Origin of the sequence: Clostridium celatum DSM 1785 (assembly GCF_000320405.1) — a bacterium.
In the GTDB taxonomy this organism is placed as follows: domain Bacteria; phylum Bacillota; class Clostridia; order Clostridiales; family Clostridiaceae; genus Clostridium; species Clostridium celatum.
Genome location: NZ_KB291598.1, coordinates 1 through 52570, shown reverse-complemented (window position 1 = coordinate 52570; position 52570 = coordinate 1). Strand labels below are relative to the sequence as shown.

Annotated in this window: 43 protein-coding genes and 4 pseudogenes; 8 read left to right on the top strand and 39 right to left on the bottom strand. The window is 26.8% G+C overall.

Annotation, left to right across the window (positions count from 1 at the left end):
- Nucleotides 1–52: 52 nt before the first annotated feature.
- The 11 genes from HMPREF0216_RS00460 to HMPREF0216_RS00410 form a co-directional block, all read right to left on the bottom strand.
- Nucleotides 53–439 (bottom strand): (deoxy)nucleoside triphosphate pyrophosphohydrolase, encoded by a 387-nt coding sequence (locus tag HMPREF0216_RS00460; protein ID WP_040418349.1) that lies wholly within the window; start codon nt 437–439, stop codon nt 53–55.
- Between the two features lie 116 nt (nt 440–555).
- Nucleotides 556–1992, bottom strand: coding sequence for a deoxyguanosinetriphosphate triphosphohydrolase (locus HMPREF0216_RS00455; protein WP_005209802.1), 1437 nt, complete (start codon nt 1990–1992; stop codon nt 556–558).
- A 69-nt stretch (nt 1993–2061) separates the two neighbouring features.
- A complete protein-coding gene (locus HMPREF0216_RS00450) occupies nt 2062–3183 on the bottom strand; it encodes an ABC transporter permease (RefSeq protein ID WP_005209800.1) in 1122 nt (373 codons plus the stop codon).
- Nucleotides 3167–4315, bottom strand: coding sequence for an ABC transporter permease (locus HMPREF0216_RS00445; RefSeq protein ID WP_005209798.1), 1149 nt, complete (start codon nt 4313–4315; stop codon nt 3167–3169). Before HMPREF0216_RS00445 ends, HMPREF0216_RS00450 begins: the two co-directional genes overlap by 17 nt.
- A 17-nt stretch (nt 4316–4332) precedes the next feature.
- Nucleotides 4333–5262, bottom strand: a complete 930-nt coding sequence (locus tag HMPREF0216_RS00440) for an ABC transporter ATP-binding protein (protein WP_005209790.1) — start codon at nt 5260–5262, stop codon at nt 4333–4335.
- Between the two features lie 10 nt (nt 5263–5272).
- Nucleotides 5273–7126, bottom strand: a complete 1854-nt coding sequence (locus HMPREF0216_RS00435; RefSeq protein ID WP_005209788.1) for an FAD-dependent oxidoreductase — start codon at nt 7124–7126, stop codon at nt 5273–5275.
- Between the two features lie 174 nt (nt 7127–7300).
- On the bottom strand, nt 7301–12064 hold the full coding sequence (locus tag HMPREF0216_RS16070) for a glycosyl hydrolase family 95 catalytic domain-containing protein (protein WP_051040631.1): 4764 nt from the start codon (nt 12062–12064) through the stop codon (nt 7301–7303).
- 316 nt (nt 12065–12380) lie between these two features.
- Complete coding sequence (locus tag HMPREF0216_RS00425) at nt 12381–15551, bottom strand: DEAD/DEAH box helicase (protein WP_005209782.1); 3171 nt, start codon at nt 15549–15551, stop codon at nt 12381–12383.
- Nucleotides 15552–15575: 24 nt separating this feature from the next.
- Nucleotides 15576–15770 carry a hypothetical protein gene (locus HMPREF0216_RS00420; protein ID WP_005209781.1) on the bottom strand — a complete coding sequence of 65 codons (195 nt, stop codon included), beginning with the start codon at nt 15768–15770 and terminating at the stop codon, nt 15576–15578.
- Nucleotides 15771–15915: 145 nt separating this feature from the next.
- On the bottom strand, nt 15916–16323 hold the full coding sequence (locus HMPREF0216_RS00415) for a secondary thiamine-phosphate synthase enzyme YjbQ (protein WP_005209780.1): 408 nt from the start codon (nt 16321–16323) through the stop codon (nt 15916–15918).
- A gap of 50 nt (nt 16324–16373) precedes the next feature.
- Nucleotides 16374–16802 (bottom strand): hypothetical protein, encoded by a 429-nt coding sequence (locus tag HMPREF0216_RS00410; protein ID WP_005209779.1) that lies wholly within the window; start codon nt 16800–16802, stop codon nt 16374–16376.
- A 295-nt stretch (nt 16803–17097) separates the two neighbouring features.
- Between HMPREF0216_RS00410 and HMPREF0216_RS00405 the strand changes: the two genes are divergently transcribed.
- Complete coding sequence (locus tag HMPREF0216_RS00405; RefSeq protein WP_005209778.1) at nt 17098–18831, top strand: ABC-F family ATP-binding cassette domain-containing protein; 1734 nt, start codon at nt 17098–17100, stop codon at nt 18829–18831.
- A 78-nt stretch (nt 18832–18909) separates the two neighbouring features.
- On the opposite strand, the gene HMPREF0216_RS00400 is transcribed toward HMPREF0216_RS00405, so the two are convergent.
- The 8 genes from HMPREF0216_RS00400 to HMPREF0216_RS00370 form a co-directional block, all read right to left on the bottom strand.
- Complete coding sequence (locus HMPREF0216_RS00400) at nt 18910–19824, bottom strand: Ppx/GppA family phosphatase (RefSeq protein ID WP_040418358.1); 915 nt, start codon at nt 19822–19824, stop codon at nt 18910–18912.
- Nucleotides 19825–19871: 47 nt separating this feature from the next.
- A complete protein-coding gene (locus tag HMPREF0216_RS00395) occupies nt 19872–20309 on the bottom strand; it encodes an N-acetyltransferase (protein WP_005209776.1) in 438 nt (145 codons plus the stop codon).
- 244 nt (nt 20310–20553) lie between these two features.
- Nucleotides 20554–21207 carry an SIMPL domain-containing protein gene (locus HMPREF0216_RS00390; protein ID WP_005209774.1) on the bottom strand — a complete coding sequence of 218 codons (654 nt, stop codon included), beginning with the start codon at nt 21205–21207 and terminating at the stop codon, nt 20554–20556.
- Between the two features lie 255 nt (nt 21208–21462).
- Nucleotides 21463–21705 carry a hypothetical protein gene (locus HMPREF0216_RS00385; RefSeq protein WP_005209773.1) on the bottom strand — a complete coding sequence of 81 codons (243 nt, stop codon included), beginning with the start codon at nt 21703–21705 and terminating at the stop codon, nt 21463–21465.
- A 209-nt stretch (nt 21706–21914) separates the two neighbouring features.
- On the bottom strand, nt 21915–22121 hold the full coding sequence (locus HMPREF0216_RS18035; RefSeq protein WP_005209771.1) for a DUF2798 domain-containing protein: 207 nt from the start codon (nt 22119–22121) through the stop codon (nt 21915–21917).
- 26 nt (nt 22122–22147) lie between these two features.
- Nucleotides 22148–22414, bottom strand: coding sequence for a hypothetical protein (locus tag HMPREF0216_RS18030; RefSeq protein WP_005209770.1), 267 nt, complete (start codon nt 22412–22414; stop codon nt 22148–22150).
- A 300-nt stretch (nt 22415–22714) separates the two neighbouring features.
- The gene (locus HMPREF0216_RS00375) at nt 22715–23686 is read right to left on the bottom strand and encodes a Gfo/Idh/MocA family protein (protein ID WP_005209768.1); all 972 of its coding nucleotides are present in this window, start codon (nt 23684–23686) and stop codon (nt 22715–22717) included.
- A gap of 86 nt (nt 23687–23772) precedes the next feature.
- A complete protein-coding gene (locus HMPREF0216_RS00370; protein WP_040418346.1) occupies nt 23773–24528 on the bottom strand; it encodes an AIM24 family protein in 756 nt (251 codons plus the stop codon).
- Between the two features lie 170 nt (nt 24529–24698).
- Between HMPREF0216_RS00370 and HMPREF0216_RS00365 the strand changes: the two genes are divergently transcribed.
- Nucleotides 24699–24878, top strand: coding sequence for a hypothetical protein (locus HMPREF0216_RS00365; protein WP_005209763.1), 180 nt, complete (start codon nt 24699–24701; stop codon nt 24876–24878).
- A gap of 357 nt (nt 24879–25235) precedes the next feature.
- On the opposite strand, the gene HMPREF0216_RS00360 is transcribed toward HMPREF0216_RS00365, so the two are convergent.
- Nucleotides 25236–25892 (bottom strand): FMN-dependent NADH-azoreductase, encoded by a 657-nt coding sequence (locus HMPREF0216_RS00360; protein ID WP_005209762.1) that lies wholly within the window; start codon nt 25890–25892, stop codon nt 25236–25238.
- A gap of 111 nt (nt 25893–26003) precedes the next feature.
- Between HMPREF0216_RS00360 and HMPREF0216_RS00355 the strand changes: the two genes are divergently transcribed.
- Nucleotides 26004–26651, top strand: a complete 648-nt coding sequence (locus tag HMPREF0216_RS00355) for a guanylate kinase (protein WP_005209761.1) — start codon at nt 26004–26006, stop codon at nt 26649–26651.
- Nucleotides 26652–26820: 169 nt separating this feature from the next.
- On the opposite strand, the gene HMPREF0216_RS00350 is transcribed toward HMPREF0216_RS00355, so the two are convergent.
- Nucleotides 26821–27450, bottom strand: a complete 630-nt coding sequence (locus tag HMPREF0216_RS00350) for a histidine phosphatase family protein (protein ID WP_005209760.1) — start codon at nt 27448–27450, stop codon at nt 26821–26823.
- Between the two features lie 250 nt (nt 27451–27700).
- Here HMPREF0216_RS00350 and HMPREF0216_RS00345 point away from each other — a divergent pair, with 250 nt between their 5' ends.
- The 3 genes from HMPREF0216_RS00345 to HMPREF0216_RS00335 all read left to right on the top strand — a co-directional run bounded on the left by HMPREF0216_RS00345 (nt 27701) and on the right by HMPREF0216_RS00335 (nt 30239).
- Nucleotides 27701–28117: a hypothetical protein gene (locus HMPREF0216_RS00345; protein ID WP_005209759.1), complete on the top strand. Its 417-nt coding sequence runs from the start codon at nt 27701–27703 to the stop codon at nt 28115–28117.
- Nucleotides 28118–28119: 2 nt separating this feature from the next.
- A complete protein-coding gene (locus HMPREF0216_RS00340) occupies nt 28120–29154 on the top strand; it encodes a DNA/RNA non-specific endonuclease (RefSeq protein ID WP_005209758.1) in 1035 nt (344 codons plus the stop codon).
- Between the two features lie 227 nt (nt 29155–29381).
- Nucleotides 29382–30239 carry a hypothetical protein gene (locus tag HMPREF0216_RS00335; RefSeq protein ID WP_005209756.1) on the top strand — a complete coding sequence of 286 codons (858 nt, stop codon included), beginning with the start codon at nt 29382–29384 and terminating at the stop codon, nt 30237–30239.
- Between the two features lie 36 nt (nt 30240–30275).
- Here HMPREF0216_RS00335 and HMPREF0216_RS00330 read toward each other — a convergent pair whose 3' ends face one another.
- From HMPREF0216_RS00330 to HMPREF0216_RS00285, 12 genes and pseudogenes are all read right to left on the bottom strand, one after another.
- A complete protein-coding gene (locus tag HMPREF0216_RS00330) occupies nt 30276–31103 on the bottom strand; it encodes a glycerophosphodiester phosphodiesterase family protein (protein WP_005209754.1) in 828 nt (275 codons plus the stop codon).
- A 315-nt stretch (nt 31104–31418) separates the two neighbouring features.
- Nucleotides 31419–32006 carry an ECF transporter S component gene (locus HMPREF0216_RS00325; RefSeq protein WP_005209752.1) on the bottom strand — a complete coding sequence of 196 codons (588 nt, stop codon included), beginning with the start codon at nt 32004–32006 and terminating at the stop codon, nt 31419–31421.
- A 100-nt stretch (nt 32007–32106) separates the two neighbouring features.
- Nucleotides 32107–33003 (bottom strand): annotated as a pseudogene (locus HMPREF0216_RS00320) (tetratricopeptide repeat protein).
- 183 nt (nt 33004–33186) lie between these two features.
- Nucleotides 33187–34598: pseudogene (locus HMPREF0216_RS00315) on the bottom strand (vWA domain-containing protein).
- 3 nt (nt 34599–34601) lie between these two features.
- A complete protein-coding gene (locus HMPREF0216_RS00310) occupies nt 34602–35732 on the bottom strand; it encodes an ATP-binding protein (RefSeq protein WP_005209742.1) in 1131 nt (376 codons plus the stop codon).
- A gap of 111 nt (nt 35733–35843) precedes the next feature.
- Nucleotides 35844–36659: a hypothetical protein gene (locus tag HMPREF0216_RS00305; protein WP_005209740.1), complete on the bottom strand. Its 816-nt coding sequence runs from the start codon at nt 36657–36659 to the stop codon at nt 35844–35846.
- Nucleotides 36660–36947: 288 nt separating this feature from the next.
- Complete coding sequence (locus tag HMPREF0216_RS00300) at nt 36948–38588, bottom strand: potassium/proton antiporter (protein WP_005209738.1); 1641 nt, start codon at nt 38586–38588, stop codon at nt 36948–36950.
- A 233-nt stretch (nt 38589–38821) separates the two neighbouring features.
- Nucleotides 38822–38971, bottom strand: a complete 150-nt coding sequence (locus HMPREF0216_RS17265; RefSeq protein WP_005209737.1) for a hypothetical protein — start codon at nt 38969–38971, stop codon at nt 38822–38824.
- A gap of 127 nt (nt 38972–39098) precedes the next feature.
- Complete coding sequence (locus HMPREF0216_RS00295) at nt 39099–39800, bottom strand: MIP/aquaporin family protein (RefSeq protein WP_005209734.1); 702 nt, start codon at nt 39798–39800, stop codon at nt 39099–39101.
- 12 nt (nt 39801–39812) lie between these two features.
- Nucleotides 39813–39947, bottom strand: coding sequence for a hypothetical protein (locus tag HMPREF0216_RS18025; RefSeq protein ID WP_005209732.1), 135 nt, complete (start codon nt 39945–39947; stop codon nt 39813–39815).
- Between the two features lie 201 nt (nt 39948–40148).
- Nucleotides 40149–41593 (bottom strand): annotated as a pseudogene (locus HMPREF0216_RS00290) (6-phospho-beta-glucosidase).
- A 43-nt stretch (nt 41594–41636) separates the two neighbouring features.
- The gene (locus HMPREF0216_RS00285) at nt 41637–43544 is read right to left on the bottom strand and encodes a beta-glucoside-specific PTS transporter subunit IIABC (protein WP_040418341.1); all 1908 of its coding nucleotides are present in this window, start codon (nt 43542–43544) and stop codon (nt 41637–41639) included.
- Nucleotides 43545–43723: 179 nt separating this feature from the next.
- Here HMPREF0216_RS00285 and HMPREF0216_RS00280 point away from each other — a divergent pair, with 179 nt between their 5' ends.
- Nucleotides 43724–44431: a GntR family transcriptional regulator gene (locus HMPREF0216_RS00280; protein ID WP_005209727.1), complete on the top strand. Its 708-nt coding sequence runs from the start codon at nt 43724–43726 to the stop codon at nt 44429–44431.
- A gap of 193 nt (nt 44432–44624) precedes the next feature.
- Here the strand turns inward: HMPREF0216_RS00280 and HMPREF0216_RS16065 are convergent, their stop codons facing one another.
- Nucleotides 44625–46571: a GumC domain-containing protein gene (locus tag HMPREF0216_RS16065; RefSeq protein WP_005209726.1), complete on the bottom strand. Its 1947-nt coding sequence runs from the start codon at nt 46569–46571 to the stop codon at nt 44625–44627.
- Nucleotides 46572–46587: 16 nt separating this feature from the next.
- Nucleotides 46588–48699 (bottom strand): efflux RND transporter permease subunit, encoded by a 2112-nt coding sequence (locus HMPREF0216_RS00270; protein ID WP_005209725.1) that lies wholly within the window; start codon nt 48697–48699, stop codon nt 46588–46590.
- 153 nt (nt 48700–48852) lie between these two features.
- Between HMPREF0216_RS00270 and HMPREF0216_RS00265 the strand changes: the two genes are divergently transcribed.
- Nucleotides 48853–49437, top strand: a complete 585-nt coding sequence (locus HMPREF0216_RS00265) for a TetR-like C-terminal domain-containing protein (RefSeq protein ID WP_005209724.1) — start codon at nt 48853–48855, stop codon at nt 49435–49437.
- Between the two features lie 123 nt (nt 49438–49560).
- Here the strand turns inward: HMPREF0216_RS00265 and HMPREF0216_RS16900 are convergent, their stop codons facing one another.
- From HMPREF0216_RS16900 to HMPREF0216_RS00250, 4 genes and pseudogenes are all read right to left on the bottom strand, one after another.
- Nucleotides 49561–49737, bottom strand: a complete 177-nt coding sequence (locus HMPREF0216_RS16900) for a hypothetical protein (protein WP_157464277.1) — start codon at nt 49735–49737, stop codon at nt 49561–49563.
- A gap of 177 nt (nt 49738–49914) precedes the next feature.
- Complete coding sequence (locus HMPREF0216_RS16055; protein WP_051040629.1) at nt 49915–50277, bottom strand: hypothetical protein; 363 nt, start codon at nt 50275–50277, stop codon at nt 49915–49917.
- A 270-nt stretch (nt 50278–50547) separates the two neighbouring features.
- A pseudogene (recA, locus tag HMPREF0216_RS00255) lies at nt 50548–51585 on the bottom strand (recombinase RecA).
- 325 nt (nt 51586–51910) lie between these two features.
- Nucleotides 51911–52477, bottom strand: a complete 567-nt coding sequence (locus HMPREF0216_RS00250; protein ID WP_005209715.1) for a sensor histidine kinase — start codon at nt 52475–52477, stop codon at nt 51911–51913.
- Between the last annotated feature and the right edge of the window lie 93 nt (nt 52478–52570).

Here is a 52570-nt window from a genome sequence, read left to right as displayed (position 1 = left end):
TTGTTGCCCATGCTGGGCACACACAAAAAAGAAATTAAGCAATATTTATTGCCTAATTTCTTTTCTTGATAGCTTCAACTATATCAATATCTGCTGGAATCCACTTTTGATTATCTAATTCAGCTATAGTAACCCATTTTGCATCATTATGAACCTTTAAATTTAATGTTCCTCCACATATTTCACAAGTATAACAATGCATCGTTAAATAAAATGTTTTATAATCATACTCTACTGTTGTTAAGTATTCCAAATTGTTAATGTCTAATTCTAACTCTTCCTTTATCTCTCTTATTAAAGCCTCTTCTTTAGATTCACCTATTTCTATCTTTCCACCAGGGAATTCCCACATATCAATAAATTCACCATAATTTCTTTTACTTATAAATATCTTTTCATCCTTTTTTATTACAGCTGCAACTACTTCTATTTTTTTCATTTGTTTCTCCTTAAAAGTCACTCTTTTCAATATCATTATTATACTAATAATACTTTAATACGATATATTTTACTCCTATTTAGGGAATTATTTATTAATATTATACACCCTTTTAATTATACTTTCATTCCTCTGATTTCTTGATAAAGATATGCTGCATAGGAATCTGTCATACCACAAATAAAATCAGTAACCAATAATAACCTTGAATACTCTTCACTACACTCTTTTTGATCTATATTATTCTCACAAACAAATCTATAATTTTTAGAAATTAAAGAATATAACTTTCCATCATACCCTTTATACGGTTTAACATTTTTATTTAAAGTAGCTGGAATAAATATATCTAATAAACTATGAATTATGTTATATCCTACAATTTCATTAGCAACTATTTTTTCATTTGTATAAACATACTCTTTAGATATATTTCTTAAAAACATAGAAATGTTTTTAGCTTTTGAATTTCCTATTAAATCTCCTTGATAATTTCCATTCATAATATCATCATAAGAAGCAAGAAACTCTTCTACAACTGAATCTTTTAAATATCTATTTAACTTGATTATAAATGATTTTAATGCATATTCGCCTGGATCTTCATACCCATATTCTTCTTTTGCTATATCATAGTTTTTTGATAAATAATATGAAAGACTTTCTTCTAATGTTTTCTCTTCATATCCTTCCGCTTTAATAAACTCCTCATATTTTGCTTTAAAAATATCATGTGATATTATCTTTTTATTAAATGAATCTTCTAAATCTCCTAAAAGGTAAGCTATATCATCAGCCGCTTCTAAAATATACACTAAAGGATTTCTACTACCCCATATATTAGTTTCATCTGCTATTTCTTTAAAAACTGAACTTTCTGATTTATAATAACCTATCTTATTTAACTTACTATTTTCTAATTCTAAAGATGAAATTGGATATTTTATAACGGAACTTAATACTCCTGTTGTTAAATTCATACCATATCTATCTATAACAAAATGAAGCTTTGTTAAAATTCTTAACCCCTGTGCATTACCTTCAAAATTCAATAAATCTAATGCTTCTTGATTATCTAAATTAAATTTATATTTATCATAGCTAAAAGTATAAGTATTATCATCATTTTTAAACAACTTTTCTTCAAACCACTCTCTAATAGCAACTTCTCCAAAATGTCCAAAAGGAGGATTCCCTAAATCATGTATAAGCCCTGCACATGCTAAGATATTACTCATATCTTCTACCATTGCAGCATTAACTTTGTCATCTGATTTAGCTGTAATTTCAATTAATTTATATCCAATACTTATAGCAAGAGACTTTGCAATAGAAGATACCTCTAAAGAATGTGTAAGCCTTGTTCTAACAAAATCCAATTTCTCTAAGGGAAATACTTGAGCCTTATCTTGAAGTCTTCTAAATGATGCACTAAATAAAATTCTATCATAATCATTTTCAAATTCATCTCTACAGTCTAATGCTTTTTTAGTACTTTTATAATCCCTAATACGGTTTTTATTTAATATTTGTTTCCATGTAAATCTAGCCATAACTAAACTTTCCTTTAACTATATATTTTTCTATATAGTTAATTTCGACTATATTTAATATTTTTATTCTCAAACTTTAATTTTCCTTATTCTAAACATAAATAAACTTAAACTAAATAATATTAAAGATATAGCTATCATATAAAAAATATATTGATATATAGAGCTTAAGCTACCATATATCTGTAAATTTTCTATACATATATATACCCATCTCTGTGGCATTAGATTTCCTATCTTTTGCATATAATTAGGCATAACTTCAAAATCCCAAAACACTCCTGATAACATACAAGTTGGTATAACAATTAATATATTAACTGTAATAGCAACATATCTACTTCTAGTAAAGCTAACGATACACAAGTTTAAAGATATAGCTACTAAATTAAGTAACAACATAACTACTAAAAAATTATTAGTATTACTCATATTAAAATTCAAATTTAATAATTTGCAAAGTCCATAATATATAATACTACTTATAGAAGATAGTAAATAAAATACTATAATCAAAGCTATATAATATTTATATTGTTTTATACCACTAATAAAAACTCTTTCTTTAGTATTATTCTCCTCATCGTCAATTAAAAAATTAACTATAGCAACACCACTTATTAATATCATCATTATAACTATTCCTATAGAATTTTCTATTGATGGTCTACCATCATTAGCTTCATTCAAATTATATTTAATTAAATTTTCTTTATAGGCTTCATTTTTTTCTTTAAATTTTCCTATATCTTTATCACTTATTTTAGCTATCAAATTTAAATTGTTTACTTTCGATTTTATAATTGATATTAAAGTTTCTTTAACATCACTATTTGAAATTGATTTAATGGTAATTTTATCCTCTTTTAAGTTTAGAATATTATAACTAAAATTATCTTCTATTATAACTGCTATTTGTATTTGGTGAGATGCAAGTAACATTTCATAATTATCCTTACTTATATCTACCACATCTACATCTTCTATATTATTTATAGTTTCTATTATCTCATTTGATATATAATTATTATCTGTATCAACTATTCCTACTTTATAAGTTATATCATTTCCAAAGGCAAAACTAAAAAATATTAGAACAATTGCAGGAGCTAATATCCCCATAACAATAAAACTTTTTTTCTTTAGTAATAACTTTATGGTATTTAATATTATCTCAAGCAATATTATCACCTGCCTTTAAGTTACTGCTAATAATAGATATTGCTAATAATATTAAAGATAATTCTAAAGATATAACTATTGATATAATTGAATAATTGGTACTAATTCCAGAACTTAAGCTTAATAATGATATGTTTGCCCAATAGGTAGGTGTCATTTGACATAATATATTAGTTATTTCATTTGCTCTTATTAATGATATTGGAACATATGCTCCACCTAAAAATCCTAAAATTATTAATAGTGTATTTATTACACTAGCTGCAGTCTTACTATCTTTAAATACCAAACTAATAGTTACTCCTAAAATTGAACTAAAGACTATTAGAGATATTAATACTATTATTATTTCTCTTATATTTTCACCCCAATTAATATGTAGAAAAAATGTGCTAACAAAATAAACTACAACTATTTGAATTATTCCTACTATTAATCCTAATGTAATTTTTGATAATATAATGCTAAAATCGCTTGCTTTAGATACCTTTAATCTCGTTAATGTATTTTCAAAGCTTTCATTATAAGCTGACACGCTAGTTATTTGTGATATATAAAGTATTATCAATACAAGCTCTGCAAAAGTATAATAAGTAAATGAGTTTATCCCTTTGCTATCTATTCCTTCTTCACTTACTATAATATTACCTTCCTCTTTTATCACATCATTTATAATGCTAGGATCTTCTTTTACTACAGTATCTATCACTGCATACCTTTCTAAATATTCATCAAAGACACTTCTAAATATTTTTTGAGCTGTACTTTCCTTTTTTTCACTTCTATAAAAATTATATTTATCTTCATATATACTAATAAAAGCTAGTCCTAAAGAGTTATTAACATTATTTTTACCTTCACTTTCATTTAATATCTCTTCAAATTCTATTTTCATATTTTTTTCACTATTTTCCTTGAAGCTCTTAAAAATCTGTAAATATCTATTTTCCTCACTTACATCATTAACTTTATAATAAACTTTTTCATTTTCAAATATATTCTTATCAACATTCATAAGACCATTTAATGAAAATCCCATTACAACTATGAGCACTACTGGAAATATAAACATTGTAGCTACATTAGATTTGTCTCTAAAAAAATGTAAAATTTCTTTCTTTATTAAACTAATTAATATCATATTTAACCTCAGTTACATCAATCTCTTAATTGCTTTCCTGTTAATGTTAAAAATACATTTTCTAATGTTGGAACTTCACTTTTTATATTTTCTATAACTCCACTATTATTAGATATTATATTTATTATATATGGAATCACATTTACCCCTTTTGAATAATAACATTTTATTTCCTTATCATTTACTTCTACTTTTTCAATACCATCTATTTTACTTATATGTTTTTTTATATTATAAATTTCTTTTCGCAGATGTATTGTACATATATTTTGCTTAATTATACTTGATTTTAAATGCTCCTTAGTTCCCCTTGCTATTATCTTTCCATTGTCCATAATTGAAATATTATTGCATAGATCATCTATTTCTTCCATATAGTGAGATGTATATATTATTGTAGCTCCTTCTTCATTTAACTTTTTCACTGATTCTAAAATATGATTTCTTGACTGTGGGTCTATACCAACAGTTGGCTCATCCATTATTATTAATTTAGGACTATGCGCTATTGCACATGCCATATTTAATCTTCTCTTCATTCCACCTGAAAATTCATTAGATTTTTTATTTTCAATATCTAAAAGTCCAACAAATTCTAATGCTTTATTTACTCTTCTTTTAAGCTCCTTTCCCCTATAGCCATATAAAGAGCAAAAAAATGATACATTTTCTCTTGCTGTAAAATCATGATATATGGCAATATCTTGTGGTAATAATCCAATATTTTTTTTATATTTATTTATATTTGTTTCTCTTTCTTCAAATATTATTTTTCCAGAAGTTATTTTTTCAAGTCCTGATATAACCTTTATTAAGGTACTTTTACCTGCTCCATTAGGACCTAATAATCCATATATTTCTCCTGTATTTATTGATAAATTTATACCTTTTATTGCCTCAAAGTCATTATACTTTTTATGCAAATTTTCAATCTGAAGGATGTACATAATATAACTCCTAAAGCTTACTATTTATTTCCCTTATACTTACTTCTTTTGCAAAACCTTTTCTAACACAATGATTTTCACATTCTTTACTTTCACAATTTAAACATGGATTAATATCATAATCCTTTAATAAATTTTTAGCTCCATAAAAATTTCCTACTGCAACTCTTCTATTTATATCTCTTATAGGCATGTTATATTTACATGATTTTTCACAAGATGGCTTCTCACAAAATTGACATTTTAACGCTAATTTAGCTAACTTATCTTCCTCTTCATTTTTTCCTATTTTTATTTGATTATATTCAAAAGGCTTTTTAACTATATTCACATAGTTTTTCATATTTTCTTTATACTCAAACTCCTCCATGCCTAACTCCCTTAGTATAAGGTTTGCAGCACTAATTCCTGAAATAGTAACAGCTGGTGTTCCAGTACCCATAACTGTTGATTCTCCACAATTAAAAAGACTATCTACTTCACTCTTGCTTTTTAATCTTTTCATCATATGCTGTCCTAGCTTTTGTTTAGGTCCTGCTACACTTCCCTTCTCCTTTAATGCATATCTATTTAAAGTAGTAGGCGTACTAATTTCTACATGGCATAAATTTTCTTTAAAACCTGGAAATCTTTTTTCTAAAACATCTAATACTCTATTTTTTTCAACTTCCTTCATTTCTCTATATTTTTCAGTACTATAATTATTTTTAAACCCCTTTGGCCATTCTTTAAAAGTAGGGCCTATTGCCATAATAGTATGATATCCTTTTTTACATAAAGTTTTATCATCTATACTTAAAATATAAACAGTTATTTCATCTTCATCTAACTTAGTTTTATCACCAATTAACATTTCAATTGGTAGTGTTCCTTTTGGAATTGCTTCTTCTTTTACAAGTGCAAATAATACTACAGATGGATATGATGGTTCTAAAGAATTTACCCAATTTTTAATATCTTCACTTACATTCTCTTTTAATAACTTATTATATAAATTCCATACAGTACCTGAATTAACAATATACTTAGCACTTATATTAGTTTCATTATCTAATTTGACTTTAATTGCTCTATTATCTTCTACTATTATTTCTTCTACCTCTGTGTTGTAGATCATATGACCATTATTTTCTTCTATTACTTTTTCTAATTTTCCAATTAAATTTAATGTTGAACCTGCTGGATAATAGCTACCACCAAAATGATTATCTACAAACATTATAGAAGATAATATTGCTGGAGTTTCTTCAACATTTGTATAACAATATGTTGATGTTAATTTGTCAAAGAAATCAAATACATTTTTATCTTTAAAATATTTTTTTAATATACTTTTAGTGTTTTTATTCATATATCCTAGAAATCGTATATACTCAATTGGGTGTTTTAAAAGTGATTTTAACCCCTTTTCTTTTTTCATTGCATCTGGTGATATAAAGGCTGGATTTTCTGCTATTATTTTAATATATTGATTTGATAAGTCTGTATAAAATCTTTTAAAATTCTCTTTTTCATTAGGAAAAACTTTTACAAGTTCTTCTATGAACATATCTATATCTTCATAAAAAACTATTCTATGTTCTCCAAAATTAATAGCATAAAGTTCATCATGCTTTATTATGTCTATGGGTTCTTCTAATGCATTAAATACAAATCTATGTGGACTAAAGCCCCTATCATTAAATCCATATATCATTGCTGCTCCCTGCTCAAAGACTACATCTTTTCTTTTAAATATTCCACAAGAACCACCTGGCTTATATTGTGCTTCTACTACACACACCTTTAAACTTCGTTTTGCTAATAAAGAAGCTGCTGTAAGACCTGATAACCCTGCCCCTATTACAATAACATCATACTCCATATAATACCCCTAATTATTTATAATATAGATTATTCTCTTATTTAAATTTATTCAGAGTATAAAAAAATATTAATTATTATTATTAACTTTGGTTAAAATTATAAAATTAAATAATATACAAAAAAGCTGATAGAATTAACTATCAGCTTTTGATTTTATCTTTGATTCATAAATTTAATTACCTAATATTTTATCTGTTAATAATTTCATATCTTCAGTGTTTATTTCATTATCTACATTTAAATCATACACTTTTAAAGATTGCCATTCTTCACTATTGTTTACATTATTTTTACCATAATGTTTTGATAAAATAGCTAAATCACCAATATTTACTTTCCCATCATTATTCAAATCATAATTAGGCTCAGTAGAAATATCTTCTTTAACCTTAGTAACTAGTATATCTTTTATTTCAATATAACTATTAGTTGCTTCTTCCCTCTTTCCCTCATGACTTATCTCTAAAGTATATGTTGCTAAGTCTAGGTCTTGCCAGTTGATTAATTGAGCATTCCAATCCCGCCCTGTTTCATAGCAATCTATAATTTCTTCCTTTTGAACTAAACCATCCTTTTTAAGTGTAAGTTTCATTATTCCATGATCACTATTTTTTACCCCATATAGCTTAATCCCTACTCCTGTAAACTCATATACTAATTTACTCCCCTTTGTTGTTGAGTAATAATTTCCTGAATTAGTTTCACTTGCAGGAACAACACGCCAGCTACCACTTTCTATTACACCATCACTTAATTGTATTGATTCTGTATAATATTTTTCCTCTAACAATTTTATAGCCTCATTTAAATTTTTAATCATTTCATTAATTTCAGGTTGTTTTGCATCATTATTTTCAGCTAATTCTTTTGCTTTCATTAAAACTGCATTTAATCTTTTTATACTCTCATCAGTGTATCTTCCTGAATCAATTGCTTTACTTGCCTGCTCAATAGCTAAAAGTAATTCTGTTTTGTCACCCTCTCCAAATCCTAAACGACTTAAATATTTCTTTAAGAACACAGTTCTCGAATCCATAACTGATTGTTTAGCATCAGTTACTCCCTTAGCATTTTCTAAAGAATAATCAAAGGCTTTTCTTAATATTTCTTCTGCATTTACGTATAATGGATCATTTTTATCTATACTACTTGCTTCTTCAATAACTTTATTTAATTCTTCTGAATCTCCCTTTTCATTAATTTCTTCCGCTAAGAAATTATAAGCATCTATACTATAATAAGATGGATTACTGCAATTTTTCATTGAAATAATAATAGAACTTGTAGAAACGGGATTAAAGTTTACTAATTTAATTGCACGATCTCCCCCGTTCCCTTGACTTTGATCTCCTAGCTTATCTCCTTCAGCTACTGTTACATACTCATCATTTACTAAAACCTTTATCTCATAAGTATCTGTCCAATTTCTATAAGATACAAACTGCTCAAATTTTAATGCACTTATAGTTTCAATATCTTCAAAAGTAAGCGTTATATCTACACTATTTGTATTATCATTAGTAGCCCAACGTGTATATTTATCTGAATCTATTGCTTTATCTGGTGAATAATTATTGTTATTATTATAATAATTATCACTATGAGCTGATTTAAAACTTATCTTTTCATTTACATACTTTTCAGAAAAAATCTCACTTACTTTTTGTTCTCCTTTGAATAATGCAGCTTTAATAATATTATCATTGTCTTTATTTAAGTTTATCGGATTTTCATATATGGTGGATGTTTTTATTGGGTCAGTACCATCAAGCGTATATCTTATAGTATAATTATTATCTTCGCTTGTAGATAAACTCAGATTTGCATCATTTATATCTACTTCACCAGAATCTTTACTAAATATAACTACATTGTTTTTCAATATAGAATTAAATTTGCTTAACATTGCCTCAGCTTTACTTTTATCCATTAGATATATATCAATATTAGAATCATTTTTTAACATCCTATTCTTTATTTCATAAATATCTATATAACTTTGATCTATTTGATTCTGAGTTAATTCATTATCCTTTGTAATCATATATACTTTTTCATCACAATCAATAACTTTTGGATATGCTGAATTAATAATATTAGCTTTTTGTATACAATCACTTAATAATTTTACATTATCATCATCTGCCCCAAGCTTTACATCTTCTGATAACATAATTAATTCTTCCTTTAAGTTAATTAAATCTTTATGAATATTATTAATTAACTCTTGTGCAATTTCTATAATTCTTTCAACATTTACATTAGAAAAATCTATTTTATATGTTGCACCCTTCTTCATAGAAAATGTTATTCTATCGTTATTATCATCTTTTTCAACATCTATTATCTTTCCATTTTCATATACTTTTGCATTCTTTATATCTTTATATTCTCCAGTAAATTCAGCTAATTTTTCATCACCATTATACTGAACAGTAAATTCTGTTGCTAATCCATTTTGCCATTTTTCAGACACTACAAAATTTCCTCTTGCTACTAAACCCTTAACCTCTCCATCACTCCATTCATCAGGAATTGTTGGAAGGAACTGAACATAACCTAATTGACTTTGAAGAAGCATCTCTGCAATACCTGATGTATATCCAAAGTTTCCTTCAATTTGAAAACCTGGACTTTGTTCATGATCTGTTCCAAATCCATGTGAATCAAATAAATTATCCATAATACCAGCATAGTTTGTTGAAAGCATTGATTGAACTACTTTATAAGTATTTTCTGAATCTAAAGTTCTTGCCCATAAATTAAGCTTATGGCCTTTAGACCACCCTGTAGCTTTAAAGCCTCTTTCTAATAAAGACACCTTTGCAGCTTCAATTTCTTCTGTATTATCTTTATTAATTAAAGTTCCTGGAAATAGTCCTACCAAATGTGAAATATGTCTATGTGACTCTCCACCATAATCTCTATTAAAAGATGGTATATTAGTTGTCACTCCATTATTTAAATATTTCCCTGCAGTTGTCTCTTGATACCATTCTTTTATCTGTCCACCTTCCCCAATAATAACAGGGTCTAATTTAGATTGCATTTCTGTCCATATTTTTATTTCATCAGAATCTTTTTCTAATATATTTGCGGCTTTTATTGCTTTCTCAAAAATTTCCCATACCAATGATTGATCATAAGTTGTTCCTACAGTCATTGGTCCCTGTTCTGCAGATGTAGATGGGGCAACTACTAATCTTTGTTCTTCAGTTGAACCTATTTTTTGAACTTTACTTTCAATTAATGAGTTAGTCCACATATTAGCAACTTCTTTTACCATAGGATAAATAGTTGACTCTAGATACTCCTTATCCTTTGTAAATTCATAATAATCAAATGCATTTTGCAATGCCCAAGTTGCCCCATTAGGATTCCATCCATAATATTCTTCACCATTAGGACATGTTTTTCCAAAGGGATTATTTGCTGTATGGATCATAAATCCATTTCCTTCTCCAATTGGAGTAGTCTCAAAGTCATCAGTTTTAGCACCTATACTCATTTCTGCTGATTTTCTGCCTGGTATAACTAAACTACTCATATAGTCTGCAAAAACTTTACCACATTCAGCTAAATTTGTAGAAAATGCTGGCCAATAATTCATTTGAACGTTTACATTAAAATGATAATCTCCTGACCATAAAGGTGAGCCAATACTCCATAAACCAGCCAAATTACTTGGTAATGAGCCTTCCCTTGAAGACGCAATAGTTAAATATCTTCCATATTGAAAAACTAAAGCCTCTAAAGCTTTGCTATATATTCCATTACGATAATTTTCAATTAACTCATCTGTTGGAACATTAGGTGCAATTTCATTTAAATCTAATGATACTCTATCAAAAAGCTCTTTATAATCACTTACATGGTTTTCTAATAATGTATTGTAACCTTTTTTAGCTGCATCATTAATTACCTTATTTACCCTATTAGTTACTTCTTCACTTGTTTCCCCTGTACGATATCCAGGATATATATTTTTATAGTCAGTTCCTGTAGAAAAAATTAATACTACCTCATCAGCATTTCTTACTTTAATAGTACTATTTCCATTTGGTTCTACAGTACTTTCTTTACCATCTACAATTACCTTTAATGAAGCACTATATTTCATTTTATTTCCATTTAATGTTCCTATTAACTTAATAGTAGTATTGTTATCATCAATAGAGGTAGTTGCATCATTTGAACTTAATGCTGAAGATTTCTTAAGTTCAACATCAAAATCTAATTTTCCATCTCCATCTTTAGATAATCTTGTTACTAACACATTGTCAGGATAACTTACAAAGTGCTCTCTTAAATAAGTCGTTTCATTATAATCATATATTACCTCTGAAATAGCATTTTTTATATCCAAACTTCTTTCATAATTATCAACATTTTTTGAATTACTCCCCATTTCGCTAAAATCAAGATATATATCACCAAAATCCTGCCACGAACCTAAATTAGGCCGATTGGAAAATAATGTACTAGATACTCCTGTATTTCCTGTTGGTACTAAAGGGTCATTTGAATCAAACTTACTTATAAGATTGTTATATCCCTCTTCATTAAATTCAAACAATCTATTTCCACCTTGATATTGTGTACCATCATTCATCGTTCCATCTGGATTATCTGGCCCCCCTGTCCACAATGTTTTATCATTAAAGTGGATTCTTTCCTTTTCCACTCCTCCAAAAACACTACTTCCCAAATTTCCATTTCCTAAAGGTAATAACTTACTTTCTAACATTCTATTATCCCCTGAAATTGGTGCCGGTTCATCATACCATAAAGTTAAATCCTTATCAGTATTACCTTTACCTTCTTGAATGTTCTCTTTTGTTACTGTCGCAAATACTGACATTTCAAATATCATACAAGAACACAGCATCGCACAGCATATTGTCTTTAATATCTTTTTATTCTTTCCCCTTAACATTTAACTCTCCCCCTAAAATAGCTATATTTTTTACTAATATCCTCCTTAATTTATTATTTTCTAAAATAATAAAAAATCTAAATTTTTAATTATTTTAGATTAAGCACTTCCCCTTTTATAATAATAGTTGCAAGTATTATACATATATTAACATAACTTTCTTTTATTGTAAATGTTTGCATTAGTCGTGTATTCATTATCTTACTGTGAAAAACTCTAATGATTTTACAATAAAAAAAGATTACAGAAAAAACCAAAAGGTGTGGCTCCTCTTGAATATAGGCGCCACACCTTAGTATCATAATTTTCTTATACCTTATATTATAATACTTTTATTTGCTTTATTAATCATACTTGCTGGAATCTCTTCTTGAAGTTTCCATACAAAACTAATTGGCTTATTACCACTATGACTTCTATATTCACATGTACCAAGATAAGTGAATGGAGATGTAAGTCCATCTCTAGCTTTATGCTTCCTAACAAAAAGAGCTATTTTATTGCCATTCTTTAAATGATTAATATATCTTTGTCCTGTTGCACTTTGTATTGAAGTTTTACTTTGAGTTTGCCAATGAAATAACCTTTCATTTATTGCATAATCTTCATATAATGTTGATGGTGAAAAATCTTTATCACTTTTATTTAAAGTAATAAAGAATATGTCTGTTTTCTTATCTTCAAAATACTTAACACCTTCCCTAAAAGCTGGTTTCTTTTCTTCATTATAATAACCAAAAGCAGACATAATAACATCTGTTGAGTAATCACAATGTAAGTCTAAAGGACAATCATATCCTAAATCTACCTTTTTATCTATAAAGTCAAGATGCTTATAATTATAATCTAATATATCACAAACCTCATTCATCATAACCTTATTATTAAGAAGTTTATTAATTCCTTCTTTTAATGATTTTAAACCTATCTTTTGCGGTGCATCATTATAGAAAATATAATACATCATATTTAACATTAAGCCTTCTTCATTACTAAAGTGGACATTAGAAATATCATCATAACTTCTTATTAAACTAACTACAAATTCTATAAATCTTCTTGAATTAATAAAAAATAAATTACATAGCTTCTTTGTAATTATATCTTCATTTTCATCATTAAAATCAGTTCTTTGCTCTGCCATTACACACATTTTAGCAAAGCTTCTATCTTTACTTTTTCCATAAAAGTCTACTAAAGATAAATTATGATAATTCAAGAAGTTTTCTAAAGTTAATTCAAGTTCTGTATCACCTTTAAAAGTTCTAAGCTTATTTAATAAATTACTCTTTGTGTTTGCTGCAGATTTTATATTTCTTAAAATATATTCTTTAGCTTCTTTTTCTAATTGAATATAACATCCCTTTGGTAAACTTAAAAATCCATTTTCAATACAATTCTTTACTGAATTGTTAGTTTTACCTATTAATGCTCTAAACTTTTCTTCAAAGTTATAATTTACATGAGCTTGCCCTACATAATCAAGAACTGTTAAACATTCTTTTCCTTCGCTAAGTCTTAATCCCCTTCCGAGTTGTTGCAGAAATACTGTTAAACTTTCAGTAGGGCTTAAGAATAAAATAGTATTGACCTCTGGAATATCCATCCCTTCATTATATATATCCACAACAAAAATAAACTTTAATTCTCCATTAACTAACTTTTCCTTTGCACTATTTCTATCGTCCTTTTTACTTTCATCAGTTAATGCTAAAGATTCAATTCCAGCTTCATTAAACCTTTGTGCCATAAATTTAGCATGTTCTTTACTTACACAAAACCCTAAACCTACTACTTCATTTATATCTGTAATATACTTATTTAAACTTGTTAATATATTATTTACTCTTATATCATTTCCTGTATAAACTTTATCTAATTCACTTATATTATAGCCTTTTCTTAGCCACTTAAGCTTTGATAAATCTACCGAATCAGATACTGCAAAATATTGAAATGGACTTAATAGTTTTCTATCAATAGCTTCTGGTAATCTTATCTCCCCCGATATTCTATCTTCAAAATATTTAAATATATCTTTATTATCATTTCTTTCAGGAGTTGCAGTTAACCCAAGTAATACCTTTGGTTTATAATAACTTAATAATCTTTGATATGATGGCGCTGCCGCATGATGAAATTCATCTACAATAATAAAATCATAATAATTCTCTGATGTTATTTCACATAAATCCCTACTATTTAAACTTTGAATAGATACAAATAAATACTCTAAGCTTTCAGGAGTTCTTCCTCCTACCATCAATTCACCAAAATTATTATTTTTTAATATTGCCCTAAAAGTATCTCTTGCTTGTTTTAATATTTCTTCACGATTAACTACAAACAATATCCTATTAGCCTTGCCCCTATTTTCTTTACAAAAATCTTTATAATCAAAAGCAGAAATTACTGTTTTACCAACACCTGTTGCTGCAATTACTAAGTTTTTATTTTTATTAAATATTTTTCTTTCAACTTTAAGCTTTTCTAATATTTCTTTTTGATAAGCATATGGTCTTATATCAAAGCTGAAATTTAATTCATTATCACTATCTTTTTGCTCTTTTCTTAAAGATACTTGTAATCTTTTTTTATCTTCTTCTGTTCCATTATAAGAAACAAACTCTAAATCATTCCAGTAGCTTTCAAATGTAGCTTCAAACTTCTTTATAATATCAAAAGAATCTTGCTCCGTAATCTTTAAATTCCATTCTAATCCTGAAGTTAATGCAACATTAGAAAGATTTGATGAACCTATGTATGCAGTTGTAAAGCCCGTATCTCTTTTAAACATATAAGCCTTTGCATGAAGTCTTGTTCTTTCTGTGTCATAAGAAATCTTTATTTCTGTATTAGGTAACTTACTTAATTCTTCAACAGCTTTAATATCTGTAGCTCCCATATATGAAGTTGTAATTATTCTAAGTTTTTTGTTATTACTTTGCGTTGCTTCTCTTAAACTTTCAATAATACATCTAATTCCACTCCATTTTACAAAAGAAACTAATAAATCTATAGAATCACATGATAATATTTCTTTATTAAGCTCCCCTAACATATTCGGCTCTTGCCCTGAACCTGTGAATAATGAACTTTGCGATAATGGAGTTACTGGCCTTATTGCCTGTTTTTTAGTTAGTGCTCTTTTATTATTTACCTTAGAATATAAAGCATTTAACATTTCTCCATTTTTATCTATTTCATATTTTTTAATATCCTCTTCATTTGACACTTCACTTAATATGTTAATTATGTTATTACAAGCTTCTATTTGTTTTATAAGTTTTTCACTATCTTCTTTTTCTTTATCTCTTATATAGTTTAGTGATTTTCTTATCACTCTTGATATATATTGTGAAAGAATTACTTTTGCCTCTTCTTTATCTATTTTATCTTTATCTATAATAAAATTTTCTTGTTCTAATTTGTTTAGTTGTTCTAGTATTTCTTTGTTTATTACTTGCTCATATATTCCCTCTTTCAATATTACTCCCCCATTATAATTTCTTTACTTATTAATTTTATCATATTTAGGTATAATGCTTATATTAGAGTATAATATAATACTCTCTTTTAAAAACTCATTTTCAATAGCATTTATATATTTAAATGTATCTTCTGAAAGTACCTCTTCCCTAGTCGCTCTATAAGGATCTAATGATATAAGTTCTACTTCAATTATCTTTTTTGATAAGTCCTTCATTTATAAATTGCACCACCTTATTGTTATACTTATGAAACTCTATTTTTCTTCTATGATATTACATATGCAATTCTGAGAATTTTTTTAATTTATCCCCTATCAGCTTCAAAGAAATTCTAGGTACAAATACACTCTCTTCAATTAACTAACCTTCCATTATTTTAACATAAAATGTTCTATTTCTAGGTCCATCAAACTCACAAAAGTATACATCTTGCCAGCGTCCTAAAATCAATCTTCCTTCATTTATAATTAGTGTTTGAGATGCACCTATAGTTGAAGATTTCATATGTGCATGTGAATTACCTTCAAAGTGTTTATAATTTTTATCATTTGTTGGATATACCTTTTCAAAGCCATAAATTAAATCCCTAACAACATCAGGGTCAGCATTTTCATTTATAGTAATTCCAGCTGTTGTATGCGGACAATATATAATTGCTATTCCCTCTTCAACACCACTATTTTTAATATCTTCTTCAATAATACTTGTAATATCAATCATTGTTTGTCTGTTATCAATTTTCAAAGAATGTTTATATAACTTATTCATATCATACCTCAATTAATAATAATATTTTTGTCTCTATTATAAGTTAAATCTTAACCTATATCCCATATTATCTGTCTTTGAAATCTAGCTAAATACTTAATACATGCTAATTCAAATTTTAATTTTCCTCCATAAACTTCATGATAAATAAATGTTCCATTATAAGTGTCTTCATCTTCCCATCTAAGTTCTTCTATTCTTATACTATGAAATATCTCATTTAGTCTATTCTCATATTTAACATTAAAACACTTTTCAAAATCAGTCTTATTTTCAAAGTATAGCTCTGTTACTAAGTAATCTTCCTTTACCATAATATTTAGTAATTTCATTAATGGTTCTAAATCAGTAATATTATCATTTTTTCTTATTCTGATTTCATAATCCTCATTCTTTAATTCCACCTTACCTTCTGAAATCATATTTTTTATATCCTTCATTAATTTTAATAAATTAATTTCCTCTATTTTTTGTAACATAATTATCTCCTTATCTTATTATTAATAAGATAATATTTCCCTAGCTTAATAATATTATTCTAGAAAGTAAATTATATTCAACTCACTAGGCCATCCATAATTCTAAATTTACTATGACAATTTTTGTTACTTATATGAAATCATTGAACTTAGCTCAAAAAAGTGTTAATCTATCAATATTAAACTAAAAAATATCTTTATCAAGTGTAAAATTTTCATTGATAAAATAATAATATTAAAGAGCTTATTTTTATTAAATATAGGCTCTTTTTTAGCGATAAAGAGAGGTACTACTATGCTAAAAATTGAAAACTTATCCTACTCCTTTCCACAAAAAAATCTATATAATAATATTTCCTTTACATTAGAAGAAGGTCAACACTGTGCCTTTATAGGAACAAATGGTAGTGGAAAAAGTACGCTTATAGATATAATTATGGATCCAGAAAAATATATGTTTGATGGATCATTAGAAATGGAGCCAAATTGTAGAATTGGATATGTGCGTCAATTCCAAGAGCTAGATAAAACAAAAAATATTACAGTTTTTGAATATCTTGCAGAAGACTTTATTAAACTACAAAATGAAATAACATCTATATGTGCTGAAATGGAGACATCATCAGATATAGATACTTTACTTGAAAAATATCAACAAGCTCTAGATGCATTTGAAGCAATTAATGGTGATGATTTTGAAAATATTATTGATAGAAAATTAAATCTTATAGAATTAATTAAATATAAAGATTTATTAATATCTGAGCTTAGTGGTGGAGAATTCAAGCTTATTCAAGTAATTAAATCAATGCTAACTAGTCCTGACTTACTTATTATGGATGAACCAGACGTATTTTTAGATTTTAAAAATCTTAATTCTCTTAAGGATCTAATCAATTCACACAAAGGAACAACATTAATTATTACCCATAATAGATACTTATTAAATCATTGTTTCAATAAAATTATTCATCTTGAAAACATGGAAATACAGGAGTTTGATGGTAGCTATATTGATTATAATTTCTCATTACTTCAAACTAAAATTGAATTGCAAGAATTAGCAACTGCTGATACTGAAGAAATTGAGAGAAATGAAATCTTAATAGATAAATTAAGAGAACTAGCAACAGAGAATGCTGAACAATTTAGAGGAAAAACTTTAAGGGCTAGAGTTAAATTCCAAGAAAGATTAGAAAAACGTAGGATTAAAGCTCCATTTGTAGATATTAAAGAACCTAATATTATTTTCGTTACAACTAATGAAGTAGAAGAAAAAACAGCTTTAAAAGTTAATGACTATAGTGTTGCTTTTGATGAAGTGCTTTTAGAAAATGTTAGCTTTCATATTAAATCAACTGATAAAGTAGCTATTGTTGGTTCAAATGGTACAGGTAAATCTACACTTTTCCAAGAAATCTTTAAAAATAATAATTCTTCTATTGAAATAGATAAAGATATTAATATAGGTTATTTATCTCAGCTTCAAGGTCAAACATTAAATTATTCTAATACAATACTTGAAGAGTTCTTTGATCTTGGTTTTAAAACTCGTGATGATATTAAAGAATATCTGGAAGGTTATAATTTTAATGAAGAATTACTTAATCAAAAGATAGGAACTTTATCTGGTGGAGAAAAAAATCTGCTTCAGCTAGCTAAAATTGGTGAAATTAGAACTGACCTTCTACTTCTTGATGAACCTACAAGTCACTTAGATACATATTCACAAATAGCATTAGAAAAAGCTATTAAAAACTATAAAGGCGCTATTTTAATGGTTTCTCATGATTACTATACTATAACAAACTGTATAGATTATGTTTTAATCATTGAAGATAAAAAAATTAGAAAAATTAGTATTAAAGAATTTAAAGAGATGATTTATGCTAATCATTTTAACAAGGACTATTTAGAAATTGAACAAAAGAAAAAATTAGTTGAAACAAAAATAGAACTAGCTTTAAGAGATAATAATTTTATTCTTGCAAAATCTTTATCTGAAGAGTTGGAAGAGATATTAAGTTAATCTAATACTAATTGAATAATTAATAATTTGTATGCAAATATAATGATAAAAAATGGGGAAACTAACGGTTTCCCTATTTTATATTTTATTTTTTAAATTTTCATAAATTATACCTTCTCTAAGTCCCACAGCACTTATAATAAGCTTTTCCGAATTTAAATATTGAAGTATTGATAAAATAGCCCCAACTGGTGCTGCAAATATCTCAGCTCTCTTTTTTGATAACCCTTTAACTTTACTTCTTTCATTTATAGGTAATTTTAAAAAATCATTATATATTTTAGAGATTTCATCTATTGTCATACTATAATTGTGAAGTAATTCTTTAGGATAATCTTTATCTTCCTTATATACTCTGGCTATATGTTTTGCAATACCACCAATTCCAATTACATTCATTTTATCATTTTTTATTAACCATGATATTTCATTAATAGTATCATAAATAAATGTATTAAGCTTAATCCTTTCATCTTCAGTTTCAATATTATTAAATCTTTTAGTAAGAGGAATACATCCTAATGGTAAACTTATAGTTTCTTTTAATTCTCCATTTTTCATAAGCGTAATCTCCATACTTGAGCCACCTAAATCCAATAAAATAGCGTCCTTTTCTCTCATTGAATTTTTAATTGCTAAATATCCATATCTAGCTTCCTCTTCTCCTGATAAAATATTTATTTTTAATCCTAAATCTACTTGAACTTTATTACAAATATCATCTCTATTTATAGACCTTCTAATAGCTTCTGTTGCAACAACACAAATATCTGTAACTTCATATCTTTTACATATAAATTTAAACTCTTTTAGTACATTAATAAGTGTATCTATTCCCTGATCAGCTAAATAATTATCTTCTGTTAAATAACTTCCTAATCTAATTGTTCTTTTTTCTTCATTAATTACTTTAAATGTTGAGTCTTCTTGTATTTTATAAATTATTAATCTTACAGAGTTTGATCCAATATCTATTACTGCTCTTCTTTCCACCTTACTCACCTATTACTTCATTTTCAATTTAATATTTTATCAATACCTTAATTTATATCTACTGCCTTTTCCATTATATATTCATTATGTCCTGAGTCTTCATTTACTTGTTCTTTTATTATTTTAAATCCTCTATTAATATAAAATTCCACTGATTTTTTATTTTCCTTATATACTGCTAAATTTAACTTTTTATATCTATCCATTACATAATCTATTAACTTTTTACCAATACCACTACCTTGATAATCTATATCCACAAATAATGCGCCTATAAATTCATTATTTATTATACTTATAAAACCTTTTATATCCTCTTCATCTTCATATACAACTGTTTCAGCCATAGGTATGTATATATTTCTTACATCATTATAGTTGTCTTCCCAATATTCTTTAGATATAAAATCATGAGCTTTTATAGTACTTCTTAACCAAATTCCCATTATTCTATCTATATCTTTACTTTTTATATTTCTTATCATATCAACTTATGTCTCCCTAATATCTTATATGTTTATATCTTATCATTTTTTATTAATTAATTTCTCTTTATTAAATTTTTATGTTTTATTAAAAAATTTTAGTCATCTTAAGTGAATTTTTAATAATGAATTTCAAATAGTACTTTTAAAATACTATTTATTAGTAGTAAAATTTTCACCTTCTAGTATATATTAAAAAAATACACACCTTTTATTAGATGTATATTTTCTATATTTCTATTATTTATTTTATTTCCCAAACAAATGTTGCAGTATCACTTAGTTCTATATCATCTGGTTCAATATTAGGTGCATATGCTTCTTCCATAACAAGGCTTTTATTCTCCATTTCATATGTTGTTTTAGAATAAATACCTACTTCACTCCAGTTATAATTTATAGTTACTAATTTACCAAGATTCACTTTAGATGCCTTAGCTAAAACTTCTGCCTTTCTTCTTGCATTTTCTGTTGCGTTAATAAGAAGTTCTTCATTTACTTTATCTTTATCTTTCACAGAAAATCTTATATTTAATCTAGGTTCCACTTCTGACTTTGTAATTGCTGTAAGTACCTTTGATAATACTTGCATATCCAAATCAAATTGAAGCTTTAAACCTTGCTCACAAATATAACCATCAAATTTGTTTTTGTAATTCTTATTTTCATCATAATAACTCTTATAACTTGTTCTAATATTAAAGCTTGTTGTTTTTAATTCTTTCTTATTAAATCCAGCTTCTTCTATAGCTTTTTCTAATTTACTTACTGAATCTGTAGCTAACTTCATAGTTTCTTCATAATCATATTTATGTGATACTAACTCCATATTTATAATTATTAAATCTGGCTTAACATTTACATTACCAATTCCCTTAACTGTAATTAACCTCTCCACTTATACTTACCCCTTTATTTAATAAATTACTTTAACTACCTATATTTTATCATATTATAAATAATAATTACTTCTTAATTTATCTTTCATGTTAATTTGCCATCCAATTTTTTATTCTTTTGCTTTTTATATAAAAAAGTAAAAGTTGATAACTTCAATTATCAACTTTTACTATAATATAATCTTATTAATATTTATTTAGCTGTAACTCTGATGTAAAATAATCTAAATATAATATAATTAGTACTTCAATAGCTATTCTTCTAAATATTTTCCAATTGGTGACTGATTATACTGTTTCTTAATCTCTATTATAACAGATCCATCCTCTTGCTCTGTTTCAGATAGAATTCTATACTTCATTTTAGATTTTTCAAGACTTTTTTTATACTTATCTACTTCGTCTTTAATCATTTTCACTGCATACTCATGATCTAAATCCTCCTTTAATTGAAAATGTAATGTCTGTATAATACAGGCAGCCTTTACTCTTTTCATTTCTGAATTCCTCCTTAAATTATTAATTTATATTAATGCTACTATGCATCAATATGAAAAAAAGGACTTGTTAAACTCAGTGAATTAGAGCGAAACAAATCCTTTTCGTTTACCCAGTAATTACTAGATCTTCCTATATATATATTATATCAATTTCAAATTTTTTTCGTAAGTTTTTTCTTAACAAAAAAATAATTTTTAATTATTTTTTATCCTTGAGAAAGTTCAACTCTCTTCTCTTGTGATTCATGTAATTTTAACATTACAAATCTAGCAATAGGTTGTGCTATAAAAATTTCTACAGCAAATGCAATTGCAAAGTTTCTTGGCCATTTATAAAAAAACTTATAAATAGGCTCCATAGTTATTTTTCCTATACCAATCCATGTTCCAATTACAGTTAATAAAATTGACATTAAAAATACTGTCCATAATGTATTTACTATAATATGTGCATTAAACTATCTTCTTCTTTTATTATTTTTCTTGTTAACCATTCTGCTGGCTTATGAGTAAGTAAAACAATTATAATAACACTAATCCATATAAAGGGCACACTTTTCATAGCTTGTTCCCACACTGTCATATTAAATCCAACTTCAAAACATGTTATTAATGGTGCAATTATACATACAGATATAACTGAAATTATACCTATAAAAACTGCCATCTCTTTCTTATTTCTTGGTAACTTCATATAAAATTCCATTTCTATTTTCTCTCCCTAATTGAACTTACTCCTATGAATTAACGTCAGTAGTAAGTTTTATTTTTATTTAACAAAAAAATAAGCGTGGAACCAAACACTTGATTCCACGCTGAACAATTATACGCGCATAAATTTCTTTTTTTATTATATATAAAATCTATATTTATTTCAAGAATAATTTTATTACATTTATAACAATAATAACCGTACTTTCACATTAGAATTTATATACTGTCTATACTTTTACCCATATTTAGTTGCAAATTTTAAACTAAATATTATATTAAAAAAATTCATATATTATTCAAAAGGATATACTAATGCTATTTGTTCTCTAATTTCATCCATTATTGCTGCTAAATCTAAAGTTAAATTATGTGATGCTACATTGCTTTCTAGCTTCTTATCACTTATACAGCTATTAGCCTCTATAATCTCATACTTATAACCTGCTTCATTATATTCATCTTTAAACTTTTCTTCATTATTCTCACTATATAAATAAGCTTCCTTTGCCATCCAAAAAGTAGGTATAACTATCTTTCCTTTTTCTCCATAAATAACTGCTGTATTATCAGTTTCAGTTGAAATAGAACATGTTAATGATGCTACTTCTCCATCAGTATATTTAAAACTAATAGCATCAGTTTCATCAACATTAGTTCTAGTCATTGTTGCATTAGCTTTTATTTCAATTGGTTTATCTCCAATTATATAATTAGAAAATAATATTGGGTATATTCCAACATCCAATAATGCTCCTCCAGCTAAATTTGGATTATATAACCTCGAGTTAATATCTTCTTCACTCTTGAAACCAAAATTTGCTGTTATTAATTTTACTTTTCCTATTTTATTTTCTTCAATCCATTTTTTAGCTTGCTTTATTGCTGGTAAAAATAAAGTCCATAATGCTTCCATTATAAATATATTATTTTCCTTTGCTAACTCTAATACTTCTTTACTAGTTTTATAATTATATGAAAATGGCTTCTCACACAATATATGCTTCTTTGCTCTAATACACTTTATAGCATACTCCATATGATAATTATGCGGAGTAGCTATATATACTGCATCTATATTATCATCATTTAAAAATTCATTTATATCACTATAATAGTTGTCTATATTATATTTCTCTGAAAATCTTTTAGCCTTATCTAAATTCCTTCCATATACTGCTACAAGTTTTCCATCTTGTGAATTATTTATTTCTTTAGCAAAAGCATTTGCAATAGTTCCTGGTGCTATTATCCCCCATTTAATCATAGTTTGTAATTATATTAGCTATGAAAGCTAATATATCTCCTTTCTTAAATTTAATATATTTATATATTTCATTTAACTCATATAGCTTATACTATAGGAGCCATAAGAATTTTTCCTGTTCCACGATATACATTTACAAACCCTTCTCCTGAAACAGCAGATCCCATTAAACTTTTACTTGATTTTTCAACTCTAAAATCTAAAGACTTAGACCATGCAATTGCATAATTACCATCAATTCTAACCTCATCATTTTGTAAATCAAATTCAATAAGTTCATCTCTTGGTACTGGACTTTCTAACACTGCAATCCCATTACCTTCAAGACATAAGTTAAATAAGCCCTCATTTCCAAGCATTGCAGAAGAAAGATTTGTTCTTGCAACTACTTTTTGTTTTATTTTAGATTCACATGCAAGAAAAAGACCATCATCAAGAACTAAGCCATTCCATTCTGAAACATCTTCAAGCAGTATATGTTTATATGTTGGCTCTAACATCAATAGTCCTTTACCCTCATACTTAGGCTTAATTGCTGATTCTTTTGTCACCTTTGAAGATATTGCTTTACCAAAAAAATCTCCAATTCCTTTAACATCTGCTACCATTTTCACAGCACCTGCAGTCCATTGCATTGCTCCTGCACTTATTGTGTATGCATCTCCATTTAATTCAATTAGCACTTGTCTCTTTCTTACATTCATTTCTGATGCAAAGTATGCATTTATTGCACTTTGAGTATCTACACTTAAATCTCTCTTATACTCAAGGACCTTGACTCCACCTTTACTTGCTATAACTTCAATGTTCTTATTATCATATAAATTTTTATATGTAATCATTATAATTCCTCCAATATACATTATTAAATTTCATAAACCAGACTAATTTTATAATAATATTATACTATATTTTTATTTATTAAATTTAATATTGATTATATTTATTGATTTATGTCTATAATGAATATATAATATTAATTAATAATAATTATTAACATCGGAGGTTTATTATGGATATTAAAGAAACTATTTTAAATGTTATGAGAGAATCTGGAAAGCCAATTAGTGCTGGTGAAGTTGAAAAATTATCAGGACTTGATCGTAAAGATATAGATAAAGCTTTTAAAGAACTTAAGAAGGATGAAGCTATTGTTTCACCAGTTCGTTGTAAATGGGAACCAGCTAAATAAAATTTATTTTTGCTACGTTTTTTAATGATTTTTTATATTGTTGTATCATATTAATTATGATATAATTTCTCGTTGTAAATAGTAAACTTTCAGATTAATTCTGTTTGTTTACTTGTGATTTTAAAACAGTTCCTTTCTGTTTTAAGTTTGTTTTCTGTTCGAAGCTGATGGATTTATTTCCATCAGCTTTTTCTTTGCCTCAGGAGTATTTTTGGGAAAGCTACCATAACCATATTTATAAGCCATTTAAACCTAAACACAAAAAAGAAAGCGCAAATATATCTGGATTTACGCTTTCTTGCTACTCGACTAAATTTAGTTTATATTATAAAAAATATTTGTCAAACAAATATTTTTTTATAAATCTATATCAACCATCATTGTATCAATTTTTTCTTCAGCTTTTTTTATAGCATTTTCTCTTTCCTCTTCAGTTGTACCTGTTCCATCTATTTTAAGCTCTTGAACATGCTTAATACCAATAGTCTTCATTATTTTAGCTATATAATTTTCTCCTTTATCCATTATCGGATCTAGCGCCCATGGTATATTACCACCTGAAGATTGTATATAAACTAAAGCTCTCTTTTTATCATCTAATAATCCCTTTGGTTTTTTACCTTTTTCAAAAGAAATAGTCTTATTAGCTTGAACTATACAATCTATGTATTCCTTTAATGGTGCAGGAAATGATAAACTCCACATTGGAGATGCTATAACATACATTTCTGCACTTATAAATTGGTCACATAACTCTCTTATTCTTCGTATTTCCTTTTGATCTTTTTCTGGTAATTTCTTCGCAGCTTCTTCACTAATTACACAATTTCTATCTTCAAAATATTGATATTCTAACCTTGGAATATGTTCCTTATATAAATCTACTTCCTCAACTTTAAAGTCATTATGCTTTTCTAAAAAGCTATTTATAAATTTTCTTGCTACAGTTTTAGAAGCTGATAATTCTTCCGGCTTTGAATTAACACTTATATATAATAATTTTCTCTCCATCATGCACCTCTTAGTCTTTATTTAATTTACTATTCATTAGTTATTGTTTCCTAAAAAAAACATGATATAATATACAAATCATATATTATAAAAATTTTAAAAAAGGTGTTTATTATGAATAAATTATTTATATTGGTTGGGCCATCTGCTGCAGGAAAAAGCTTAATTTCTAACTTTCTAGTTCATAAGGATATTACTATCTTAAATAATCTAATTAACCAAGTTGATGATTCTTCTAAATTAGCAATGTTAGAAAATTTAAATTTAGTTATTGACAATTTAAATAAATCTCCATTTAGAAAAATTATTACTTCTACTTCAAGAAATCCAAGAGAAAACGAAACCCATGGCACTGATTACTACTTCTATGATAGAGTTGATTTTGAATCAAAAATCAATAACGGAGATTTTTTAGAGTATGTTGAGAACTTCGGAAACTACTATGGAACTTGCTTAAACTCTATAAACTCATCTTTACTTAATGGTAACTCAATTATTGTTTTAGATGATAAAGGAGCCATTAAAATGAAAGAACTTTTAAATACTCAAGCAATTACCATTTATCTTGATGTTCCTGTAGATGTCATGGAAAAACGAATGAGTTTTAGAAATGATGATACTCTATCAATGATAACAAGAACAACTAATTTACATATTATGAGTTATAAAGATAAATCCGATTTTGTTATTAATGCTAATAATAGAATTGATTTTGTATTATTAGATTTAGTTGAGATTATAAAAAATACTATTTCCAAATAAACTTCTCTTTGGAAATAGTATTTTTATTCTACTTATTAATATTTTTAAGTTTTCATTTTTTTAATTTAACTACAAATTTAGTATCACTTCTTACTAGTTATATGAAGAATAAAATCTACATATTATTTATTACTTTAATTTTAATAATTTTCTATAACAATATCTGAATTTACCATCCTAACTTTTGTTCTTTTACTGTAAAATGGCTATTATCATTTTTATACTCTATATGAAAATTATTATTTTCATCTATATTTATTTTAGTTAAAGTTGCTTGTCCCATAACTTCATCATTTACTTCATCATCTTTGAAATAATACATCAAAGCCTTAAGAGTTATTCCATGAGCTACTATTAAAATAGTTTTACCCCTATTTTCTTCTATAATTCTATCCATAGTTTTTGATACTCTATCCCTAACTTCTGCTAAATTTTCTCCATTAGGTGCAGATAATATAGTATTACCTTTCATAATAAGACCTATATCCCAACTAGGATTTTCTTTCATAACTTCATCTGTTCTTCTTCCTTCATAATCACCAAAGCACATCTCCATAAGACCATCATCAGTTATTACTTCTATATTTTTATCACCCTTAATTATATTTGCAGTATTAAGTGCTCTTTCTATTGGACTTGAATATATAACATCTATATTCATTCCTTTAATTCTATCTCTCAGTTCTTTAGCTCTTTCTATTCCATCTTCTGTTAATGGTGAATTTCCTCTTCCTTGCAATCTTTTCTCTATATTCCATAAAGTTTGTCCATGTCTAGTTAAATATATTATTGTATTCATCAAAATCCCTCTCCAAGTCTCTATATTTTCAGTTGTTTTATCACTTAATTTATCTGTATTTTAATATTTATTATTGCATTTAAATACTACATCCCTAATACTTAAGTAATTTTAATATTATTTTAACATAAAACTTTATATTTATATGTCACATAAAATTTTTCTATCATTAATTTAAAATATAAATATATATATGACTATATTTTAATATTTTTGATATAATACAAAGAGTAAAAGAAGGAGGTAACCTATGAATATAATTGTTTGTTTAGATGATAAAAATGGAATGATGTTTAACAAAAGAAGACAAAGTCAAGATAAGATACTTAGAAATAGTATAAAGGATATAGTTAAAGACACTAATCTTTTTATGAATGAATATTCCTACAAATTATATAAAGATATTGATACTGGAAATATTAAAGTTTGTGAGGATTTTCTTAATGAATGTGATGAAACTAGCTTCTGTTTAGTTGAAAACAAATCATTATTTAATTATGAAAATAAAATTAATACTTTAGTTATTTATAAATGGAATAGACTTTATCCTTCAGATTTATACTTTGATATTGATTTAAAAAATAATTCTTGGCAATTAATAAATTCTGAAGATTTTGTAGGTTCATCTCATGAAAAAATAACAAAAGAAACTTATAGGAGAATATAATAATGAAAAATTTATTTAAACTAAAAAATTTAACAATTGTTCTTTTAGGCGTATTCCTATGCCTAAATACATTTATTGGTTGTTCTACAATTGATATTCCTTCTACTACAAATGGTGGACAAGTAGTTGAAGACTCTTCTTCTAATAATGTACCTTCATCTAATTCTAATGAAAATGGTAATAAACTTAATACGGATATTGCTGATATTCCAGCATACTCTGGAAATGACTATGTAGTTTTAAATGATAATGTTCCTAACTTTTCTGACTCTGATTTAACAACTACTTCCTTTGAAGAATATAGCCCATTAGATAGTTTAGGAAGATGTGGTGTTGCCTTTGCAAATATAGGAACTGATTTAATGCCTACTGAAAACAGAGAATCTATAAGTTCAGTTAAACCTAGCGGTTGGCAATCAGTTAAATATGATATCATAAGTGGAAAATACCTATATAATAGATCTCATTTAATTGGTTTCCAATTAACTGCTGAAAATGCAAATAAAGAAAACTTAATTACTGGTACAAGATACTTTAATGTTGAAGGAATGTTACCATTTGAAAATATGGTTGCTGACTATATAAAAGAAACAAATAATCATGTCTTATATAGAGTTACACCAGTATTTGAAGGAAATAATCTTGTTGCTACAGGCGTTCAAATGGAAGCAAAATCTGTAGAAGATGATGGTGAAGGTATTGAATTCAACGTATTTGTTTATAACATACAACCTGGAATTACAATAGATTATGCAACTGGTAATAGTGCCCTTAGTGGTGAAGAAATAATAAATACTGATTCATCAACTGATTCAACTAATGATTCAAGTACTTCTAATAGCACTAGTTCAAATATTAATAATGATTCTGATAATAATTCTGATGTAGCAACTGTCATAAGAGGAAATTCTAAATCTAAAATTTATCACTGTCCTGGCCAAAGAGATTATGAAAATATGGCTGATTCTAACTATCTTGTTATTTTTAATAGTGAAGATGAAGCTATTGCTGCTGGATATAGAAAAGCCTCAAGGTAAGCATATAGCTATATTTAAATAATCTTATACCTAATATAAATTAAATACTATAATAAGAGCACCTAGTAAGAATATTTAATCTTGCTAGGTGCTCTTTACTTTAAATACATAAGAATAACTACTAAATTATAATTTAAATTAAACCATTTTCTAATTACTTGATATAATATTTTCGTTATGCTAAACTATGCTTCATACCTATTATAAAATCTTGGAGGCGAGTTAATTTGTCAAATCAAAAAAAATTTTTAATAAGAGTTTTTATAACTTTTATTTGTGTAGTTTTCCTTTCTTCTACCTCTATTAATTGTAGTATAAATTTAAATTCTATAAAAAATATTGAAGATAATCCTATTCCTCCGGAAATAGAATCTGATGATTTTTCATCCAAAACTCCTTCAAATTATGATGCCTTAACTAACTTTAAAATAGCAAGATATTATTTATTAAGTTCCAAATCTTTCACGTCTGAAAGTACAGGTTATATAAAAGCATCTGGATTTTCTCAAAGTATTAAGGGAAGTAAAAAGTATGATGGTGAAAATTATTTTTCTGAAGCTATAAGCTATAGTATTTTTAAACAACTAGCTAATAGAATTTTTTATAATGGTAATGATATTACTATTTTACAAGGAACTCATATTTCTAAGGACACTGCCTCTTGGAATGGTAAGTCTGAAATAATATCTAAAGATGAATATAGAAAACGATATGGTGGATTGCCCACTGCTTTTATTAGATATATAGTTGATTCTAATACTATTCTTTCTAAACATATTGAAAAGAAAGATAATAACTTATATACACTTTCATTCTCTTTAAATCCTCTTCTTGCTACAAAAGCATATGTTAATGAGATAATGACATCCTCTGGTAGTGTTGAGACACCTATTTTTAATAGTATAATAATGTATGTAACTATTGATAATAACTGGATTATACAAGAAATGACCATAGTTGAAAATTATGATATAAAATTATCATTTTTACCTGGAACCCAAAATGCTACTAGTAAAATAACAGAAACTTTTTCTAATATTAATGGAACTGTTATTTTATCCACTGATGAATTATTAAAGGGGTGATTATATCACCCCTTTACAATTGAACTCTTAAATCTTTTATATTTTATCATTATCAAATATATAATTATCTGAATAATTTTTAGCTTTTAGTTTTTTATCTTCACTTTGTATTGTCCATGATATTATTGTATATCCCGTCTTTCTTAAATCTTGAATTCTTTTGTCTTCTAAACTATTTATGTTAATTGATATAAAATCTGCTTTATCATAAGTATTAGAAATAATTTTCTTATAACTTTTCAAAGATCCTTCATCATTAATATCATTTATTAAAATACCTTTTTTAACTTCTGGTACATTTTTTGAGTACCATGTAATAACGCTACTATCAAAGGATTGAATTGCAAAGTCTCCCTTATACCCCTGAAGTATATTATTAACTTCACAACAAAGAGCACTGATATTTTCACAGCCTTTTATCTCTATTAATATAGGTACTTTCCCATCTACAAGCCTTAGGACATCCTTAAATAATGGAATACTTTGCTCTGTATTTAATATCTTTAAATTTTTTAATTCATTATATGTAACATCTTTAACCTTTTTAGAAACTCCAGTTAATCTCTCTAGATTATTATCATGAATAACTACTACATTCATATCTTTTGTAAAATTAACATCTAATTCTATTGGATATCCATTTTTTATTGCATTATTAAAAGCTGCCATTGAATTTTCTGGATATATCTTATTATGTAAACCTCTATGTGCTATTGGTTTATCAGTTATCCAAGTTGTATCTACTTTATAACTATTAATTTTCTCTGCATTATATATTTTAGATGTTGTAGAAGTAAAGCTAATTATTAAAATAATAACTAATATTATTATGAGATTTAATCGTCTTGATATTTTATTTAACACTAATATCACCTCATGTAACTCAAATTCTAATTTTATGTAAATTTAAAGTATTAATTTATTTAGTAGTAAATTTTAATTTATATATTTAGTATATATAAGTTCCATAATATTACTCATAATACATGAAAAAACTATATTTTAAATCTACAAACATCACTGCTATTGGACTTACTAATCATACTTTGTTATATCTTAAAATAGTTACTAAAACAAATATACATTTTTAATTTGTAAATAAAATTCAAATAATAAAGTATTTTAAATATAAAAAATGTACTTACAAAACTCTGTAAGTACATTTTATTACTCTTAATATTAAACAGGTAATAATAAACCTGATTTCTTTAAAATTGGTCTTATTGCATTATAAATAATTGCAACTAATATTACAGATACTACCGCATTTACAAATGTAGTTACTGCACTTAATTTTGCTAAAATAACAGCAGCATCTTGTGGTTGTCCTAAAACATATTGCTTATAAAAAAATCCAACAATAGGATCTGCAATTACATTAAAAGCTAATCCTCCAATTGATGAAATAATACTCCACTTTAAAATATATTTCTTATCATCACTTTCACTAATCTTAGCAATTTTATGTGCAATTAATCCTGTTATTAAACCAATACATAATTTTAATACAAATGTTTTTGGTGCTACTGTTATATATACTGGGTCAAGTAAATCTGCAATTGTCATACCTATTGCTCCAGCAAGTCCACCATACCATCCCCCAAGTAGTAAAGCTGCTAAAACACAAAAAGCATTTCCAATGTGAAGTGAAGTTGCATCTCCACCTGGCATAGGAATTTTAATTTGTAAATAAGTAAATGATACAAAGCACAATGCTGCAAGTAATGCTGTTTGAATTAATTTTTTAAATCTTATTTGTGCATTCATAATAATTACCCCCTTTTAATTATAAAACTTCAAATAAATTTTATACCTAAAATGGTATTTTATGCAATTGTATCCATACACATATTCACAAATTAAATATTTAAAACATTTTTTTATATTTTTCTAAATTTCTTATACCATCAAGTTCCTCATCTTTTTTCATATAGTCTTCAAAAAAATCATTTAATTCTATAGATTTAAGAACATCTTCTAAAGCTAAATCTAGCTCATTAATAGCTACATAAAAACACGCTCTATTATAGTATAAAAAACCTTCATCTTCATTTTCTTCTATACCTTTATTTATTATTTCGATAGCTCTTTTATAATCTTCTTTTGCTCTATACATTACAGCATAATTTAAATAACTATATGGATAATATGGATTTTCTTCTATTGATTTTTTATAATATTCTTCTGCTAAATCTAAATTACCTAACTTTTTGTTAAATACCCCCATATTAAATAAAATTCTAAAGTGTTTACTATCTATTTCAAGTGCATTTTTCATATATTATAAAGCAAGCTTTGTATCTTCTAATTCATCATAAATACATCCTAAATTAGCATTTGCCCATAAATCTTTTGGATTTAGTTTTAAAACTTCTTTATAATTTTTTATAGCCTCTTTCTTATTACCTAATTCATCATAAGCATTAGCTAAAAAGAAATATGCCTTTTCATATTTATTATCATTCTCTATTGCTTTTTTATAATACTCAATTGCTTCTTCATACATTTCATCATCATCATAAATAATTCCTAAGCCATAATACGCAATAGCGTTAGTATCATCAAGTTCTAGTACTCTTCTATACATTTTTTCAGCTAAATCAAAATGTGCTATTTTATCATATAAAAATGCTAAATCTAAAATTAAATCTATATCTTCTTTTCCGTCTTTACATTCATATGCTTTCTTAAAAAATTTCAAAGCCTTTAAATAGTTTTTTTCAGTCATAAAATTACGTCCTATTGATATATAGTTATCAAACATGTATGTCTTATCCAAAGTAAATCCTCCAAATTAAATAAGATTGCACCTTAATTGGTACAATCTTATTTTTACACTAATTTCATTATATCTAACTTACATTATATTAAATTACAGTAGCTCCATCAACTGATAATACTACTCCACTTATATAACTTACTCCTCTTTTCCTTTTATATTTTATTATTAAAAAATTGGTTCTTGATTATTCATTGAATATCCATCAGTTCTAACATCTTTCATATCTACCGTAGTATCTTTTATTTCAACTTTACTTAACTTTTTAATAGCACCATATGGTTCTTTTAAGGAAAGTGTATCTCCTCTACCTGAAATAACCCATAACGTCTTATATCCTCTAGGTATTACCCTTAATTTATCTTCACCTTTTCCATCAGTAAAATATATTAGTAAATTTATATTTTTATTATTAGCATATTCAAAGACAGGAGTAAATCTAGTTCCACCACCTGATGATATCCTATCCTTTACATCTTTCATAGACTTAGCTTTATAGGCACGCTTAATTTCTTTATCACATTCTATAATTGTAATTTCATGATTATAATTTTTCACTATAGAAAGTACTTCCTTAATTGCTTGCTTAAATTCTTCATCACTTATACTACCACTTATATCAATAGCAACTGCTATTTCTGCTTTGTGATTTCTAAGTTCTCCCCTTAAATCTAGTCTATTAGGTTGTCTTCTATTCCTTCTTGTTATAGTTTTCTTTTTATTAACTTTCCACTGTTCCCATTAACCTTTTAAGATATAGGTTCCAAGGTAGTTCACTATTACTTTTTCTAAGAGATGCTATCATACCTTCTATGTGAAGAGGAATTTGTCCTTTTTCTGCATTACTAATAAATTTATCTGTAAAGTCTTTAAGAGTTTTTTCATCTAGCACACTATTTTCTTCCCAAATATCATGAGTGTTTTCTGGATTATACTGATTTTCTATATTTTCATCTATCCTAGTATCATCTTCTTCACCTTCATCATCATCCTCTAACAAATCTAATTCATTTTGAATTTTGTTCTGCATAATATTCAAAAGTATTATATGGCTCCAGATTCAATGAATATTTTGTATTTACACCTCTTAATGTAGTTGCATATGGTGGCAAATTATTTAAATATTGATTCACTACTATGTCCATAGCTAAATTAATTGCTAATGTGCTGTATTTTCCCTTTAATTCCTTTGCTCTTACTAAATGCATAGATAATATATGATGAATTTCATGTTTAATTGTACTTTCCATTTGTTTTATATCAAGTTGCAAAAATATTATTGGGTTAAAATATATAACATACTTAGCATTTTTAAAGTTAACACCAGTAGGACTACTTATATCAAATCTTATCTCTTTTTCCATCTGGAATAAAAAATACCCATAAAAGTTATCCTTATCTTCCATTAAACTTAAATTAACTTTACTTATAAGGCTAAAAAATTTCTCTTTAAACTCTTGTGGTACATCAGCATCAAAGCTTTCTCTATTACGCTTTGCTTTAAACATAGCTGCACTGCTAACAATTTCATTTATATTTTCATAAAGTTCCTTTTTTTGCTTTTCAAAATAACTTTCCATATACTATCCCCTTATTTGACTATAGGATTCAAAATATGCTTCTACAAACTTTTCATTTTCTAAAGCTACTTTATAAGTTTCAGGATAACTATTTTTCATATCTTTCATTATTCCAACCATTAAATCTATAGGATACTTCTTTATAAATTCTATGAATCTATTAATATAATAACTTTTTTCATCATTATAACCTTGAATATTATTTTCTAAAGCTTTTAAAGTATTCATCGCAGTTAAATAAAGCCTTGTATGACTTTCACCTTTAATTTTTTCTATAACTTCTTCGCTAAGAACATCTCCTGAAAAAATATCTTCAAAGGATATTAACGGTTTTTGATTTGCTTCAACAAAACTTATAAATTCTTCTGCAATTAGCTTTCCTACATTTCCTTTTATGACATTTACAAATACTTCTCTTGGGATTTCATCTATTTTATCTTTATAAATCTTAAAAGTCTTTGAAAGTCTTTCGTAGCTTCTTGGTGTAGCTCTTACATCATCTTCATTTACTTTATGTAAATATTCAGGGAATGTAGAAATAAACTCTATAACCTTTTGTTCTATTCCAATGTCCATTGCCCATTTTAACCAAGCTGTATGATCGCTTTCCATATTAAGCCATACAAATCTATTTTCTTGAGCCGCATCCATATCTACAACTTGATAATTAAAATCTGAACCATATTTACTTGATGGATTCATTGCAGCTAATATTTTTACGTCTTTATGTAGCTTATATCCATTTATCTCTCTATTTAATATTAAGTTCATAAGCTCTTGTTGTACTGTATGCTCACAACGATTTATTTCATCAATAAATAAAAGCACACTTTTTCCTTTAGCTATTTCTTCATCTATTTCCCTTAATTTTGTATGAACTGCATATATTGTTGTCTTTTTTTCAACCTTATTACCTATAGAGTCCACTGCAACATAAGATTCTACTGTAGGTAGTCCCCCTATCTCTCCTTCTTTAAGTAAATTTCCATCAATAACAACAAAGCTCCAAGAATTTTTTCTTGCTATATCCCTTGCTAATGCTGTTTTTCCTATTCCACTTTCCCCTACTACTAATGGAACTTCTCCAGTAGCTAATACTAATTCAACACTTTTTAACGTATCTATAAAATTCATTTCTTTTCCTCCATAAGTTTAAGGTTTATTAAACTATACCATCTATATTTCGCTTGATTTTTAGACTCTATTTTTACATGCTATTTAATATCTAACCATATATAATTACTTTTATATTATCTTTAGTTTCTCATCTACAGCTATCTTTTTCGCCTTTTTACTTCCATATTCATAAATAAACATCATCTTATCTATAGGTATATACTCACTATCTACACTTATAAGATTACAATTTAAAAAATCTCTAACATATTTTTCTTCAATATCATCTTTTGATAATACTTCTTTTAATGCTTCCTTTATTTCTTCTTTAGGTATTTCTTTTAACACACTTTTAGATATATATTTAATTACTAAAATATTCTCCTTAAAGAAATTTAATATTTTTTCCTTATTTAAATTATTTACAAATCTAACTGCTGATTCATTATTTTTAATAGCAATAATTTCTGCATTGTAGCTAGGTGATTTTATATATCTTAATGCATCATAACTTATCTTTACTGCTTCTTCTTGTACACTTTCATAAGGATTTTTTATATACTTTATTGAATCATAATCTTGCCTTATTGCCATTAATTGCAATTCTTCACTTGGATCTTTTGCATATTGAATTGCCCATCCTCTTTGCTTTATTCCTATTTTAATTACGTCTTCACTTGGATTTTTAATATAACTCAAATTAGTCCATCCAGCTTCAACTGCTCTTATCATCATTTCTTCTGTAGGTTCATTTATATATTCAATTGCTCTAACATTCCTCTTCATAGCCAACTCTTGCATTTCTTTTGTTGGATTAGTTATATATCTTAATAAAAGACCATTCTTGTCTAAGGCTATTAATTTCATTTCATTAGTAGGATTATTTATATTTCTTATTCCCATAGGGTTTGTTTTTATCATTTCAATTATTTTAGCTTCATCCATAATATTCCCTCTATTTACATAACCGATTTAAACTATTATTTAATAATTATTATTATCTATTTAAATTATAATACTTTTGAAATTATTTTAAAGTAGATAAATATAGTAGGATTTATTATATTTACTAAATATATTAATTCTTCAGCATTATACTCTTCCTTACTTTAATATTCTCTACTTATTATATTTAAGTTGAATATGTAGTTAAAAGCTAAAAAGTTTATTGCTGGTTACTTTCTAGCTTTTATTTTTTTACCTTAATATATATTAATTTAATTATTTGCTATTTTATATTATTAAACTATCTATTTCTTCCTCGTTATTTGCCGTTATAACTAATATATCTCCATCAAGAATTACTGTGCTTCCATTTGGTATTATTACCTCTCCATTACGTTTTATCATTACTATAAGAACATCATCTGGTATATTAGCCTCTTTTATTGATTTATCAACTATATCATTGCTTTTCTCTACTGCAACCTCTGTTAAAGTCGTACTCTTTCCCTCTTTATATTCATTAAAATGTTTAAGTTTATTACCTGATAGCACTAATGTATCACCTGGAAGAATTTCTGTTGAACCATTTGGTACAAAGACATCCCCCTTACGCTTTATCATAACAACAAGAATATCTTCTGGTATATTGGCATCCATAATAGTCTTATTGGCAATACTATTATGTTCATCAATTGTAAACTCTATTAACTTTGTACTCTTATCTTCCTTATAATCATTAAATGTTTTTAAAACAGACTCTTCATTATCTATCAAATCAAGTTTTTTAGCCAATCTAGGTATAACCGTTCCTTGTACTGCTACTGAAAATAAAGCTATAAAAAATATTATATGAAAAATATCATTATCTATTAACACTCCATAAGTTTCAGCAAATATTGCAAAAACTATTGATGCTGCTCCCCTTATACCTACCCATGATATAAAAAGTTGTTGTTTTTTAGGTATCTTAAACCAACTTAAAATGCTAAATGTTGCAATTGGTCTTGCTACTAAAATCATAAATATTGAAATTGATATACCTTTAATCATTACTGATGGTATCCTTGATGGGAAAGCCAATAATCCAAGTAAAAAGAACAACATTATTTGCATAAGCCATGATATACCATCGAAAAATTGAAATATACTCTTTTTATGTGGTATTTTACTATTACCTATAATAATTCCTGCTATATAAACACTTAAATATCCATTGCCCATAAAATATTCACTTAATGAATAAGACAGTATTGCTATAGCTGTTATAAATATAGTATAAAAACTTTCTATTTCAAACTTTGAATGTCTTAAAAAATAAACAGATAATTTTGCTAATATAACAGCTACTAATATTGCTACTATAATTTGTCCTAACACCATTGGAATAATATTTCCATAATTCCCACTAGACATTAATTCTAATATTATTATTGTAAGCATGTATGCACATGGATCATTACTTCCACTTTCTATTTCTAATATAGAAGCAATTGATCCCTTAAGATTTAATCTCTGAGATCTTAATATAGCAAAAACAGAAGCCGCATCTGTAGACCCAACTATGGAGCCTATAAGTAATCCCTCTAAAAGCGTTGTTTTAAATACTAAAAAACAAAATATTCCCGTTAGTCCAGCTGTAAAAATCACTCCTATTGATGACATAAATATAGATGGAATAGCCACTGGTTTAGCCATGTTCCAATTAGTACCGAATCCACCATAAAACATAATAAATATCAATGCTATAGAGCAAATCTTATTGGCTAAATCATAATTATCAAAATATATACCAACAACGCCATCAGATCCAAAAATCATTCCAAGAACTATAAATATTAAAAGAATGGGCACTCCAAATTTATATAATATCTTTGTAGAAGTAACACATATTAATAATACTAATGCACTAATAATCATTAATTTAATCATAAATTACCCCCTTTATTAATAATATCTACGTATATTGCTATGAATAAATTAAATAGTGTTACTTTATACTATTCGAAACATTGGTCTACTGAATCTAAAACTAATAAAATTTTTCTAATTTAATATAGTATTAAAAGCTTATAAAAATATTGCATATTCTTATTTAATAAAAAAAGAAATGCATACAAAAATTAATTATATACATTTCCTTTTTTATTAAAGTTTAATTTTAACTATTTATTACATTCTTTATTTCTATTTCTTACTGGTACAAATTCTGAAGTAGTATCATTTGGGTCAATATAAACATAATTACCATTATTATCTTTCTTAAGTCCTAAAGATGCCATTTTCTTTTTAGTATTTTTATATTTTGTACTCATTATATTCACCTCTTAAATCTTATTAATATAATTCATTTTTATATTACCCAATTTAATTCTCTATAATAAGTAATTTAATTTACTAATATTACTTTAATAAATAATAAATTTATTTATATAAATTAGATTATTTTTCACTAAATATATTAATTTGTACCACTTTATCCATATAACTTATCTTTTTTTCTTTGCTTTGCTCAACCATTTTTATTATAAATAAAACTACTATAGTAGATATTAACATTACATAAAGTTTAATATTAACTATACCTTCATATACTGCTAAATTAGCTATTGCACCTGTACAGCCTCCCATAATAGGCGCTATTATTGGTATCCATGAATATTTAAAGTTTGAAGTTCCCTTGCCTGGTATTGGTAATAAAAAGTGAGCTAAACGTGGTCCAAAATCTCTAGCTGGATTTAATGCAGCTCCAGTTACTCCACCAAAACATACTCCTAATGAAAATATTAATCCACCTATAACTAAAGGCTTTGTTCCCACTGAAAATTCATTTCTATCTAAAGTAAAAATTAAAAATACTAATATAAAAGTAATTAAATATTCACTTATGAAATTAGTAATATTATTTTTTATTGCTGGTGCTGTAGCAAATATACTTAATTTCACCTCAGCATCTTCTGTTTTATCCCAATGTGGTAAAAACTGAATATATACTAATAAACTTCCAAACATAGCTCCTAAAACCTGAGCCAATATATAACCTGGAACTAATCTCCACTGAAAGTCTCCAATTAGTGCCTTAGCTATTGTTATTGCTGGATTTAAATGGGCTCCACTTATATCTCCTACAGCATAAACCGCCATTGCAACAGCAAATCACCATGCTAAATTTATAGCTACACTTCCAATTTTAAATGTCCCTGATTTTTTTAATGAATTTCCCGCTAATATACCACAACCTAAAAATATTAATATTGTTACTCCTATAAATTCTGCTAAAAATACATTCATTAATTTCACCCGCTTTAAAATAATTTTTGCTACTAATTATTTTTGATTTATTCACTTTAAAATTTAATTTTTATTTTTGTTATATATCTCTATGAAATATCTACATAAATTAAGGAATCACTCTGATTTATATCAAAGTGATTCCTTCTTCTGTCTTGGGTCAGTTTTAAAAATATATTAATCTATATTTAAATTCTAAATTTATTCAGCAATCTTTTCTCCATTTGATTGAATAACATCTTTATACCAGTAATATGAATCTTTGCATAATCTCTTCATACTTCCGTTACCTTCATTATCACGATCTACATAAATCATTCCATATCTCTTTTTCATTTCTCCTGTAGTGAATGATACTAAATCTATTATTCCCCATGGAGTATATCCCATTAATTCTACACCGTCATAGTTTACAGCTTTCTTCATTTCTTCTATATGCTTTCCTAGGTAATCTATACGATATGAATCATGGATTTCTTCATTTTCTTCAACTGTATCATGTGCTCCAAAACCATTTTCAACTATAAATAATGGTAATTCATATCTATCATACATACGGTTTAAAGTATATCTTAATCCTACTGGGTCTATTGGCCATCCCCAATCACTAGACTTGATATATGGATTTTCTACAGAGTTTTCTAATGATCCATTTACAGAAACTTCTCCATTATCATTAGTTACACCTGACTTTACTACATTTGACATATAGTAACTAAATCCAATGTAATCTACAGTTCCAGCTTTTAATATTTCTGCATCACCTTCTTGCATTCCTATATCATAGCCTTTTCTTTCAAATTCCTTTAATGCATATCTTGGATAATGTCCTCTTACATGTACATCTAAGAAGAAGAATCTTTCACCATAGCTTCTTCAGCTGCCATTATATCTTCTGGATTACAAGAGTATGGGTATATTGGAACATGAGAAACCATACAACCAATTTTAAATTCTGGATTTATTTCTCTACCTTTTATAACAGCCTTTGCACTTGCTAATAATTCATTATGTGCTACCTTATATAAAACTGCTCTTGGATCTTCACCTTCTTTAAGAGTTACACCAGAGTTTGTCCATAAGAATAATGGGTTATTAGTATCCATTTGATTATTTATTTCATTAAAAGTCATCCAATACTTAACTTTATTCTTATATCTTTTAAAACAAACTTCAGCAAATCTTTCAAAGAAATCTACAAGTTTTCTATTTCTAAATCCACCATATTCTCTTGCTAAATGTAATGGTAATTCAAAATGAGATAAAGTTATAACTGGCTCTATTCCATACTTTAATAACTCATCAAACACATTATCATAGAATTTAAGCCCTTCTTCATTAGGAGTTAATTCATCACCCTTAGGGAATATTCTTGACCATGCAATTGAAGTTCTTAAACATTTAATTCCCATTCCGGCAAGTAAAGCTATATCTTCTTTATATCTACCATAAAAATCTATTGCTTCATGATTTGGATAAAAAGTATCTTCCATAATTGTTTCAGTTATTTGTCTTGGAACACCATGTGCACCAGCTGTCATTACATCAACAACGCTTGGCCCCTTTCCTCCAGCGTTCCATCCGCCTTCAAATTGATGAGCAGCAAAAGCTCCTCCCCATAAAAAGTCATTTGGTAACTTATTCATAATTATTCTCCTTTATTTCGTATATTTTGTACTTCGTTTTTTACTATGATTGTATACTTAATTCTTTTAGATTAATTATTGCTTTTCCATTTTTAACTTCTTGATCTACACATAATGTGTTGTGATCATAAGAATCACTATTAGTTATTACAACAGGTGTAATTAAAGAATATCCTTCTTTTTCTATAGCACTTCTATCAAACTCTAATAGTAAATCTCCTGCTTTAACTTTTGAATTTGCTGCTATTTTAACATCAAATCCTCTTCCATTCATTTTTACAGTATCCATTCCAACATGAATTAATACTTCTACTCCATCCTCTGATTTTAAACCTATAGCATGTTTTGTTTCTGCAACAAATTCTACAGTTCCATTAAATGGCGCATATACTTTATTATCATTTGGTTCTATTGCTATACCTTTACCCATAGCTCCTGATGAAAATACTGGATCATTAACTTTTGCTAATTCTATTACTTTACCTGCTAAAGGACTTTTTATTTCTCTATTTCCAGCAGTTAAAACTGGATTAACTTCTTCACTCTTAACATTTTTAGCTTCTTTTTGAACATCCTCTACCTTTTCTCCAATACCTACTACTTGAACTAGTATTATTGCACCAAAGAATGATATAGCTGCTCCTAATAACATTCCTATAAATGAACTTGAATTATCTGGAGTAATAGCATTTACAACTGTTAATAATCCTGGAAGACCTGCATAAGCATAGTAAGCTATATTAAAGAATGAACCTACAACTGCACCTACAGCCCCTGCTATACATCCACATATAAACGGTTTCTTAAATCTTAAGTTTACTCCATATATTGCTGGTTCTGTGATACCAAATAATCCTGTAATACCAGCTGATAAAGATATATTCTTTGTTGCCATACTTTTAGCTTTTATAAATACTCCTAAAACTGCTCCTGTTTGAGCTATAACTGCCATAGTTTGGAACGCTTGGAATGTATCTCTTCCGTACATATCATAGTTTGCTAAACACATTGGTGTAACTCCCCAGTGCACTCCAAAAATTACTACTACTTGCCATAATCCACCGATAACTGCTGCTGCAACTGCTGGTGCTAAATCATATAAATAGTTATATCCATTTGCAATTGCTGTAGCTAATCCATCTGATAAAGGTCCTATTGCTAATATAGTAAGTGGAACCATAACTACAAAACAAATTAATGGTGTAAATAAAGATTTAACTACCTCTGGTAATTTCTTTTCTACAAATCTTTCAACATAAGATAATATCCATACTAAGAATAATGGTGGTAATACTGATGATGTATAAGTTGTTTCTGCTAAACTAATACCTAAGAATCTAATACTTTCTCCATCTGCTATTCTTCCTGCTATTGCTGCCCAATCTGGACTTACTAATGCTGCACAACATGCTATTGCAATAAACATATTAGTTTTAAAATGTTTAGATGCTGTAACAGCTATGAATATTGGTAAGAATGTAAATGGTGCCCATGACATAAAGCTTAATACTTCATAAGTACCTGTATTTGAAAATGATGGGTTTACCATATTAATTAATATCAATGTACCTTGTAATATACCAGCAGCTGCTAGGATATATATAAATGGCGCAAACACAGCTGACATTGTTGCAATTATTCTATTTAAAACACTTGCCTTTGGAGCATCTTCTTCTATAGCATTACTATCTAAGTTAAGCTCACTTGCAACCTTATCAAATACTTTTCCTACATGAGTTCCTATAACAACTTGGAATTGTCCTCCATTTTCAACTACTGTTATTACTCCAGTAAGTCCGGAAACCTTTTCTTTTGCTTCATTAGTTGTTTCTTTTAAGACTAATCTAAGTCTTGTGGCACATCTTGATGCTTTAATAATATTATTTTTTCCTCCAACGGCTTCTATTATATCTACCGCTAGTTTTTCATAATCACGAATTGTTTTTGACATTTTTCCAATCCCCCACAACAATATTTTTATACCTTAATAATTAAATTGTATATTCACATTATAATTATACCAGTACAATTTGTCAACAGTTTTTTTGAAAACATTTTCTCATATTTAATTTAAATATTGTTTATGCTATACTGAAAATATAAATATGTTAAGTAGACAAGGGAGTAAAAATGCTAAAATATCAACAAATTGCAAACGAAATAGAAAACTATATTTATAGTAATGATTTTCCACAAGGAACAAAATTGCCTACAGTAGAAAACTTTGCTTCCGACTATAAAGTAAGTAAAAGTACCATTGTTAAAGCTATAGAATCTTTAGTATCTAAAGGAATAGTTTATCAAGTGCAAGGAAGTGGAATTTTTGTTAGAAGAAGAAATCGTAGTGGCTATATAGACCTAAATACAACGCAAGGCTTTACCAGTACATTAAAAGAATTTACTATAACAGCAAAAGTATTAGAATTTGATCTTATACATGCTGATGAAGAAATTGCTGAACTGCTTGAATGTAATATTATTGATGAGGTTTATCTTGTTAAAAGACTTAGATATATAGATGGTAAAATTATGTGCTATGAAGAAGCTTATTATAAAAAAAGCATAGTTCCATATCTTACTAAGGAAATTGCTAAAGGATCAATTTTCGAATATCTAGAAACTGCGCTAAACTTAAACCTAGGATTTTCTGATAGATATTTACACTTGGAAAAATTAGATACTAATATTGCTAATCTATTAGAATTAAATACTGGGGATCCAGCAATGTTTATATTAGAACAAATATATCTATCTTCTGGAGTATTATTTAATGTTTCAAAATTAATTTATAATTACGAAAACACTCAATTTTTCCTTCAATCTTCAACAATGAAATAACAAGTAAATGATTTATTATTACTCAATTACATAAAAATAACCTATAGAATAAGTTATTACTAAACTTTTCTCTATAGGTTATTTTTATTATATATTTAGTTTTATAATGATATTAAGATTATTACTATAAAGTGTTTGGCTATTAATTAAAACTAATAAAAAGTATTTTTATAGATAATCTTTAAATCTTTTTCTACTTAAATAAGTTAAGAATTTTCTCCCATAGTGTTAAACTTTCTTCTGCTGTTTCTGTATATTCAACTTCTTCCTTTTGAATTTCTGGTGTCTTAATAACAAATTGAACAGATTTTACATTTGTATTTTTATTTGATACAAATGATATAACCTCATCTGAATTTCCTGATAATTCATCAACCATATTATTAATTTTATCTGTAACCTGTGTATCTAAATCGCTTGTTTGATTATTTAATTCAGTAGTTCCCTCTGATAATTCAGTAGTTTTATCAGCTAAAGTTTCTGTACCTGAAACTAGTGTCTCTGCTCCACTTTTTAATTCTGAAGTACCATTTACTAATGTTGTTGCTCCATTTACAACTTGTGAATATCCATTAAGTAATGCTTGTACCCCATTTGTATAATCATTAATTCCTTGGTCTAATGCACTATATTCTGTAACTAATGTATTTATAGCAGAAGATAATGTAGACATGTTGTACACTAATCCATTTAATGTAGTTGTAAGATTTTCTATAGCTTTATTAAATTCAGCATATTTTACTTGTAATTCAGTTGCTCCATTTAATAAGTTAGATGTTCCATTAGAAATGGAATTTAAATAACTCTCTGTTCCATACATTACTGCATTATTTCCTTGTAATAATGTTATTAATTGAGTAAATAATTCAATTTGAGTATCAATAGTAATAATTTGTTGGTCTGCTGCTTCTACTCCAGCTGCTAATAATTGTTCTTTATTTGCTTGTAACATAGCAATTTGGTTCTTAAGTGCTTCACTTGTAGAAGCATTACTATTTTGTAATAAGTCAATATCTGCGCCATTTGATAACATTAAATTTTTATACGCTTCATAATTAGCGCTTGCTTGTAAATCAGCTATTCCTTGGACTAAGCTATCAATTCCACCTTGTATAGAAGATGATGCTTCAACTAAAGCTGATATATTTTCTGAAGATACATTAACATCATTTAATGCATCTGAAATTTGATTTAATGCATTTGAAACTTCGCTTGATCCTGATACTAATGATTCTGATTTACTATTTAATGTTTTAAGTGCATCTTCTACTTGTGTGATTCCTGTGTTTAAAGAATTTATTTCTGAATCAAGAGAAGTAATTCCATTATTTAATTCTCCTGCTCCATCCTTTAACGTTACTGTTCCATCACTTAATAAACTCGCTCCTGAATTTACCTCTGATATTGCATTTTGCAGTTCTGTAATATTGTCCATTAATTCTTTATTATCCACATCAACATTAAGATTAAGTTTAACTCCGTTTATAGCTATAGAATCCATTTCAAAATCTTCTACATCTGCTTTTATACTAATTTCTGCACCTTTTCCTGCCAGAATTATATATGATAATTGTTTATCACTACCTACATTTGCAATAGTCGCTCCATCTGTTTTAATATTTTTACATTTATCAGAATCCAACAAAAGTGTTGTTTGTAATGCATAATTCTCAAAAAAGCTTGAATCACATTTTTTATTTTCGCTAATATCTAACTTTATTTCTAAAGCACCACTTTTACCAGCAATTTCATTTGATGTTACTTCTTTACCATCCAAATAATATTTAAGTTCTATATTCCAAGGGATTTCTATATTTTCTAATACTCCTTCATAATATAATTTATCTGCAGAATTAGTTCCTGTAACTTGTCCGTCATTATATTCTAATTCATCAACAGTATTCATATTTCTTATTGAAACATAGTCTCCATAATCCACTACATTTTCATTGTCAAATATATTAACTGCATATGCTCCCTCAACAGTTCCATCATTATTTAAATTTATATATATAACTTCCTCTTTATCTGTATTTACCTTATTTAAATTGTTAGTATCTGCAAAGGCCCATATAGGTGCAATGCTATTACTAGCAATAGTTGCTGCTAAAATCATAGTTATTATTTTTTTCTTTTTCATATAAAAAACTCCCTTCTTACATTTCCTTAACTAGTATTTCTTCATTTACATTTTCATTATTTACATCTTTTTTACCATTTTTAAAATTAGCTTTTATTGTTGTCATTTGAATTGGTTTATCTAATAAATATAAAAGTCCTGGGATTACAAATAAAACTATAACTGTTGATAAAATAGTTCCTTTTGCAATTAATGAACCTAATTGACTTATAATGCCATGTGTTGATATTACACCTAGCAATAAACCTGCTAATGTTAAAATTGTAGCTGAAGTAATAATAGATAAAGAAACAGCTGAAACTGTATTTAATAATGCTTCTTTCTTATTAACCTCTCTTCTATATTCCATATATCTATTAGAAAGTAATATTGCATAATCAACTGTAGCTCCTAGCTGAACAGAACTTATAATTAAATAAGCTATATAATGAAGGTTATTTCCTGCAAAATAAGGTATTCCTAAATTAATCCATATTGCTGTTTCAATAGCTAATACTAAAATTATCGGAATTAGAAGTGACTTAAATGCTATTAAAAGAACAATAAATATAACTCCAATAGCAATTGCATTAACCCTCACATTATCTGCAGTAACAGTGTCCATTAAATCATAAGTACTAACACTTTCCCCTGCCAAGTAATATTTATCTGAATAATATTTTTTAGCTATTTCTCTTATTTCTTCTACTGTATTGAAAGCCACATCACCTTCAAAATCTGTTGATACTGTAATAACCATACGACTATAATTATCTGAAAGTAACTTGCTTAATATGCTTTCATTAACATATTCTGTAGGAACCTCTGCTCCAGCATTATCTACATAAGATATAATTGAAGAAACTTCTTTAATTTCTCTTAGTTCATTACTTAATTTTGTCTCTGTTGCAAAATCACCTCTTGGTACCATTAAAACTAACGTATTTGATTTACCAAATTTATCTTCAATTTTTACTGTGTCGCTCCCTAATTTAGTAGTTTCATTAAATATTTTTGAAGACCCATAATCAAAACTATTTTCAGCTTGTGCTAATCTAAAAGGCACTATAGTAATACTAAATAATATAATCATTGGAATCATAAGTTTATATACAACTTTGGCAAATCCATTAAATTCAGGCACTAAAGATTTATGCGTTGTCTTATCAATAAGTTTGCAAGCATATAAAGTTATTACTGGTAATAAAACTAAAACTGTAATCAAACTAAATACTATTGCCTTAGCCATAACTATTCCCATATCAGGTCCTATTTTAAATCTCATTAATATAAGAGCTGCAAATCCTATAACAGTTGTTATACCACTTGAAAAAATAGAACCTACAGAATTAACACATGCTTTTACCATTGCTTCTTCATTTTCAAATCCCTCTTTTCTGTAATCAGAAAATCTGTGTAATAAGAAAATTGCATAGTCCATTGAAACTGCAAGTTGTAGAACATTTCCTGCTGCATTTGTTACAAATGAAACTTCTCCAAATAAAAGGTTTGTCCCTCTATTTAACATTATTGCTACGCCTATTGTTAACATAAACAGTATTGGTTCTATCCATGATGTAGTAGTAATTAATAAGATACCTAAACAAATAGGAATTATAAATAATATTATTTTACTTACCTCTTTTGTTGTTGATTGTGTTGCTGTAGCAGTATTTACTGCTGCACCAGACATAGAGTTATCATCACCAATTAATTCTCTAATTTCATTTACAGCACTAATTCTTTTATCTTCGCTAATTGTAACTGAAAATAATGCTGAATTATCTTTATAATAATCTTCTACGGTCTTTGAATCTAATGTTTGTATTGGTTTGGTTATATCTACTGCATCATCAAGCCATGTAACTTCTTGTACACCATCGATACTACTTAATTCATCTTTTAACTCTAATGCTTTTGGTATACTTATATCTGATACCATTACTCTAGCATTAGGTATTCCACTTCCAAACTCCTCTTCCATAACTTCTAATGAAGTAGTTGATGCAGAACCATCTGGAAGGTAATCATTCATATCATAATTTACAGATACAAATTTGCTACAAATTGCACATACTATAACTGCAATTGAAAAGATACTAATAATTATTTTTTTATGCTTTACTATTTGTTTAAATAATGCTTCCATTTTGTATCCCCCTTTTTAACTATTTTCTGAATAAATTATATTTTTCAAACTGTTTATTTTCAATTGCCATTCTTTGTATGCTAGTGGTATAATACACACATTAATCATGAATGAGTATTACTTAATAAAAAGTTTAAATTTAAGGGAGTTTTTATGGATAGACGTGTAAAAAGAACAAAAAAAATATTATATGAAGCTTTGCTTACACTTATGCAAAATAAAGCCATTAATAAAATAACTGTAAAAGAATTAACAGAACTTGCTGATATAAATAGAAAAACCTTTTATCTCCACTATACTGATATATTTGACATGATTGATCAGATTAAAGAAAATATACTTTTAGAATTTAATGATATAATATCAAAACATAAATTCACTTCTGAAACCAAAGAAGATTTATATTTACTATTAAATGAAATTATAATTTTTATAGATACCAATTATGACATCCTATCTATATTATTAGGACCTCATATAAATGCTGATTCTAACTTTATATATAAACTTAAGATAATAATGAAAGAACGATGCATTGATATTTGGAGTAATATATTCCCTAATGGAAACTTAAAAAATTATGATTATTTTTACTCCTTTGCCTTTTCTGGCTTTATTGGATTAATTCAAAATTGGATTTCTTTAGAACGACAAGACTCTATAGAATACTTAACTAAGCTATCTAATGGAATTCTTAATACTTGTAGTATTATTTTAAATCAACCAGAATTGGACTAGTTAAATTCAAACAAAAAGTGATGATATTACTATAAAGTTATATCATCACTTTTTATATAAAAATTAATTTAAAATCATAAAAAACTAATTAGTTATACTCTTATTTTTTTTTAAACATTATTTCTATTTTAATTTCTTTAATCCTTTTAATCTTTTTGTAAATTTACTTAAGTAAGCAGTTACCCAATATGGTACAAATAAATATACTATAAATACTATAACTGTATATGCCCAAGGCATTGACTTATATAATGTATAAGCAAGTGGAATTGGTATATTAGCTGGCTTTTTAAGCATCATCAGATTACTTCCACAATAGTTATTTAATACAAATGCTATTAGTGCAAAAAATAAAAAATATTTAACATAACTTTTATATAATTGCTTATTTAATTTTATATCCAACTTATAAAAATACAATATTCCTATATAAATCATCATAGTATGAAAAAACATGCTATATATAGAAAGATAATGTCATGTAGGATATATTGTTAATGCTGTTGCTGGGAAAACTAAGTATGTTGCTCCTGCTATCATTGATGCTCCTGCAAGAAAACTATCACCCATTCTTCTCCATTTTCCCTTTCCGTAACCACTTAACCATAATGAGTAAATAAATATACCACAATACCACATTGGAAACCATGCATTTATCCAAGTATAACCAAAGTAAAAATTAAAACCTATCTGTATACCTTCAAGAATTGTAATAATAATTGCAGATACTCGAGTTATTTTTTTTACTTGTTTTTCATCAACATTCCTAGAAATAACCAATAATCCTATCAATAAAATTATACTTAATCCTAATAAAATCATGTGTCCATATGTGAACATACCACAAGGCTCATAAACTTTTCTTGGTGTCCAAAATTGATTTAATATATTCTCACCCTCAAATTACATTTCTACAAAATAGCTTATCTTATATACGTAGCTCAAGGTAAAAACTATTTTTTCATATTAATTATAGTATGTTTAACAATACTTCTTTGATATAAGGTATTACAAAAAATAATAATATGCAATTTGAAGTATTTTATATGACATCATCTAGGAGATAGTTCATATTTTACATTTTATTGCTTTATTAAATTCAATATTATTTTATTCCCCTACAACTATATTCTCATTTTTTGCATTGCTTATTAATGTTAAGTTATGTTTTTCTCTTATAATATTTTCTATTTTTAGGGCCACCTCTGGATTTTCCTTTAAGTAAACTTTAGAATTTTCCCTACCTTGCCCCAATCTTATATCTTCATATGCAAACCATGCTCCACTCTTTTGAATTATTCCTGCTTCAACAGCTATATCTATTAAATTACCTTCTCTAGAAATTCCTTCATTATACATTATATCAAATTCAGCTTGTTTAAATGGTGGAGCTACTTTATTCTTTATTACTTTTATTCTAGTTCTACTTCCTAAAACAGTATCTCCAACTTTTATTGTATCAATTTTTCTTATATCTAATCTTACAGATGAATAAAACTTAAGGGCTCTTCCTCCTGCTGTCGTTTCTGGATTTCCAAACATAATTCCTATTTTCTCTCTCAATTGATTTATAAATATTACTACGCATTTAGACTTATTAATTGCCCCAGTAAGCTTTCTTAATGCTTGTGACATCAATCTAGCTTGTAATCCAATATGTGAATCTCCCATTTCACCTTCTATTTCCGCTCTTGGAACTAATGCTGCAACAGAGTCAACTACTATTACATCTATTGCATTCGATCTTACAAGAGCTTCTACTATCTCTAGTGCTTGCTCTCCCGTATCAGGTTGACTAACTATTAATTCATCTGTATTAACGCCTATCTTTCTTGCATATGATGGATCTAATGCATGTTCAGCATCCACAAAAGCTGCTACTCCACCTAATTTTTGTGCTTCTGCCACTATACTCAATGTAACAGTTGTTTTTCCTGAAGACTCAGGTCAATATATTTCTATTATTCTCCCCCTTGGAACTCCACCAATCCCTAATGCTATATCTACTGCTAAGCAACCAGTTGATATAGCTTCTATATTCATTATTGTATTTGATCCAAGTCTAACAATAGATCCTTTTCCATACTGCTTTTCTATCTGGTTCATAACTAATTCTATTGCTGCAATCTTATTATTATCAATACCCATTTATTATCATCTCCATTTTGATTGATTTTTTAATTATGCTCATTTTTATTTAAATAAAAAATGCGTTGAACCAACGGCAAGTGGTATGACCGTTGGTACAACGCATTGACTTTTAAAGTATAGCATATTTTTTTCAATTGATGTAATACCATAATTTTAGTTTTAATCTTTTTATTGTTTTTAGATTGTTTATATCTTAACTTTATTCTAAGTATCAATAAGAAATATCTACTCATACATATTTTCAGGTATAAGTTTCACTCACCAAATCAATATTTGGAGTCTTGCTTACTAAAGATTCATTTTAATATATTAAATATTTACACTATATACTTTCTAGTACATCTGGAATTCCTATAGTGAATCTACTACCTTTATTAATCTCACTTTCAAGTCTAATATATCCATGATGTAGTTCAACTATATATTTAACAAGAGTAAGACCTATACCACTACTACTTGTCTTCATAACTTCTGTACCTTCAACTTGTGAAAATCGTTTGAATATAAACTCTTGATCTTCTTGTGATATTCCTATACCTGTATCTTCAATTGTTATCTCAATATTATTTTTAAGTTCCTTAATATAGACTCTAATTTCTCCACCTTTATCAGTAAACTTAACTGCATTACCTAATAAATTGATTATGCATCGTTCTATTTCAACTTCATCACAGGATATAATTTTCTCCTCCATATCTGGATCAATTATAAGAGATACTCCTTTTTCTTCTATAAATTTACTCATATTAAGAGCAGCTTCTTCAACTATATATACTATATCATTATTTTTTTTATTTATTTTATATTTTCCACTTTCTATCTTTGAAGTATCTATAATATCATTTATTATTTTTAATAAATTATCACAATTTTTACTTATAATATTCATATAATCTTTAAGTTTATCATATGCAATATTTTTACTAAGTGAATTTATTAATTGTACAGTTGTGGTCTTATGTCAATATTTTGGACACAAAAA

Excerpts from the sequence above, each read along its gene's own strand:
- HMPREF0216_RS00460 (WP_040418349.1), bottom strand. The coding sequence starts at position 439 with ATGAAAAAAATAGAAGTAGTTGCAGCTGTAATAAAAAAGGATGAAAAG.
- HMPREF0216_RS00455 (WP_005209802.1), bottom strand. The coding sequence starts at position 1,992 with ATGGCTAGATTTACATGGAAACAAATATTAAATAAAAACCGTATTAGG.
- HMPREF0216_RS00445 (WP_005209798.1), bottom strand. The coding sequence starts at position 4,315 with ATGATATTAATTAGTTTAATAAAGAAAGAAATTTTACATTTTTTTAGA.
- HMPREF0216_RS00440 (WP_005209790.1), bottom strand. The coding sequence starts at position 5,262 with ATGTACATCCTTCAGATTGAAAATTTGCATAAAAAGTATAATGACTTT.
- HMPREF0216_RS00435 (WP_005209788.1), bottom strand. The coding sequence starts at position 7,126 with ATGGAGTATGATGTTATTGTAATAGGGGCAGGGTTATCAGGTCTTACA.
- HMPREF0216_RS16070 (WP_051040631.1), bottom strand. The coding sequence starts at position 12,064 with ATGTTAAGGGGAAAGAATAAAAAGATATTAAAGACAATATGCTGTGCG.
- HMPREF0216_RS00420 (WP_005209781.1), bottom strand. The coding sequence starts at position 15,770 with ATGAAGGACTTATCAAAAAAGATAATTGAAGTAGAACTTATATCATTA.
- HMPREF0216_RS00415 (WP_005209780.1), bottom strand. The coding sequence starts at position 16,323 with ATGAATAAGTTATATAAACATTCTTTGAAAATTGATAACAGACAAACA.
- HMPREF0216_RS00410 (WP_005209779.1), bottom strand. The coding sequence starts at position 16,802 with ATGTTACAAAAAATAGAGGAAATTAATTTATTAAAATTAATGAAGGAT.
- HMPREF0216_RS00405 (WP_005209778.1), top strand. The coding sequence starts at position 17,098 with ATGCTAAAAATTGAAAACTTATCCTACTCCTTTCCACAAAAAAATCTA.
- HMPREF0216_RS00395 (WP_005209776.1), bottom strand. The coding sequence starts at position 20,309 with ATGATAAGAAATATAAAAAGTAAAGATATAGATAGAATAATGGGAATT.
- HMPREF0216_RS00385 (WP_005209773.1), bottom strand. The coding sequence starts at position 21,705 with ATGAAAAGAGTAAAGGCTGCCTGTATTATACAGACATTACATTTTCAA.
- HMPREF0216_RS18035 (WP_005209771.1), bottom strand. The coding sequence starts at position 22,121 with ATGTCAATTTTATTAACTGTAATTGGAACATGGATTGGTATAGGAAAA.
- HMPREF0216_RS18030 (WP_005209770.1), bottom strand. The coding sequence starts at position 22,414 with ATGGAATTTTATATGAAGTTACCAAGAAATAAGAAAGAGATGGCAGTT.
- HMPREF0216_RS00375 (WP_005209768.1), bottom strand. The coding sequence starts at position 23,686 with ATGATTAAATGGGGGATAATAGCACCAGGAACTATTGCAAATGCTTTT.
- HMPREF0216_RS00370 (WP_040418346.1), bottom strand. The coding sequence starts at position 24,528 with ATGATTACATATAAAAATTTATATGATAATAAGAACATTGAAGTTATA.
- HMPREF0216_RS00365 (WP_005209763.1), top strand. The coding sequence starts at position 24,699 with ATGGATATTAAAGAAACTATTTTAAATGTTATGAGAGAATCTGGAAAG.
- HMPREF0216_RS00360 (WP_005209762.1), bottom strand. The coding sequence starts at position 25,892 with ATGATGGAGAGAAAATTATTATATATAAGTGTTAATTCAAAGCCGGAA.
- HMPREF0216_RS00355 (WP_005209761.1), top strand. The coding sequence starts at position 26,004 with ATGAATAAATTATTTATATTGGTTGGGCCATCTGCTGCAGGAAAAAGC.
- HMPREF0216_RS00350 (WP_005209760.1), bottom strand. The coding sequence starts at position 27,450 with ATGAATACAATAATATATTTAACTAGACATGGACAAACTTTATGGAAT.
- HMPREF0216_RS00345 (WP_005209759.1), top strand. The coding sequence starts at position 27,701 with ATGAATATAATTGTTTGTTTAGATGATAAAAATGGAATGATGTTTAAC.
- HMPREF0216_RS00340 (WP_005209758.1), top strand. The coding sequence starts at position 28,120 with ATGAAAAATTTATTTAAACTAAAAAATTTAACAATTGTTCTTTTAGGC.
- HMPREF0216_RS00325 (WP_005209752.1), bottom strand. The coding sequence starts at position 32,006 with ATGAATGCACAAATAAGATTTAAAAAATTAATTCAAACAGCATTACTT.
- HMPREF0216_RS00310 (WP_005209742.1), bottom strand. The coding sequence starts at position 35,732 with ATGAATTTTATAGATACGTTAAAAAGTGTTGAATTAGTATTAGCTACT.
- HMPREF0216_RS00305 (WP_005209740.1), bottom strand. The coding sequence starts at position 36,659 with ATGGATGAAGCTAAAATAATTGAAATGATAAAAACAAACCCTATGGGA.
- HMPREF0216_RS00300 (WP_005209738.1), bottom strand. The coding sequence starts at position 38,588 with ATGATTAAATTAATGATTATTAGTGCATTAGTATTATTAATATGTGTT.
- HMPREF0216_RS17265 (WP_005209737.1), bottom strand. The coding sequence starts at position 38,971 with ATGAGTACAAAATATAAAAATACTAAAAAGAAAATGGCATCTTTAGGA.
- HMPREF0216_RS00295 (WP_005209734.1), bottom strand. The coding sequence starts at position 39,800 with ATGGCGGTTTATGCTGTAGGAGATATAAGTGGAGCCCATTTAAATCCA.
- HMPREF0216_RS18025 (WP_005209732.1), bottom strand. The coding sequence starts at position 39,947 with ATGAATGTATTTTTAGCAGAATTTATAGGAGTAACAATATTAATATTT.
- HMPREF0216_RS00285 (WP_040418341.1), bottom strand. The coding sequence starts at position 43,544 with ATGTCAAAAACAATTCGTGATTATGAAAAACTAGCGGTAGATATAATA.
- HMPREF0216_RS00280 (WP_005209727.1), top strand. The coding sequence starts at position 43,724 with ATGCTAAAATATCAACAAATTGCAAACGAAATAGAAAACTATATTTAT.
- HMPREF0216_RS16065 (WP_005209726.1), bottom strand. The coding sequence starts at position 46,571 with ATGAAAAAGAAAAAAATAATAACTATGATTTTAGCAGCAACTATTGCT.
- HMPREF0216_RS00270 (WP_005209725.1), bottom strand. The coding sequence starts at position 48,699 with ATGGAAGCATTATTTAAACAAATAGTAAAGCATAAAAAAATAATTATT.
- HMPREF0216_RS00265 (WP_005209724.1), top strand. The coding sequence starts at position 48,853 with ATGGATAGACGTGTAAAAAGAACAAAAAAAATATTATATGAAGCTTTG.
- HMPREF0216_RS16900 (WP_157464277.1), bottom strand. The coding sequence starts at position 49,737 with ATGATGCTTAAAAAGCCAGCTAATATACCAATTCCACTTGCTTATACA.
- HMPREF0216_RS16055 (WP_051040629.1), bottom strand. The coding sequence starts at position 50,277 with ATGTTCACATATGGACACATGATTTTATTAGGATTAAGTATAATTTTA.
- HMPREF0216_RS00250 (WP_005209715.1), bottom strand. The coding sequence starts at position 52,477 with ATGAATATTATAAGTAAAAATTGTGATAATTTATTAAAAATAATAAAT.